Origin of the sequence: Arthrobacter sp. B1805 (assembly GCF_002929745.1) — a bacterium.
Taxonomy (GTDB): domain Bacteria; phylum Actinomycetota; class Actinomycetes; order Actinomycetales; family Micrococcaceae; genus Arthrobacter_D.
Window position 1 is genome coordinate 54,116 of sequence record NZ_PJIQ01000013.1, and the last position, 45,148, is coordinate 99,263.

General features: G+C 67.8%; 41 protein-coding genes and 1 pseudogene. 18 read left to right on the forward strand and 24 right to left on the reverse strand.

Annotation, left to right across the window (positions count from 1 at the left end; translation table 11 throughout):
• Window positions 1–51: 51 nt before the first annotated feature.
• On the forward strand, window positions 52–555 hold the full coding sequence (locus CXQ96_RS13965) for an SRPBCC family protein (RefSeq protein ID WP_104118626.1): 504 nt from the start codon (window positions 52–54) through the stop codon (window positions 553–555).
• On the opposite strand, the gene glsA is transcribed toward CXQ96_RS13965, so the two are convergent.
• From glsA to CXQ96_RS13980, 3 genes are all read right to left on the reverse strand, one after another.
• Complete coding sequence (gene glsA, locus CXQ96_RS13970) at window positions 552–2,366, reverse strand: glutaminase A (RefSeq protein WP_104118627.1); 1,815 nt, start codon at window positions 2,364–2,366, stop codon at window positions 552–554. The genes CXQ96_RS13965 and glsA overlap by 4 nt on opposite strands.
• 112 nt (window positions 2,367–2,478) lie before the next feature.
• Window positions 2,479–2,943, reverse strand: a complete 465-nt coding sequence (locus CXQ96_RS13975) for a hypothetical protein (RefSeq protein ID WP_104118628.1) — start codon at window positions 2,941–2,943, stop codon at window positions 2,479–2,481.
• A 69-nt stretch (window positions 2,944–3,012) separates the two neighbouring features.
• Complete coding sequence (locus tag CXQ96_RS13980; RefSeq protein WP_104118629.1) at window positions 3,013–4,464, reverse strand: APC family permease; 1,452 nt, start codon at window positions 4,462–4,464, stop codon at window positions 3,013–3,015.
• 187 nt (window positions 4,465–4,651) lie between these two features.
• Between CXQ96_RS13980 and CXQ96_RS13985 the strand changes: the two genes are divergently transcribed.
• A complete protein-coding gene (locus CXQ96_RS13985) occupies window positions 4,652–5,323 on the forward strand; it encodes a pentapeptide repeat-containing protein (protein ID WP_104118630.1) in 672 nt (223 codons plus the stop codon).
• Between the two features lie 103 nt (window positions 5,324–5,426).
• Here CXQ96_RS13985 and CXQ96_RS13990 read toward each other — a convergent pair whose 3' ends face one another.
• Both CXQ96_RS13990 and CXQ96_RS13995 read right to left on the reverse strand, forming a co-directional pair.
• Window positions 5,427–6,821 (reverse strand): CPBP family intramembrane glutamic endopeptidase, encoded by a 1,395-nt coding sequence (locus CXQ96_RS13990; RefSeq protein WP_104118631.1) that lies wholly within the window; start codon window positions 6,819–6,821, stop codon window positions 5,427–5,429.
• 4 nt (window positions 6,822–6,825) lie between these two features.
• A complete protein-coding gene (locus CXQ96_RS13995) occupies window positions 6,826–7,548 on the reverse strand; it encodes a YoaK family protein (protein ID WP_104118632.1) in 723 nt (240 codons plus the stop codon).
• Between the two features lie 100 nt (window positions 7,549–7,648).
• Here CXQ96_RS13995 and CXQ96_RS14000 point away from each other — a divergent pair, with 100 nt between their 5' ends.
• A complete protein-coding gene (locus CXQ96_RS14000; RefSeq protein ID WP_104118633.1) occupies window positions 7,649–9,457 on the forward strand; it encodes a gamma-glutamyltransferase family protein in 1,809 nt (602 codons plus the stop codon).
• Window positions 9,458–9,503: 46 nt separating this feature from the next.
• On the opposite strand, the gene CXQ96_RS14005 is transcribed toward CXQ96_RS14000, so the two are convergent.
• Entirely contained in the window at window positions 9,504–10,760 is a 1,257-nt protein-coding gene (locus CXQ96_RS14005; RefSeq protein WP_104118634.1) for a phosphatidylserine/phosphatidylglycerophosphate/cardiolipin synthase family protein, read from the reverse strand.
• 98 nt (window positions 10,761–10,858) lie between these two features.
• Entirely contained in the window at window positions 10,859–11,602 is a 744-nt protein-coding gene (locus CXQ96_RS14010) for an MBL fold metallo-hydrolase (RefSeq protein ID WP_104118635.1), read from the reverse strand.
• Between the two features lie 206 nt (window positions 11,603–11,808).
• On the opposite strand from CXQ96_RS14010, the gene CXQ96_RS14015 reads away from it, so the two are divergent.
• Complete coding sequence (locus CXQ96_RS14015) at window positions 11,809–12,060, forward strand: hypothetical protein (RefSeq protein ID WP_104118636.1); 252 nt, start codon at window positions 11,809–11,811, stop codon at window positions 12,058–12,060.
• 17 nt (window positions 12,061–12,077) lie between these two features.
• Here the strand turns inward: CXQ96_RS14015 and CXQ96_RS14020 are convergent, their stop codons facing one another.
• Window positions 12,078–12,833 carry an SOS response-associated peptidase gene (locus tag CXQ96_RS14020; protein WP_104118637.1) on the reverse strand — a complete coding sequence of 252 codons (756 nt, stop codon included), beginning with the start codon at window positions 12,831–12,833 and terminating at the stop codon, window positions 12,078–12,080.
• A 74-nt stretch (window positions 12,834–12,907) separates the two neighbouring features.
• Window positions 12,908–13,390 carry a hypothetical protein gene (locus CXQ96_RS14025; RefSeq protein WP_308662921.1) on the reverse strand — a complete coding sequence of 161 codons (483 nt, stop codon included), beginning with the start codon at window positions 13,388–13,390 and terminating at the stop codon, window positions 12,908–12,910.
• Window positions 13,391–13,614: 224 nt separating this feature from the next.
• On the opposite strand from CXQ96_RS14025, the gene CXQ96_RS14030 reads away from it, so the two are divergent.
• Window positions 13,615–14,484: a phosphodiesterase gene (locus CXQ96_RS14030; RefSeq protein ID WP_308662923.1), complete on the forward strand. Its 870-nt coding sequence runs from the start codon at window positions 13,615–13,617 to the stop codon at window positions 14,482–14,484.
• 42 nt (window positions 14,485–14,526) lie between these two features.
• On the opposite strand, the gene CXQ96_RS14035 is transcribed toward CXQ96_RS14030, so the two are convergent.
• From CXQ96_RS14035 to CXQ96_RS14050, 4 genes are all read right to left on the reverse strand, one after another.
• Window positions 14,527–15,336, reverse strand: coding sequence for an MSMEG_6728 family protein (locus CXQ96_RS14035; RefSeq protein WP_104118639.1), 810 nt, complete (start codon window positions 15,334–15,336; stop codon window positions 14,527–14,529).
• Between the two features lie 42 nt (window positions 15,337–15,378).
• Window positions 15,379–17,010 carry a stealth family protein gene (locus CXQ96_RS14040; protein ID WP_181036478.1) on the reverse strand — a complete coding sequence of 544 codons (1,632 nt, stop codon included), beginning with the start codon at window positions 17,008–17,010 and terminating at the stop codon, window positions 15,379–15,381.
• Window positions 17,011–17,094: 84 nt separating this feature from the next.
• A complete protein-coding gene (locus CXQ96_RS14045) occupies window positions 17,095–18,267 on the reverse strand; it encodes a glycosyltransferase family 1 protein (RefSeq protein ID WP_104118640.1) in 1,173 nt (390 codons plus the stop codon).
• Between the two features lie 81 nt (window positions 18,268–18,348).
• Entirely contained in the window at window positions 18,349–18,984 is a 636-nt protein-coding gene (locus tag CXQ96_RS14050; protein ID WP_104118641.1) for a DUF1684 domain-containing protein, read from the reverse strand.
• Window positions 18,985–19,064: 80 nt separating this feature from the next.
• On the opposite strand from CXQ96_RS14050, the gene CXQ96_RS14055 reads away from it, so the two are divergent.
• Window positions 19,065–19,817 (forward strand): sulfite exporter TauE/SafE family protein, encoded by a 753-nt coding sequence (locus tag CXQ96_RS14055; protein ID WP_104118642.1) that lies wholly within the window; start codon window positions 19,065–19,067, stop codon window positions 19,815–19,817.
• A 79-nt stretch (window positions 19,818–19,896) separates the two neighbouring features.
• The gene (locus CXQ96_RS14060) at window positions 19,897–21,177 is read left to right on the forward strand and encodes a DUF6350 family protein (protein ID WP_104118643.1); all 1,281 of its coding nucleotides are present in this window, start codon (window positions 19,897–19,899) and stop codon (window positions 21,175–21,177) included.
• A gap of 35 nt (window positions 21,178–21,212) precedes the next feature.
• Here the strand turns inward: CXQ96_RS14060 and CXQ96_RS14065 are convergent, their stop codons facing one another.
• Window positions 21,213–21,659: a hypothetical protein gene (locus tag CXQ96_RS14065; RefSeq protein ID WP_104118644.1), complete on the reverse strand. Its 447-nt coding sequence runs from the start codon at window positions 21,657–21,659 to the stop codon at window positions 21,213–21,215.
• A 56-nt stretch (window positions 21,660–21,715) separates the two neighbouring features.
• On the opposite strand from CXQ96_RS14065, the gene purN reads away from it, so the two are divergent.
• From purN to CXQ96_RS14080, 3 genes are all read left to right on the forward strand, one after another.
• Window positions 21,716–22,297, forward strand: coding sequence for a phosphoribosylglycinamide formyltransferase (gene purN / locus CXQ96_RS14070; protein WP_104118645.1), 582 nt, complete (start codon window positions 21,716–21,718; stop codon window positions 22,295–22,297).
• A 1-nt stretch (window position 22,298) separates the two neighbouring features.
• Window positions 22,299–23,315: a magnesium/cobalt transporter CorA gene (corA, locus tag CXQ96_RS14075; RefSeq protein ID WP_104118646.1), complete on the forward strand. Its 1,017-nt coding sequence runs from the start codon at window positions 22,299–22,301 to the stop codon at window positions 23,313–23,315.
• Between the two features lie 99 nt (window positions 23,316–23,414).
• The gene (locus CXQ96_RS14080) at window positions 23,415–24,017 is read left to right on the forward strand and encodes a DUF6318 family protein (RefSeq protein ID WP_104118647.1); all 603 of its coding nucleotides are present in this window, start codon (window positions 23,415–23,417) and stop codon (window positions 24,015–24,017) included.
• A 94-nt stretch (window positions 24,018–24,111) separates the two neighbouring features.
• On the opposite strand, the gene CXQ96_RS14085 is transcribed toward CXQ96_RS14080, so the two are convergent.
• A complete protein-coding gene (locus CXQ96_RS14085; RefSeq protein ID WP_104118648.1) occupies window positions 24,112–25,464 on the reverse strand; it encodes an MFS transporter in 1,353 nt (450 codons plus the stop codon).
• Window positions 25,465–25,616: 152 nt separating this feature from the next.
• Here CXQ96_RS14085 and purH point away from each other — a divergent pair, with 152 nt between their 5' ends.
• A complete protein-coding gene (gene purH, locus CXQ96_RS14090; protein ID WP_181036479.1) occupies window positions 25,617–27,221 on the forward strand; it encodes a bifunctional phosphoribosylaminoimidazolecarboxamide formyltransferase/IMP cyclohydrolase in 1,605 nt (534 codons plus the stop codon).
• 161 nt (window positions 27,222–27,382) lie between these two features.
• A complete protein-coding gene (locus CXQ96_RS14095; protein ID WP_104118650.1) occupies window positions 27,383–29,605 on the forward strand; it encodes an NADP-dependent isocitrate dehydrogenase in 2,223 nt (740 codons plus the stop codon).
• A 240-nt stretch (window positions 29,606–29,845) separates the two neighbouring features.
• Here the strand turns inward: CXQ96_RS14095 and CXQ96_RS14100 are convergent, their stop codons facing one another.
• From CXQ96_RS14100 to CXQ96_RS14130, 7 genes are all read right to left on the reverse strand, one after another.
• Entirely contained in the window at window positions 29,846–30,922 is a 1,077-nt protein-coding gene (locus CXQ96_RS14100) for a Gfo/Idh/MocA family protein (RefSeq protein ID WP_104118651.1), read from the reverse strand.
• A gap of 214 nt (window positions 30,923–31,136) precedes the next feature.
• Complete coding sequence (locus tag CXQ96_RS14105) at window positions 31,137–32,231, reverse strand: sugar-binding protein (RefSeq protein ID WP_104118652.1); 1,095 nt, start codon at window positions 32,229–32,231, stop codon at window positions 31,137–31,139.
• A 79-nt stretch (window positions 32,232–32,310) separates the two neighbouring features.
• Window positions 32,311–33,612 (reverse strand): multiple monosaccharide ABC transporter permease, encoded by a 1,302-nt coding sequence (gene mmsB, locus CXQ96_RS14110; RefSeq protein ID WP_104118653.1) that lies wholly within the window; start codon window positions 33,610–33,612, stop codon window positions 32,311–32,313.
• A gap of 25 nt (window positions 33,613–33,637) precedes the next feature.
• A complete protein-coding gene (gene mmsA / locus CXQ96_RS14115; RefSeq protein ID WP_104118654.1) occupies window positions 33,638–35,176 on the reverse strand; it encodes a multiple monosaccharide ABC transporter ATP-binding protein in 1,539 nt (512 codons plus the stop codon).
• Between the two features lie 100 nt (window positions 35,177–35,276).
• The gene (locus CXQ96_RS14120; RefSeq protein WP_258059132.1) at window positions 35,277–36,524 is read right to left on the reverse strand and encodes an ROK family transcriptional regulator; all 1,248 of its coding nucleotides are present in this window, start codon (window positions 36,522–36,524) and stop codon (window positions 35,277–35,279) included.
• A 112-nt stretch (window positions 36,525–36,636) separates the two neighbouring features.
• Window positions 36,637–37,497 (reverse strand): formyltetrahydrofolate deformylase, encoded by an 861-nt coding sequence (gene purU / locus CXQ96_RS14125; protein ID WP_104118656.1) that lies wholly within the window; start codon window positions 37,495–37,497, stop codon window positions 36,637–36,639.
• The gene (locus tag CXQ96_RS14130; protein ID WP_104118657.1) at window positions 37,498–38,709 is read right to left on the reverse strand and encodes an FAD-dependent oxidoreductase; all 1,212 of its coding nucleotides are present in this window, start codon (window positions 38,707–38,709) and stop codon (window positions 37,498–37,500) included.
• Between the two features lie 395 nt (window positions 38,710–39,104).
• On the opposite strand from CXQ96_RS14130, the gene glyA reads away from it, so the two are divergent.
• The 6 genes from glyA to CXQ96_RS14155 are packed head-to-tail and all read left to right on the forward strand — an operon-like array spanning window position 39,105 to window position 44,149.
• The gene (gene glyA, locus CXQ96_RS14135) at window positions 39,105–40,412 is read left to right on the forward strand and encodes a serine hydroxymethyltransferase (RefSeq protein ID WP_104118658.1); all 1,308 of its coding nucleotides are present in this window, start codon (window positions 39,105–39,107) and stop codon (window positions 40,410–40,412) included.
• Window positions 40,406–40,579 (forward strand): hypothetical protein, encoded by a 174-nt coding sequence (locus CXQ96_RS18480; RefSeq protein ID WP_181036480.1) that lies wholly within the window; start codon window positions 40,406–40,408, stop codon window positions 40,577–40,579. Before glyA ends, CXQ96_RS18480 begins: the two co-directional genes overlap by 7 nt.
• Complete coding sequence (locus CXQ96_RS14140) at window positions 40,554–41,447, forward strand: bifunctional methylenetetrahydrofolate dehydrogenase/methenyltetrahydrofolate cyclohydrolase (RefSeq protein ID WP_104118659.1); 894 nt, start codon at window positions 40,554–40,556, stop codon at window positions 41,445–41,447. The genes CXQ96_RS18480 and CXQ96_RS14140 overlap by 26 nt, the downstream gene beginning before the upstream one ends.
• 59 nt (window positions 41,448–41,506) lie before the next feature.
• Window positions 41,507–42,448 (forward strand): ABC transporter ATP-binding protein, encoded by a 942-nt coding sequence (locus CXQ96_RS14145; protein WP_181036481.1) that lies wholly within the window; start codon window positions 41,507–41,509, stop codon window positions 42,446–42,448.
• Window positions 42,441–43,319, forward strand: coding sequence for an ABC transporter permease (locus tag CXQ96_RS14150; RefSeq protein WP_258059133.1), 879 nt, complete (start codon window positions 42,441–42,443; stop codon window positions 43,317–43,319). The genes CXQ96_RS14145 and CXQ96_RS14150 overlap by 8 nt, the downstream gene beginning before the upstream one ends.
• On the forward strand, window positions 43,316–44,149 hold the full coding sequence (locus CXQ96_RS14155; protein WP_104118661.1) for an ABC transporter permease: 834 nt from the start codon (window positions 43,316–43,318) through the stop codon (window positions 44,147–44,149). Before CXQ96_RS14150 ends, CXQ96_RS14155 begins: the two co-directional genes overlap by 4 nt.
• Window positions 44,150–44,204: 55 nt before the next feature.
• On the opposite strand, the gene CXQ96_RS14160 is transcribed toward CXQ96_RS14155, so the two are convergent.
• Together CXQ96_RS14160 and CXQ96_RS14165 are read right to left on the reverse strand one after the other, a co-directional pair.
• Window positions 44,205–44,888, reverse strand: coding sequence for a class F sortase (locus tag CXQ96_RS14160; RefSeq protein ID WP_104118662.1), 684 nt, complete (start codon window positions 44,886–44,888; stop codon window positions 44,205–44,207).
• A gap of 14 nt (window positions 44,889–44,902) precedes the next feature.
• Window positions 44,903–45,148 (reverse strand): annotated as a pseudogene (locus tag CXQ96_RS14165) (hypothetical protein); the annotation flags it as partial.

A 45,148-nucleotide genomic window follows, 5' to 3' on the forward strand; every position in this document is an offset into this window, starting at 1 on the left:
GCCCGCGGCGGAACCCGATGCAGGGAAGCGCGGACGACGGTGAGGGGGACCATGGAACGCGTGAGGGCGGTCTCGGACAGCGTGGTGATCGGACGCCCGCCGCAGGTGCTCTACGCCATGGTCAGTGACATCACGAGAATGGGCGAGTGGAGCCCGGAGAACAGGGGAGGGGTGCTCGCCCGGGGCGGGGGCGTGTCCGTCGGAGCGGTCTTCGACGGCGCCAACAGACGCGGTCGCGTCAGGTGGACGACACGCTGCACCGTGACGGCGGCGTATCCCGGCCGCGAGTTCGCCTTCCGCGTGCATGCCATCGGAGGCACGAGGCACCTGCTTCCCGCGCGCATCGCAACCTGGCGATACACCTTCGCGGAGCACGAGGGCGGGACCCTCGTGACGGAGTCGTGGACGGACGATCGCCCCTGGGCGGACGGCGTCGCCCGGGCCTTCGACTACGTCGCCACCGGCGGAACGACCTTCGCTGCGTTCCAGCGCGGCAACATCCGCCGGACGCTGCGGAACCTCAAGGCGGCGGCCGAGGCCGACGCCGCGCGCTAGTCGCGGATCCGCACGGCCGTCTCCCGCAGGTACAGGTCCACCCGCGTGTAGGCGTCCCGCGTCAGCGCCTTCCACAGTTCGACGGCGAGCCGCGGATCCTCCTTCTCGAGCGTCCGGATGGCCTGCGCGGTCAGCACCATCACATGGACGTCCTCCAACGCCTTGACCGTGGTCTCCTGCCGGTCGTCGCTGCCGAGCGCGAGTTCCCCGAAGGTCATGCCTGCACTCAGGGTGGTCAGCTTGAGGCGCTCGCCGGTGGGCCCGGGAACCGATGTGACGATCTTCCCCGAGAGGATGAAGTACACCCCGCCGAACGGTTGCCCGACGCGTCGCACCACGTGTCCCTTCTCGTAGGTGCGATCCTCCATGCGGGCGGTCAGGGCCTCGACGTCGTCGTCCGTGAGGGGTGCCAGCGCAGGGCACTGCGCCACCTCCACTTGCGATGGGAGGAGGAGGTCGGCGCCGTACCGGGTGATGAGTTCGTTCTCGCACCATTCAACGGCGGCGGTGCGGGTGTCGAAGGTGGGAACGGGCCGGTCGACCTCCTTGAACGTCTCCGCAAGGGTGCCCTCGCCGTCGATGAGCACCAGGTCGCGGTCCACCTTCGAGAGGTTCTCCCGCACCTCGCCGAGCAGGCGGAGGGAGACATCCGCGACCTCGTCGACGCGCCGCATGTCGAGGATCACGAAATCGACGTCGTCGTCCAGCCCGCTGAGTTCGCGCACCATCGATTCGGTGCCGGCGAAGAGGAGGTCGCCGTTGAGTTCGATGACCATCGCGCGGTGCCCGTGGTCGCGGAGCACGTCCATGGCCTCGTCGGTCCTGCGGATGCCGGACGGCGCGGCCGTGATGTCGTAGGTCGCCCTGATCGCCGAGCGGCCGGCGCGTGCCGCCCGGACGAAGTGGAGTTCCATGTCGCGCGACAGCCGCTGGCTCGTGGCCATGCCGCGCACGCTGCTGCCGTGCTCGTCGAGTGGCGGCGAATAGACGGCGAGGCCTACCTGGCCGGGCAGGACGGCGATCGTGCCGCCGCCCACTCCGCTCTTGGCGGGCATGCCCACGGTGCTGATCCAGGAGCCTGCGTCGTCGTACATCCCGCACGTGGTCATCACGGACAGGACCCTCTCCACCGCTAGCAAATCCATGGCCTCCACGCCGGTCAGGGGGTTCCGGCCGGAGTTGGCGAGCGTCGCCGCCATGATGGACAGGTCGATGCAGTTGACCATGACGGAGCACTGGCGGAAATAGTCCTCGATGACCGGCGTCGGATCGTCCTCGATGATGTCGAAGGACCGCAGGAGGTAGGCGAGGGCGCGGTTGCGGTGGCCGTGCTCCAGTTCGGAGCGGAAGATCTGCTCGTCCACGCCCAGTTGCCGGCCCGCGAACTGGGAGTACGTGGTCAGGATGCGCTTGAAGCGTGAGTTGCCGCGCCGCGACTGGACGAGCGATGTCGCGGTCAGCGCGCCCGCGTTGATCATCGCGTTCGACGGCCGTCCGCTGCCAGGCGCGAGCGAGATCTCGTTGAACGAATCACCGGAGGGCTCGACGTCCACCTTCGCGTCGACGGCCTCCATGCCCAGGTCCGCCAGTGCCAGCCCGTAGGTGAAGGGCTTCGAGATCGACTGGATCGTGAATTCCTCCCGTGTGTCGCCGACCTCGTACATGTAGCCGTCCACCGTGGTGAGGCAGATGCCGAAGTTGTCGGGATCGACGTTCGCCATGGCGGGGATGGTGCTGTACGGCTTTCCGGCCCTGAGGTCGGAGATCTCCCGGTGGATGGTCCTCAGGTAGCTTTCGATCGGCGATTCCATGCTGTCCACCCTACGGGCAGGCACTCCGCTGTCGGGCTCGTGCCTCTCCCGAGAGTGCCTCTGCCGAACGTGCCTCTCCCAGCGGTGCCGAGGGCGACGCCCTGCGCGCCGACTAGGAGGTCTGCCGGGTGCGGCGCAGCGACAGGAGGGCGAGCTGCCCCACGGCCGCAGCGCCGCCGAGGAAGATCAGCGGCGGGCCTGCTGCCACCGTGTAGCTGAACCACGGCGGCCCCTGGTAACTCGTGCTCGCAGGTCCCACGGAGATGACGTTCTCCATGTAGGCCTGCTCGTGGAGCGCCGGCGCCCACAGGAAGTACACCCCGAGCGCCAGGGAGACTCCGGCGACGATCCACAACCACACGTCATAGGGATTCCTCGCTCCTGCCTGCGGTGGAGGCACGGCGCCGTCGCCGACTTCGCGGATCACCGCCGGAGCGGACGGGGTCGGCGGAGTCTCGGGCGCGTACGGCAGGGGAGGGGGCGGTGGCGCTGGTGACGCCGCCGCTGTGCTCCCGCCACGCTGGTAGATGCCGTCGAAGCGCGGATCGTACGTGTCCTGCACCCGGTCGCCGCTCATCGGTCTTCCTCCCCCTGGACTGACGAATGACCCCAGTAAAGCACGGCTCCGGTCGTGAACGGACGTGCGTCAGCGGCGATCGGACAGCTCGGCGAGGAGCCGCTCCTCGGCGTCGTGCCCCGGCGCGATGCCGCGCGGGATCCGGAGCAGGAAGACGATCCCGAGCACCCACCACAGGCCGAAGAGTATCCACGGTGGAGGCGTGAGCGCTGCCGGCATACCGGGGAGGTACAGGCTCAGCAGGCCCACGCAGAGGACGACGGCGATCCAGCCGATCACGGTTCCGCCGTTCCCCGCTCCGCCGATGCGCAGCGGACGCTCCATCGCCGGTTCCCGCCGGCGCAGGATGACGAAGACGAGGGACACGAGGATGTAGGCGAGGACGATGCTCGGTGCGCCGGAATCGACGAGCCAGCCGAGCATCTGCGTGCCGAAGAACGGCGCCGCGAAGGAGAGCGCGCCGATGAAGATGAGGGCGTTGACCGGAGTCCGGTACCGCGGGTGCAGCACCCCGAACCAGCGCGGGAGCATCCCCGAGCGCGACATCGAGTACATGAGTCGGGACGCACCGAGGAGCAGGGAGTTCCAGGAGGTGAGGATGCCCGCGATCCCGCCCGCGATCAGGACCTTCGCCATGATGTCGGACCCGAACATGGTGCCCATGGCATCTGCGGTAGCGATGTCCGCAGTGGCGAGTTCGCCGGCGGGCATCGCCGACGACGTCGTCAGGATCGTCATCACGTACCAGATGGTCGCGAGGATGACGGCGACGACGACGAGCCTGCCGATCTGCCGGGCCGGGATGTTCACCTCCTCCGCGGACTGCGGAATCACGTCGAAGCCGACGAAAAGGAACGGCACCACGACCAGGACGGCGAAGAAGCCCGCTGAGCCACCCGTGAGGAACGGCTGCATGTTGGACACCGACCCGCCGGTGACGCTGCCGAGGACGAGGACGAGCCCGATGACGAGCAGGAAGACGACGACGAAGGTCTGCGCGGCGCCGGCGATCTTGACGCCGCGGATGTTGACCAGGGTGATGACGACTGCTGCGACTGCGCCCACGAGCGCCCAGGTCAGGTGCACCTGATCGCCTGCGACCGTCCAGAGCGGTATGTGGCTGAGGTTCGGGAAGATGTACTCGGCGGTCCTGGGGAGGGCCACGGCCTCGAAGGCGACGATCGTGACGTAGCCCCCGGTGATCGCCCAGGAACCGACGAAGGACCAGCGGGGTCCCATGCCCCTGAGGAGGAAGTTGTGTTCGCCGCCCGCCTTGGGCATGGCGGCCGTGAGCTCGGCGTAGGTCAGACCGACGACCCCCATGATGACACCGCCCGTGACCATGGCCAGCACGGCGCCTCCGGTACCCGCCGAGGCGATCCACCCGCCCGTGAGCACCACCCACCCGAAACCGATCATCGCGCCGAAACCGAGGGCGAGCGCGTCCCAATTGCCGAGCACCCTCAGGAGCGAGGCGTCCTGTCCGCTCGTCGTGTCTGCTGTCCTGTCCGGTGTCGGCATCGCGAGTCGTCCTCCTTCGGTGGCCCGTGCTGTTCCGGCGCCGGCCGATGGCTGGTGGCGGCGTCCGGAGACGGGGTTGATCCACTGTAGGGGATCGATCGTTCCGGGTGAATGGTTGTGACACCGCTGGATGGTTGGATGGGAGCGGCTGCAGGAGGTGTAGCCGGGACGACGATCGGACGACGGAATGCCACCGAGAACCAGGCGTAGCGCCACGAATGCTCCTCGCCTCTCCCTCAGGGCACCGCAGGGGGTCACGCGCGTCGAGGAGCCGGGCCTGCTGGACGGCGACCATCGCGAGGGTGAGCACTACGGACGGCTCAGACTGGACGGCGAGGACCTGGCAGGCATCACGCTGCAGGAGTGCGTGCTGGAGGGCGTATCGCTCAACGACACGGAACTGCGTGGCGCACGCTTCATCGAGTGCGCCATCCAGGACCTCTTCGCTCCGGTGCTCCGCGCGCCCCGGAGCAGCTGGCGCGAGACGTCCCTGCGCAGCACCCGCTGGGGATCGGCGGAGTTGTACGACAGCCGATTCGACGGCGTCCATCTCGACGGCGGAAAGCTCGACTACGTCAATCTCCGCAGTTCCCACCTGACCGACGTCCTCGTCAGCGGCTGCATCATCGGGGAACTGGACCTCACGGGCGTGCGGGCGACGCGCGTCGCGCTGCAGGACTGCACCATCGGCGCCCTCACGCTCGACGGCGCCCAGCTCAAGGACGCCGACCTGCGGACTAGCAGCTTCCGCAGCATCAGCGGGCTCGACGGGCTGCGCGGCGCCACGATCGACGAGCACCAGCTGCAGCTCCTGGCTCCGTTCCTGGCCGAGAGCATGGGCCTGCGCATCGAGGGGTGAGCCGGCGGGCGCTGCTCACGGCGTCGGTGTTGGAATGAGCGCGGTCGACGGCGCCGGTGCGACGCCCTGCGACGGCTGGTCGACGCCGCACGGTCACTCGTCACTAACCGCGCGGCTGGTCCTCCTGGCCGTCGGCAGGACCATTCGTGGACGGGTCGGAGCCGGGGTGGCCCGGACCGGCGGGATGCGGCGTGCCGGGAGGATAGCCAGGGCCGGCAGGGTGAGCAGGCCCGGAAGGGTGCCGGTCGGCCCTGTAGTCCCTGCCATCCGACGACGAAGGCGCCGGGGGCGCGGCCGTCGAACCGTGCTCCGCCGGCTGTTCCTGGGCGGGCAGGGTCCGGGGGATCACGGGTACCGGTGGAGCTCCGGGGCCCGGTGCGTGGGAGCGGTCGTACTGCGATGGCTCGTAGGGGCCGGCCAGTGGCTGCCCGGCCTGCTGCTGGTCCTGGATCCGGGGGCCCTGTGCGGTCGCCCAGGGGCCGGAGAAAGCGACCGGCCCCGGGGCGCCCGGCCCAGAGGCGACCGCCGGCGGAACAGCACCTCCGGGGAACGGGGCGGCAGGGAAGGGGTAACCGGCCTGCGGGGGTTCAGGGGACACCGTCCGGGTCCGGCCGATGCCCCTGCGGTTCGCGAGGCGGATGATGACGACAGCGGTCACCGCCATGGTCGCTCCGGAGATGATGAGTCCGCTGACCGAGCCTTCGGTCGAATTGACGTCCACCAGCCCGAAGGCGCCGAGGACGAAGATGGTCATGTTGTTGATGGCGTGGACCGCGATCGCCGCTTCGAGCCCGCCCGTGCGCCAGCTGATCCACCCCGCGAAGATCGCGAAGATCGCGACGTCCGTCTGGCCGAGCGGATCGTAACCGTGTCCGAGGACGAAGAGCGGCACGGGCAGCAGGATCGCGAAGGCGGGGTGCCGCAACCAGCTGCCGATGGCCTGCATCAGGAAGCCGCGGAACACGTATTCCTCGGCCGCGGCCTGGAACGGCACGGCGAGGATGGACAGGGCGAGCATGATCAGCAGGGTCGAGGTGTCCGGCTGTGCGGGAAGCGGGACCGCCTCCTCAGGGAAGAAGAAACCGATCACGGTCGAGACGGCGAGGCTCACCAGGAACACAGCTGTCGCAACCAGCGTGCAGACGGAGAGCCAGCCCCAGCGGATGCGCCCGGCAACCGAGGACAGCAGGCCGATGGGTTTCGGTCCCACGATCAGTGTGGCGAGCGCGAGCGCGGGAATCATGAGGATCAGCGAGATCAGGGTGAAGGCGAAGATCACCGGGTTGCTGAGGTCGATCGTCGCCGCGGCCTCCATGTACTGCTCGAGATCGGCAGACGTGGCGAGTGCCGCGATGATTCCGACGAGCAGCAGGACGACGGTGAAGGCCAGGTAGAAGGCCATCCCCAGCAACGCGGTCAGGAGTGGTCTCCACCAGCGGTAGCGCGGCCACGATCGGGCGAGGCGGTGGAATTCGAACTGCCGGTCAACCTGTTCCATGGCTCTACCGTAGTGCGGATTCCTTGGCGTCTTCTGCGACACGTTCCTCGCGGTCCCGCCGGTGACGGAGGTGTCCGAGCAGGGTGACGACGGCGGAAAGCGCCGCGGAGACGGCGACGCCGAGCCAGAGGTCCACCTTCAGCGTCAGTGCGCCCACGACGGCGCCGGCCATGATGAGCGCGATCGCGGAGGAGCGCCGGGCCCAGAACGGGCTCCTTCCACCCGCGAGGCGGGAGTCGGACGCGAGGCCGGTGATGGTGGAGGTGACGACGACGGTGGTGATCTCGGCGACCTTCAGGCGCTTCGCGGTGGCGGCCTGGATGCCCATCATCGCTGCGAGCACCGACGTCGTGATGCTGCCCAGCGCCTCGTCGGCGTGTACGTCCACCACCGCGACGAAGACCGCCAGGGCTGTCAGCCCGATCGTCACCGTGAGCAGGGCGCTGGACGTGCGGCCGGACCAGCCCTCAGGTCCCTTCCGGAGCACCCGGCCCGCAAGAGCTGCACCGACCATGAAGAAGACGAGGGCGAGGGCGGGCCGGAGTATCGGCAGGTCGGCGCCGCCCGCGAAGGCCATGCCGAGCAGTACCACGTTGCCCGTCATGTTGCCCGTGAAGACGCGGTCGAGGCCGAGGTAGCCGACGGCGTCGATCACTCCCGTGGAGAACGTCAGGACGAGCATGAGCCACAGATGAAGGCGATCCGTCGCCACCCGGTTCTTCTTCACGATGATTTCCTTTGGCAACGACCTTGAAACGACTGTATACAGAGCCTATCGTCGTACAGAGCCGTGCAGCCCGCCCGCCAGGACAGCCGAAAGTGATCCGATGACGTACACACCTCCCCCTTCCTTCACCACGCGGCCTACTTTGCAGGGCACCTTCGGGATGAGCGCATCGACGCACTGGCTCGCCACCGCGTCCGCCCAGGCGGTCCTCGAGCGCGGCGGGAACGCCTTCGACGCCGCCGTCGCCGGGGCGTTCGTCCTGCACGTCGTCGAACCTCACCTCAATGGTCCCGGTGGAGACATGACCGGGGTCTTCGCGACGGCCGGGGCGCCGGGCAGGCCGGTCGTCCTCATGGGGCAGGGGCCTGCTCCCGCCGCGGCGACGCGCGAGCACTACCTCGCGGAGGGCCTCGAACTCGTCCCGGGTGCGGGCGCCCTGGCCGCCGCCGTACCTGCTGCAGTCGACGCCTGGCTGGTCCTGCTGCGCGACCATGGCACCTGGGAACTCGGGGACGTGCTGGCGTTCGCGATCGGGTACGCCCGCGACGGACACCCCGTCGTCGGCCGCGTCGGAGCCACCATCGCCGCCGTCGCGGACCTCTTCACCGAGCACTGGCCGACGTCGGCCGCGCTCTGGATGCCCGAGGGCAGGGCGCCGCGCGAGGGTGAGGTCATCCGGAACGAGGCCTACGCCCGTGTCCTCGGGTCCCTCGTCAGCGCGGCGGCGGACGGAGCCACCCGGAGCGAGCGCATCGACGCTGCCCGGCTCGAATGGCGGACCGGACTCGTGGCGCAGGCCTCCGCCGACTTCGTGCGGACACCGCACCGGCACTCCTCCGGGCTCGACCACGCCGGCGTCATCACCGTCGAGGACTTCGCAGGCTTCGAGGCGGGCTACGAGGAGGCGACCACCTTCGAGTTCCGAGGCCACGTCATCGCCAAGACGGGCCCGTGGGGCCAGGGTCCGGCGCTGCTGCAGACCCTCGCCATCCTCGACGGGTTCGACGACGAACGCCTCGACCCGTCCACGGCGATCGGCGCGCACACCATCCTCGAGGCGCAGAAGCTCGCCACCGCGGACCGCGAGGCCTACTACGGCGACGCCGAGGTTCCCATGGACTACCTGCTCTCGCCGGGGTATGCGGCCGAGCGCCGATCACTGATCGGTGATCACGCGTCGCTCGAGTTCAGGCCCGGGACGGTGCCGGGCCTCACGCCCTTCACCCCTCCGCTGCGCACCGACTACACGCCCCCGGCCCTCGCCGGCAGCAGCGGCTTCGCCGGGGTCGGCGAACCGACTGTCTCGCGCAGCGGGGAGACACGCGGCGACACCTGCCACATCGACGTGGTGGACTCGGCGGGCAACATGGTGTCCGCCACCCCGAGCGGTGGCTGGCTGCAGTCCTCGCCGACCATCCCGGAGCTCGGGTTCTGCCTCGGCTCCCGGCTGCAGATGACCTGGCTCGAGGAGGGCGGTCCGTCCACACTCCAGGCGGGCAGGAGGCCACGCACCACGCTCACGCCGACACTGATCCTGAAGGACGGCAAGCCTGTCGTCGCACTGGGTTCGCCGGGCGGCGATCAGCAGGATCAGTGGCAACTGCTCTACATCCTCCGCACGATAGTCGGGGGGTACACGCCGCAACAGGCCATCGACGCCCCCTCCCTGCACACGACGTCCATCCCCGGATCCTTCTGGCCGCGGACGTGGGAACCGGGCGGCGCCGTCGTCGAGGACCGGCTGGGCGAAGACGTCATCGACGACCTCGAACGCCGGGGGCATGTGGTCACGCGGGCAGGGGACTGGTCACTCGGTCGGCTCTCCGCCGTCGCCAAGGACCATGAGACCGGCGTGCTGTCCGCCGCGGCGAACCCGCGGGGAGCGCAGGGCTATGCTGCCGGGCGCTGAGGCCTGGCACTGACCCGGACCGGAGCAGTCCCCGCTCCGTGCCGGGTCACAGGAACGGACGCAGCGGAGCGAGGATGAGTTCGCTGACCCGCGCAACGACCGGGCGGCTCGACCACTCCTCCTGGGTCAGCACCCGGCTGTTCGAGGAATCGACCGCGAAGATCTCTTCCATCGTGGCGGCGAGGTCGCGGTCGAAGATCTCGAGGTTGATCTCGTAGTTTCCGGTGAGGCTGAGCCGGTCGATGTTGGCCGTGCCCACGGTGCTCCACTCGCCATCGATAGTGGCGGTCTTCGCGTGGATCATGGAGTTCTGGTACAGCAGGATCTGCACGCCCGCGCTGATCAGCGACGAGTAGAACCCGCGGGACAGCCAGTCCGACACCACGTGGTTCGACTCCTCCGGGAGGATCACCCGGACGTCGACGCCGCGGCGGCTCGCCCGGAGGAGCGCGTCCAGGATCTGCTGGTCGGGGATGAAGTAGGCCGTCGTGATGTAGATGTGCTTCTGTGCCCGGTTGATGGCATCGAGGTAGATGCCGCGGATGGGAAATACCAGAAGGGCGGGAATGTTGTTGACCGCACGGATCCTGGGTTCCCAGAAGTCCGCGCTGAGATCCGGTAGTTGCGGTCGGCGCGGGATCGCCCGGAGGTTCCAGAAATTGACGAAGGCCTCGCGGAGTTCCCAGACGGACGGACCGCGAAGCTCCAGGTGGGTGTCTCGCCACTTGGTCGCATAGACCGATCCCAGGTTGTAACCGCCCACGAAGCCCACTTTGTCGTCCACCACGAGCACCTTCCGGTGGTCGAAGCCGGTTCCGCGGATGTTGGTGAAGACGATCGACGGACGCAGGACGGGGAAGCGGTAGGCGTTCACGAGCGGATGGAAATTGTAGAAGAACGGATTCACCACGAGGTTCGCGAAGCCGTCGTAGATGACGAAGACCTTCACTCCCCGTTCGGCCGCCCGGTTCACGGCGTCACGGAACCGGGCGCCCACCTCGTCGCCCTTCCAGATATAGGTTTCCAGCAGGACCTGGAACTCGGCCTTGTCGATCGCCTCGATCATGGCGTCGAAGAGGTCCTCGCCGTAGGTGTAGACCGTGGTCTCCGTATGGGCGATCGTCGTGTGGAAGGTGCCCGGCTGGGGAAAGCCCTCCCGCTTGGTGCGCTGGAGCTTCTGGTACGCATCCACGCCCACCAATCCCGCGATGACCACGGCCTGTGCCGAGAACAGTGTGATGGCTGCACGTTTCACCGTGCCGCGTGCGAACCCCATGATCGTGTGACGCTTCAACCAGCCCATGCGCCCAGCGTATCGCCTCACAGGAACGCACGTGCTGTGCCGTGCGAGCGGTACGGACACGGCGACAGGGCGTGTCCTGCGAGGGCTTCAGCGGCGGCCTAGTGGCCGCCGACCTCCAGCGCCTGCGACACGGCAGAGTCCACTCCGGCTCGCCAGGGGAATCCGTGCCCGGGCAGGACCACCCGCGCTCGGGTCGAGCGAAGAGCGTCCAGGGACCTGAGGGCGGTCGCGGTGTCGGCGGTCGCCGCGCGGGCCACCACCTGGGGGCCGGGATGACCCGTGTAAGGGTCAAGGGTGACGAGCGCATCCCCGCTGATGACGGCGTCGCGGTCCGGGAAGTGCAGGCCGCAGTGGCCCTTGGTGTGCCCGGGGGTCGGAACGAGGATCGGCGCCCCCGGCAGGGCTGCAGCGGCCTCCGGCGTGAGTGGCAGGGTGTCGCGGACTCCCTTGACCTCCACGGCACCCGCCGCAGTCATCCTCACCAGACCGGGGATGGCGCGAGGGTACCGCAACGGGTAGAGGAACGGGGAGCGTTCGCGCTGGTAGCTGTAGGGGTGGGCGGCGATGGATGCGTCGTCCGGGTGGCAGTACACCGGGATTCCGTACCGGGTCCGCAGGTGCTCCGCGGTGCCGACATGGTCGAAGTGCCCGTGCGTCAGGATGACTCCCCGGAGGTCCTTCACCGACCTGCCGATGCGGGACAGGGCCTGCAGCATCAGGGCCTTGGACCGCGGAAGGCCCGTGTCCACCAGCAGCACGCCGTCGTCGTCCTCCACCAGGTACACATTGGTCCGAGCGTGCTCGACGTAGTGGATACCGGGGGCGATGTCCGTCCTGATCATGCGTCTCCTTAGCTTGGTGCTGCCTCCGACCCTAGGCAGGGCGCGCCTGGACGACAAGGGAACAAGCCGGTGTGGTCGCGGGGTTCCCTTATGGGGCTGGCATCGCTACGTTGATGATCGGCTCGACAGGCGACGACACGACGCTCCGCCCGTACGCTGGAGCGTCGGCTGGATGATCCGGGAGGGTGTTGATCGTGGCAACGGGGATGAGCGAGCAGGAACAGCAGCGCCGCACGTGCGCGGCCTTCCGCTCGACGAGCCTGTCCACTTCCGATCTCTGGCTCCGGTACTTCAGCCTCGGCGGCAACGCGGGGGAGGAGGAGATCGACGCCTACCTCTACAGTTCGCTGCTGCTCCCACCCTTCGAGCGCGACATGCTTGCGCTGGCGGTCAACGAGTACATCTCCGACCTGCCGCCCTCCCCCCGAGCGCCCTACAGCGGCACCGAGCGCAGCTGACACACCGCGAGCCGCGGCTAGATGAGGGTCTGCTGTTCGCCGTCGGGCGTGATGTCCCCTGGCAGGGGTTCGATGAGATCCGGACCGTTGTTGCGCACCGATCCCACGCGGGCTCCCACGCGCCGCGGCACCAGGTGAGGGTCGGGGATGGCATCCAGCAGTTCCTGCACGGCTGGGCGGGAGTCGTTGCGCGGATCGAGCCAGTCGCCCCGCAACTGCGGAGGCACGATCACCGGTGTGCGGTCGTGGATCTCGCCGAGCGCATCAGTGGCCGGGCGGGTGATGATCGTGCAGCTCACCACCCATGACCCCTGCGGATGGTCCTCGGACGCCGTCGCCGGATCTCGCCAGAATTCGTAGAGCCCGGCGAAGCCGAGGTGGTTGCCGTCCGCTCCGTGCAGGTAGATAGGGGTCGTCGAGGCGTCGTCGTTCTTCCGCCATTCGTAGTACCCGTCAGCGGGTACGATCCCGCGGCGTTTGAGTGCGGCGGCACGGAAGGACGGCTTCTCGAGCACCGTTTCGCTGCGGGCGTTGATCATCCGCGCCCCGACCGCTGCGGATTTCGACCACGAGGGGATGAGGCCCCAGCGGGCAGGCTCCAGGCGACGCGTGAGCTCCCCGGTGTCCGGGTCGAGCCGCTCGACGACGAGTTGCACGGTGTCGGTCGGCGCGACGTTCCAGGAGGGTTCTACCTCGTCCTCGACGGACTCGTCGACCTCGAACGCGTCGATGAGGTTCGCCCTGCTACCGGCGATGACGAAGCGTCCGCACATGTCCGTTGCCCCTTCCTGTCCAGCGTCCCGAGCAGGATGCCCCCGCGGCGGCGGGGGCATCCTGCTGTGCGGACCTACTTCTTCTTGCGGTCCAGGATGAGGGACAGCGCGATGCCGACCAGCCAGATGTCCTTGGCCACGGAGGTGCCGTCCTGGGTCGGACGAATGCCGTCCTCCTGCGTCAGCTCCGGGGTGCGGAGGTACATGGTGATCATGCCCGCGGAGAAAGCCAGCAGACCGAGGCCTGCCAGCCTGCTCGGGATGAACGGAGCCAGCAGTGCCGAGCCGATGGCGATCTCCGAGGCTGCGAGCGCCTTGCCGAACTGCTGCGCGTCGAGCTGGCTGATCTGGGGGAAGGCCTTGGACGCCATGGCCTGCATGTAGCCCGCGGAGCCTTCGTCGAGGCTGGTCTTCCCGAGGCCGGAGTTGAGGATGAACGCACCGGTGGTGAGACGGAGGGGAATGTGGCTGGGGCGGAATCCCATGGTGGTGCCTTTCGCTGCGGGAGTCGGGGGAAGGAGCTGCTCGTTCTCGAAGCCTACGACGCGTCGTCCCACGCCGCCAGTTTCCGTGCACCGCCCCGGGAACTCGTGGTCGGGCTGTCCAACGCGAGCACGTGGGCATAAGTTTCCGCAATGTTCCTCGGCCTGCCGCAGGTGGTTCACGAGAATCACCTGTGCCTCTGGTGTGATGATCGGAGCGCCCGACCACAGCTAGCGGAGTAGGTTTCATGGTCCCCCGGACAGCAGAACACCCCCGGCCCCAGCACTTCATCCTGCATATGAGCGACACGCACCTGCTCGACGGGGACGCTCCCCTGTACGGGGCGGTGGACAGTGAGCGGCGGCTTCGTGAGGTCTTCGACGACCTCGAGCGATCCGGGGCGCGTCCCCAGGCGATCGTCTTCACCGGCGACCTCGCGGACAAGGGGGAACCTGGCGCCTATGCGAAGCTCCGGGCCATCGTGGATCCGGCAGCAGCACGGCTGGGAGCGAGGGTCATCTGGGCCATGGGCAACCACGACGACCGCGCGTCCTTCAGGGCCGGCCTCCTCGACGAGATGTCGCCGGAGCGGCCTGACGCTCCTGTGGACGCGGTGCATTTCATCGACGGACTGCGCATCATCACGATGGATTCCACCGTGCCCGGCCACCACCACGGGGAGTTCACGGACGCGCAACGTCGCTGGCTTGCCCACGAACTCGCGGTTCCCGCTCCCCACGGGACAATTCTCGCCCTGCACCACCCGCCCGTGCCCAGCGTGCAGGATCTCGCGGTCCTCGTGGAACTGCGCGACCAGCGCTCGCTCGCCGACGTCGTGCGGGGTTCTGACGTGAGGACGATCCTCGCCGGCCACCTCCACTACTCCACGACGGCGATGTTCGCGGGCGTTCCCGTCTCCGTGGCCAGCGCCACCTGCTACACACAGGATCTCCTGTTCGACGGCGGTGGTACCCGCGGCCGCGACGGCGCCCAGTCGTACAACCTCGTGCACGTCTACGAGGAGACGATCGTGCACTCGGTGGTGCCGGCCGGCCGCCACGCGTCCGTCGGGGAGGTCGTACCCCGGGAGGAGACGCGGCGGCGGCTCGAGGCGCACGGTGTGACGATCGCCGACGGGAGCCGTACCCGGCAGCTCGCTTCGGCGTAGGCACCGGTACCGCCGCTGACGGGACGTAGCTGGGCCGCGAGGTCAGCTGGGTCCGGAACGCAGCGCGCCGGGAAGACCCACGCTGAAGAGCGTGCGCGGGTCCTGCAGCAGGGCCGGTGGATCGAAGTCGGAGCGCCGCAGCCAGCCGTGCAGGCGCGCCGGGCGCAGCAGTCCGTCCTCGTGCATCAGGACCTGACCCACGTGGCCCGTCCGGAAGTGCTCTCCGTCCGGATCCGCGATGGCGACGGCGTCGCCGTCCTCGATGCCTTCCTCGAACGTGTGGAGCTGCCGCTCCCACTTCGGTGCGGCTCGTCCGCTGGGCGGGTCGGGCGGCATGAGCAGCGTCGCGTCGCCCTCCGGCGGGTGTGCCGCAGCCCGCCAGATCCAGAGGCGCCTGCCGTCCGGCTCCGCGGGTACGCGTACCTGCTCGGGTTCCGGCCAGTAGTACGGAAGGTCTTCCGGCACGCCCGGGAACCTGCTCCTGTAGATCTCGGGTGCCTTCTGGATGAGGTTGGACTGGTGGCTCACATGGAGGGCCGGCTCACCGAGCCATGGCGGCATCGGCACGTCGGGATCCTCGAGGACGTGCGGAGCGAACTCGAGGATCTGCCGGTGCGTGGAGTCGGCGTGGCCGCGGGAGACCCACTCCGAGACCATGGCCAGTCCGTACACGGTGAGCGCCGGGACGTATCCCATCCACATACGGATGGCGGGGTGCTGCCGCCAGCCGTAGTCCGGTATGACGAGGGCGCGCAGCGCCTGAAGTGTCTCGACGCGCTGCTTCCCGAGCCTCGCCTGGTCCAGTACCGCGGCGCTCGCCGCGAAGTCGGGGTACGGCAGGAAGGTCTGCATTGCGCCAGTCTTGCATGCACCCGTAACGCCCTGCCGGGCAGGTCACAACTCCCAGGGAGCCTTGACCGGGAAGTACTTCTCGAGGAACTCCGTCACCAGGTACGCGCGCTCTTCGGCCGGGACCTCGGGGAAACTGCCGTCGTTGAGGCAGAAGAAGTCCTGGTTGCGCTTGTCGAGCATCTTGTTGAGGCTCTTCAGGCCGGACCGCAGGGTCGTGTCCACGTACTTGACCTTCGCCATCTCCTGGGTGACGGCGCGGCCGGTGAGCAGCGCGTAGTAGTGGTACAGCGAGTTGGTGACCGAGATGTTGTCCTTGGCCCGGAACCGTGAGGCGGCGGTCGCCTCGAACTCGGTCTCGAACTCCTTCTCCATCTCGAACAGCACGCTCTTCCGCAGGGGTGCGGCCGTGTGCTCGAGGTGCCTCGTCGTGATCCGGCCGAAACGCTCGTGGAGCAGCCGGCGGTTGACCCGCGCCGCATTCTCGAAGCCGCTTCGCTCGGCGTCGTTCTCCCCGAGCCCGATCCGTGTGTCCGCCTCGATGAACTTCGTGATCCCGCCGGGGGAGAAGAACATGTCCGGCGCCACGGGGCGGCCGAAGAACATGTCGTCGTTCGAGTAGAGGAAGTACTCGGAGAGCCCCGGGATGTGCTGGAGCTGCGCCTCGACGGCCTGCGAGTTGTGGGTCGGCAGGACGGACGGGTCCCTGAAGTGCTCCTCGGACCGTACGAGGGTCACCGACGGGTGGTCCGCGAGCCACTCCGGGCGCTCCGAGTCGGTGGCGATGAAGATGCGGCGGACCCATGGAGCGAACATGTAGACGGACCGCAGGGCGTACTTGAGTTCGTTGATCTGGCGGAAGCGCGCCTCGTGGTCGTCACCCTCGCCCACCACCACACCCTGCATGCGTGCGGCCCGGGCAGCCTGGTATTCGGGGCTGCTGCCGTCCACCCAGGAGAAGACGATGTCGATGTCGAAATCGATGTCCGTGGCGTGGTCCGCGAACATGTTGTCGATGGTGGGCCAGGTGAGGCCGTGGCGCACCACCTCGCCACGAACCACTTCCGCCGCGGGCAGCGTGCGGCGGGTCAGTGAGTTCTCGACTGGGAGTTCGATCGCGGTGTCGCCCAGGGCCCAGAGCTCGATCTGCACACCTGCAGACGGGCCGTAGGACAGGCCTCCGAGTGGTTCGATGCGCGGGCGGAAAAGGCGGAAGATGCGGGCCTTGCCGGTCCTCGAGAGCTCGCCGTCGCTCACCAGGAGGGTGGTGCGGCGCTTGGTGTCCACCGTCCGCGAGTAGAAGGGCTCATCGCGGCACGCCTCGACGAGTGCCGCGCGGAGCTTCTCCCGGTCGTTGAGGTCCACGGCGATCACGGGCCGCTGGTCGTTCCCGCGGACGAGGAGGAACTCGATGCCGGCGGCGTCCAGAGCGGCGCGGATGAACAGCAGGTCCTCCACCATGGCCTGGTGCGGCGTGCGGTCCTGGTTGATCAGCGTGAAGCGCCGTTTCACGGTCGTGATGTCGGAACGGCCTTCGAAACGGGCTACCGCCGCGCGAGACGCCGACTCGAGGATCTCGGCTTCATTCTCCGGTTCGGGTGCACCGAAATAAATGTCGTGTTGGGCAGCCGTGTCTGTAATCGGAACCTCCGGAAGTGGGTGTGTGACCTCCCCCATGATAGGGCCTGTCGGCAGGTCGCAGTTGCAAGTGGGCACCATACCCCTTCGGGCTGACGCCGTCCAGCTTCCTGCGTGAGGAAATCAGGGTTGCTGGGGGGCCCGCCGCACCCGGTCCGCGACCTCCGCGCGGCGCGCCTGCACGGCCACGGCCTTGGCGTAGTAGCCGACCAGCTGCTCGCAGAGCACGGGCCACGTGCGGCCCTGGACGGAGGCGTGCGCCGCACGGCCGAAAGCCCGCCGCTTGGCGTCGTCGCCGGTGAGGTCGACGACGGCGGCGCGGAGCCCCTGCAGGTCGCCCGGCCCGTAGATCCAGCCCGTGCGGGACGAATCGACGAGGTCGAGGGGCCCGCCCCTGCCTACCGCGACGACGGGGACCCCGGAGGCCATGGCCTCCTGGATCGTCTGGCAGAACGTCTCGGACTCACCGGGATGGACGAAGAGGTCGAACGTCGCCACCATGCGCGCGAGGTCGAGGCCGCCCTGGAAGCCCGCGAAGTGAGCGCGGGGTAGCTGCGCGCGCAGGCTCTCCTTCTGGGGCCCCGAACCGATGATCACGAGCCGTGTCCCCGGCAGCGAGTCGAGCACCGCGAGGTCCTCGACCTGCTTCTCAGGGGCCAGCCGCCCCACGTAACCGATGATACGTTCATGGGGCTCGGCGACGCTGGCCCGCCACCCGGCGTCGTACCGGGTGGGGGAGAACCTGTCGGTGTCGACCCCGCGCCGCCACAGGTTGAGCCTCTGGACGCCGTGGGACCGCAACTGGTCGAGGGCGAAGGAGGACGGGACGAGGGTGAGCGTCGAGGCATCGTGGATGTTCTCGACACGCTGCCAGAGCAGGGACTCGAGCCAGGGGAACCCATAGCGGGCGGCGTACGCCGGGACCTCGGTCTGGTAGACGGAGACGGTCGGGATGCCGAGCTGCTCACATGCCTGCACCGCCCGCCACCCGAGAACGAAGGGTGAGGCGACATGGACGACGTCGGGCCCGAACTCCGCGAGGATCCGGCGCACGCGGGCCACCGTCCCCGCCGCGAGGCGCACGTTCGCGTACCCCGACAAGGGCATCGAGGGAAGGGAATGGACGGGATAGCCCTCCACCGTCGCCGGCGCCTCGTCATCGAGCCAGGACGACGACGGCGCGATCACCAGCACGTCGTCGCCCCGACTGCGCAGGTGCGCGAGCACCTTGAGCAGCGAGTGGGTGACCCCGTTCATGTGGGGCAGGAATGATTCTGCGACAACGGCGATCCTCACGTGGCAAGGGTCGCACCGGAAGGCGGAGGGGCGGACACCGACGGATGGAGGTCCGGTGAACGGCAGGAGAACTCCGTTCCGTCAGTACTCCCTGTAGAGCTCCCCGACCGGGACGTCGTCCTGCAGCCGGTTATCAGGACCCGGCAGCGGGCACGCCCACTCCTCGTCGTAGGCGCAGGACGGGCTGTAGGCGAAGTTGAGGTCGACGACGAGGCTGCCCGGAGCGCGGCCCTCGCCGAGGTGGGCGCCCTTGATCGTGTCCAGCACGTAGCGGCCCCCGCCATAGCTGCCACCCGGTCGGCCGGAGGTGCCGTCGCGCAGGGGCAGGAAAAGCCCTCCGCCGTAGGACGCGAGCTTCCACAGCGCCAGGTGCCCGAGCCCCGGCAGGGCCAGGGTGCCGAGGCGGCGGAACGGTACGACGCCGTCGGTTCCGGTCGCCACGTCCATCACCTCACCCGCGCCGTCGTCGGACAGGATGGCCTCGAAGCGGAACGAGGGATCGTAGGGCGCGATGGCGAGGCCGGGGAAGGTAGGCCTCGCGTCCGCTGGGATGGCGGACGCCGGGTGGCCACGGAACAATTCGTCGCGGCCGGCCTGCCACAGTGCGTGCGCGGCCTCGGGGGACTCGGACACGGCACGCTCACGGACGTCCTCGTAGAGGCCGAAGACGCGACGGCGCCAGTCTGCCGTGGCAAGTGCGGTGGTGAGGGCCGTCATCGCATCAGGTTACCGCCGGTAGCCCGGCACGCGGCAGGGCCGGAAGGGAAGAAGCGGTTGCCTGGGCGTACTGTAGCGGGGTGACCCTCGGCATCTTCTGCATCGTGCTGGCCTCGATCCTGGTGGGGGCCATCGCCCAGCGCATCGCGGGCCTCGGGTTCGCCCTGCTGATAGCGCCGTTCCTCGTGGTCATCCTCGGGCCGCACGCCGGCGTCCTCCTCGTGAACATCTGCGGCGTGGTGTCCTCGGCGATCATCGTGGGCAGGGTGTGGAAGGACATCGACTGGAGTATGTTCCGGTGGATGGTGGTTCCGTCCTTGTTCGGGTCGATCCCCGGTTCGGTGCTCGCGGTGGCGGTTCCGTCCGCCCCCCTGTCGGTCACCGTCGGCGCCGTCGTCCTCATCGCGCTGACCGTCTCCCTGGTGCTCCAGCGCTCCGACGTCGTCGTCCGGGGCAATGCGCCGAAAGTCGTCGCGGGCTTCACCGCGGGCCTGACCAACTCCATGGCCGGCGTCGGTGGCCCGGCCGTCAGTGCCTACGCCGTCCTCTCCCGATGGCCGCAGCGCCCCTTCGCCGCGACCCTGCAGCCGTTCTTCGTCTGCATAGGCATCGTGACGCTGGTGGCCAAGATGCTCCTCGACCCGTCCCAGGCTCCGGTGCTCGCTCCGTGGATGTGGATCACCATCGGGCTGGTGATCGTGGCCGGTATCTTCGCGGGAGAGAAACTCGGGCGCTTCGTGCGGGACGACCAGGCGCGGGTGTTCGTCGTCGTCATCGCGTTCATCGGCGCCGGCGTGGCCGTCATCAAGGGCCTCGTCGACATCCTCGGGTAGGGCCGGCGGCCCTTCACGGGCCGGCCACCCTCCGCGTCGGTCTGCTGGAGGAGCGCCCGCCGGTGGCACCATGGAGGGGATGAAACTCCCCACCACACTCCGCGCCCTTCCGATGCCCCTGTGGCTGCAGGGGGTGTTCGAGCTCGGCCAGGCCGCCGTGATCTCGGCGCTGCTCGTCGTCATCCCGGTCGCCGCCGTATGGTTCACCGGTGGATTCGCGGACCGCACTCCCGAGTCCGCCGCCCGATTGGCAGGACAGGGCTGGCTCGTGATGCACGGGGTGCCGCTCGTCCTGCAGTTCCCCGCCGGGCTGGCCGGGGCCGACGCCGTCGCGGGGCTTCTGCACGTGATTCCCCTCGGCCTGGTCCTGGTGCCGCTGCTGCTGGCCTGGCGCGCCGGGCGTCGGCTCGCCCGCGCCTCCTACACGGACCAGCTGTGGCAGGCATTCCTCGGGGCACTGGCGACCTACGCCATCATCGGTGCGGTGATCGCGTACGTCTCGACGACACCCGAAGCCTCGGCGCCCCTTGTGGCGGCAGCTCTCATCCCGCCGGTGTCGGCGGGTATCGGCCTGGTCACGGGCGCCTACCGCGAAGCAGGCGCGTGGAGTCGCCTCGTCGGTGTCGACTTCGCGGCCTGGGTGGGACGCACGAGCCAGCACTCGCGGTGGGCAGGGTCCTACGCCTGGTCGATACTCCGGTCGGGCTTCCTCGCGGTGATGGTTGCCGCGTCCCTGGCGGCAGCGCTGCTCGCGGTCGCGATCGGGCTGAACTGGACCGGCATCGCCGCCATCTACGAGCGGATCGACGGCGGGATCGCGGGAGCCTCGGTGGTGACCCTGCTGCAGCTCGGGCTCCTCCCCAACCTCGCGGTGTGGACGATGTCCTGGTGCACCGGCGCAGGCTTCGCGCTGGGGTCCGGCAGCTCACTCACGCCGCTCGCCAGTACTGTCGGGCCGCTGCCGGCCCTGCCCATCCTGGGCGCGCTACCGGCCGGCACCCTCGACCACGGGTACGCGGCCCTGGCCATTCCCGTGCTCGCGGGGCTCCTTGCCGGGTGGTGGTTCTTCCGGGAAGGCGAGAACCACTTCGACGAGTGGCTGGCGCTGCACAGCGGCCAGCGCTGGCTGACCTCGACGGTCTCGACCCTCGCGCTCGCAGGTCTGATAGGTATCACCGCGGGACTCCTCGGCGCCGTCGCCGCCCTCGTCTCGCGCGCCTCGCTCGGCCTCGGCCGTTTCACCGATCTCGGGCCGGATCCGCTGTCGGTCGGTCTGTGGCTCGCGCTGGAGGTGGCGGTCGGCGCCATTCTCGGCCACGCCGCCGGGCCCCTGCTCGAGCGCGAACCGCGGCGCAGTTGACCGGAGTGGGGGAGGGATCGCCCTGCTCGGACGCCTCAGTTCCCCGTCCGGAATCCCTCGAGCTTCCGTAGCCCTTCCTCACACTCACTCTGGGCCTGGAGGGTCAGGGCGCGAGACATGCAGTCCTCGTAGGTCTGCGTGACGGGCCACAGGAGCACGGATGCGCCGGTGCCTGCCGTCAGGAACAGTGCCGCGGCGAGACCGAGGGATGTCGCGAGCACCACGAACCGCGGAAGCTTCGCGCTGATCGCCTTCACGAGCGCGACGACGCCCGTGCCGAGTGCAACCAGCGAGAGAACGAGTCCGAGGACCTTCCACGGGAGCATGAGGGTACTGGCCAGCACTCCTGCGAGCAGGGCCAGCAGGAAGAGTCGCAGCCACAGGCCGGCCGAAGCGGCCGGCGCCTTCGCGGCGTCGTCCGGACCTTTCCGTCCTGTTCCTGACCTGCGCTGATCGTGTCCCCTGGTGTCCTGCTTCGTCATCGTCTCTCCCTCGGCATGGTTCAACCCTAGGCGAGGCGAGACCCTAAGGTTGAGCCATGCGCATCGTAGTCCTCGTCTCCGGAAGCGGATCGAATCTCCAGGCCGTCATCGACGCCGTAGCCGCCGGCACGCTGCCGGTCACCATCGCCGCCGTGGGTGCCGACAGGCCCGGGACCGGCGGGGTCCGGCGGGCGGCCGAAGCAGGCATCGCGACGTTCGAGGTCGACTTCCGGAAGTACGACGAGCGCGCGGACTGGAACCGCGCCCTGACCGAGGCGGTCGCCGCGCACACCCCGGACTATGTCGTGTCCTCCGGGTTCATGAGGATCGTCGATCAGCATTTCCTCGACCGGTTCCCGAACCGGTATCTGAACACGCATCCTGCCCTGCTGCCGAGCTTTCCCGGGGCGCACGGCGTGCGCGACGCCCTGGCCTATGGCGTGAAGGTGACCGGGTGTACCGTCATGATCGCCGACGCCGGTGTCGACACCGGGCCCATCCTGGCCCAGGCCCCTGTCGCCGTCCTGCCCGGGGACACCGAGGAGACGCTCCACGAGAGGATCAAGGTCGAGGAGCGGAGGCTCCTGATCGAGACGCTGACTGATCTCGCGGCTGCCCGGTCGACGGTCGGGGCCTGACGTGTCCCTCGTCGCCAATGCGGTCTACGTCGGGGGGACGAAGCGCATCAATCCCGAGACACTCGACCAGACGTTCGAGATCATGCGGCAGAGCGGTGGAATGGGCTGGATCGGCCTCTACCGTCCTGAGCGGGCCGAGATTCACGCGGTCGAGGCCGAGTTCGGGCTGCATCCCCTCGCCGTGGAGGACGCAACGAACGGGCACCAGCGCGCAAAGCTCGAGCGTTACGGCGACACTCTTTTCGTGGTGCTGCGGCCCGCCCGCTACCTCGACGCCGAGGAGAAGGTGGAGTTCGGTGAACTCCACATCTTCATCGGAAAGGACTTCGTCGTGACCATCCGGCACGCGGAGTCTCCCGACCTCGGCATCGTGCGGCGCCGGCTCGAGGCGGACCCGGCGTTGCTCTGCACCGGACCCCAGGCCGTCCTGTACGCCTTGCTCGACCAGGTCGTCGACGAGTACGAGCCGGTGGTGCAGGGGCTTGAGAACGACATCGACGAGATCGAGGACGAGCTGTTCAGCGGTGCCCCGGACGTGTCGCGCAGGATCTATGAGTTGCACCGCGAGGTCATCGAGTTCCAGCGTGCTACCCAGCCCCTCCAGATCATGATGGACGCGTTGCTGCGCGGATCCGAGAAATACGAGATGGATGCGGAACTCAGTCGCAACCTGCGCGACGTCCAGGACCACGTGATCCGCGTCGTCGAACGCGTCAACACGTTCCGCGCGCTGCTGCAGAACGCGCTGACCGTCCACTCGACGCTCGTGGCCCAACGGCAGAACGAGGAGATGACCCGACTGACGGAGACCTCCCTGACGCAGGGGGAGGAAGTGAAGCGCATCTCCTCCTGGGCCGCCATCCTCTTCGCGCCGACATTGATCGCCTCGATCTACGGGATGAACTTCGATGTCATGCCGGAGCTGCACTGGAGCTTCGGCTACCCCTTCGCGCTCGTCCTCATGGTCGCCATGGGCACAGGCCTCTACTGGGCCTTCAAGCGCAACGACTGGCTGTAGCGCAGGGCGACGCCTCCCGGCTCGGAAGTTGCCTGGGGCACCGGTAAGGTAGGGGAGGCCCTTGGGCCTTCCCGTTTCTCGAACTTCGTTGGGACCACCATGAACATCTCGCGCACCGCGGCCACCGCCGCCCTCACGCTCCTTGCACTCACAGCCTGTGCAGGCACCCCGGAAGCAACGCCGGCAACCTCCGCCGACACGAAGCCCTCGCCGGCCAGCTCGTCGGCGCCGGCCGTGAACATCCAGGAACCGGCCACCAACGACCTCGTGGGCGAGGCGACGCCGGAGGGAGCGCGTGCGTTCCTCTACTACTACTTCGAGCTGAAGGCCTACGTGCTGCAGACCGGTGACAGCGCGGCCCTGCTCCAGCACACGGACGGCGCCGCTGCGGAGCAGGCCGAGGCCGAACGCCTCCAGGCGTTGTACGACGACGGCGGCTGGGTGCTGGGCGGTCAGCCGAAGGTGGAGAACGTCTACCTCGTCACGCCGGAGGGAGAAGTCTCCGAAGGCGCCGATGTCACGGCCGTGGTTCCCGTCAACCCCGACGCCTACACGGAATTCGCCGAGGACGGCTCCATCAGCGAACAGCGTCCGTTCTCCCCGGCGGGCACCATCTACACGGCGACCATCCGATACTCCGACGGCGCCTGGAAGATCGCTTCCCTCGAGGAGACCCCGGACGCCGAACTGCCCGAGGCATAGTCCGCGTCACACCCGAATCACACTGAACCTGAATCACACTGAAGGGGGTGCTGCGGCCGTTGCCGCGGCACCCCCTTCGTCGTCGTCCGTCGGGTCAGTGGAGTTCGGTGCTCCGTGTCTCGGGAGCGTTGAACGCCATGAACAGGACGGCGAGGAGTACGAGTCCCCCCGTCAGCGCGAAGGTGAGCGGCAGGCCGAGGTAGGGCCACAGCAGGGTCCCGAAGATCAGTGGCACCAGGCCCGCCCCGATGCGCGAGATCGTCGAGGCCCAGCCGAACCCACTTCCCCGCAGCTCGGTCGGGTACAGCTCCGAGACGTAGGTGTAGAGGACGGGGATCGCCACCTGCACCACGAAACCGAAAGCCAGCAACCAGGCGGTCGCGACCGCCGGCAGGTCCAGTGTGAGCGCGAAGGCGACGAGGAGCGCGGCCGAACCGGGCCCGGTGATGGCCAGCAGCCACTTCCGGCCGACGCGTTCGACGAGCAGGGCCGCCGCGATGACGCCGAGGAAACCGACGCCCGTCATGAAGGTCGTCGTGATGAAGGCGACCGACTGGGCGTACCCGGAGGCGATCAGGATGCGCGGCATCCAGGTCAGCGCGCCGTAGTAGACCAGGAGGATCGTGAGGAACAGGCTCCACGCCGTGAGCGTGATGCGCCAGTTGTAGCGCCAGAGCCCCGTGAGCTGTCCCGAGATGCTCCCGAGGGACAGCCGGGGGGTTTCCTCGGGATCCGGGAGGCGCCACTCCCGCTGCTCACCACCGGTCCGCCTGACGAGGTCGTCGATGACTGCTCGCGCTTCCTCGCGCCGCCCGCGCTGGACGAGGTAGAGCGGCGACTCCGGGACTCCGCGGCGCACCCAGAACACGAGGAGCGCGGGCAGCACCATGACGATCATCGCGTAGCGCCAGTCGCCGAACTGGGCGACGACCGCCGTCGTCACGACACCGCAGAGGAACGCGCCGACGGGCCACCACGCGTCCATTGCGGTGAGGACCCGGCCCCGCTGACGCCGGGGGGTGAACTCGCCGACCAGCGCGTAGTCCACGGGGATGCACCCGCCGAGCCCGAAGCCGGCGAGGAAACGGAAGACGCAGAACCAGACGATGTCGGGGGAGAACGCTCCGAGCACGGTGAAGACCGAGAAGACGAGCAGGGTGAGGGTGAACGCCTTCTTGCGACCGATGATGTCCGCGACGGATCCCCAGGCGAAGGCGCCGACAGCCATGCCGATCAGGTTCGACGTCGCGATCCAGGCCGCCTGGCCGGGGGAGAGGCCCCAGTCGCCGATCAGCAGCGGAATAAGGTAGGCGTTGAGGGTGACGTCCCAGGCGTCGAACATGAAGCCGAGACCGCCGATGAGGAAGATCTTCCCCTGGACTCTCCAGCGCCAGGGGAGGTCCTGAACCACCTGGTCGCCGGTGGGAAGCTGCGTATTGATGCTCATGGTGCCTTCGTCGAGGGGCCGAGTACTGCGAGAACTGTACCGCCAGAGGGCCTCGTGGGCTGCCCCGGCTGATGCGTCGTCCCGCGGGCAGGCACCCGCCGCCCTATAGACTTGTGCGCGACCCCAGCGACGTTCTACTGACGGAGATCTGCGTGAGCCTGACCCACCTCGACCGTGTCCCTATCCGCCGAGCACTCATCTCGGTGTTCGACAAGACCGGTCTGGAGGAGTTGGCGCAGGGCCTGCACCGCGCGGGTGTCTCGATCGTCTCCACCGGCTCCACCGCGCAGCGCATCGCTGCAGCCGGCGTCCCGGTCACCGAGGTCTCCGAGGTGACCGGTTTCCAGGAAACCCTCGACGGTCGCGTGAAGACCCTGCACCCGAAGGTGCATGCCGGCATCCTGGCCGATCGCCGACGCCAGGAGCACGTCGACCAGCTCGCCGAGCTCGACATCGAAGCGTTCGACCTCGTCGTCGTGAACCTGTACCCCTTCGTCGAGACGGTGCGCTCGGGCGCGGAGCCCGACGCCGTCGTCGAGCAGATCGACATCGGGGGGCCGGCAATGGTGCGGTCCGCGGCGAAGAACCACCCCTCCGTGGCCATCGTCGTCGACCCCGCCCGCTACGCTGACGTCGTCACGGCTGCCGCCGAGGGCGGGTTCGACCTCAGGGCACGACGTCGCCTGGCCGCGCTCGCCTTCGCGCACACCGCCGCGTATGACACCGCCGTCGCCTCCTGGACGGCGGAGCAGTTCGACACGGACGACGACGCGTTCAGCTGGCCGGGCTATGCCGGCCTCGCGCTGGAACGCTCCGAGGTATTGCGCTACGGCGAGAACCCGCACCAGCAGGCCGCGCTCTACGTCGAGAAGGGCGCCACGCCCGGCATCGCCCAAGCGGACCAGCTGCACGGCAAGGCCATGAGCTACAACAACTTCGTCGACGCCGATGCGGCCCTTCGCGCAGCCTTCGACTTCGACGAGCCCGCCGTCGCGATCATCAAGCATGCGAACCCGTGCGGTGTGGCTATCGGCTCGGCGGACGCGGAGGACCCGATCGCCGAAGCGCACGCCAAGGCCCACGCCTGCGATCCCGTGTCCGCGTTCGGCGGCGTGATCGCCGCGAACCGCGAGGTCACCGAAGGAATGGCCCGGACCGTGAAGGAGATCTTCACGGAAGTCGTCATCGCTCCATCGTTCTCCGCCGAAGCCGTGGAGATCCTGTCCCAGAAGAAGAACATCCGGCTGCTGACCCTGCCCGAGGGTTACGGACGCAATCCGGTGGAGTTCCGCCAGGTGTCCGGGGGCGTGCTGCTGCAGGTCGCGGACACGCTGGACGCCGACGGCGACGATCCCGCCACCTGGACCCTCGCAGCGGGCGAAGCCGCTGACGCCGCGACGCTTGCCGACCTCAGCTTCGCCTGGACGGCGTGCCGGGCGGCCAAATCCAACGCCATCCTGCTGGCTCGCGACGGCGCGTCCGTCGGTGTCGGTATGGGCCAGGTCAACCGGGTCGACTCCTGCCGGCTTGCCGTGGAGCGCGCCAACAGCCTTGGCGACTCGGAGCGGGCGCGCGGATCCGTTGCTGCCTCCGATGCCTTCTTCCCCTTCGCGGACGGACTGCAGATCCTGATCGACGCCGGCGTCCGCGCCGTCGTCCAGCCTGGAGGTTCCGTGCGTGACCAGGAAGTCATCGACGCAGCGAACGCCGCAGGGGTGGCGCTGTACTTCACCGGCGCGCGCCACTTCTTCCACTGATTCTCCGCGGGAGCGCCGACCGGCGCTCCCGCCCCGCCCGTCAACGCCGTCGTTCCGCAGGTGCCGCTGTTAGGCAGAGGACTGAGGACCTCGGTAAGTTAGAGCCGATGGGCAACCCCCACCCGACCGCACAACGCAGAGCACCAGGGAGACGCCAACCCATGGCCAAGATCATTTACACCCACACCGACGAAGCGCCGATGCTGGCTACCTACTCGTTCCTGCCGATCATCGAGGCTTTCGCATCGACGGCGGGTGTCGAGGTGGAGACCAGGGACATCTCGCTCTCCGGGCGCATCATCTCGCTGTTCGACGACTACCTGACCGAGGACCAGCGGATGGCTGACGCGCTGGCCGAGCTCGGTGCTCTGGCGAAGACGCCGGAGGCCAACATCATCAAGCTGCCGAACATCAGCGCCTCGATCCCGCAGCTCAAGGCAGCCATCGCCGAGCTCCAGGAGCAGGGCTATGCGCTCCCGGACTACCCCGACCACCCGTCCACGGACGAGGAGAAGGACGTCCGCGCGCGGTACGACAAGGTCAAGGGCAGTGCAGTGAACCCCGTCCTCCGCGAGGGCAACTCCGATCGGCGCGCGCCTGCGTCCGTCAAGAACTACGCACGCCAGAACCCGCACAGCATGGGAGCCTGGACGCCTGAGTCGAAGACGAACGTCGCGCACATGACCGCCGACGACTTCCGCTCGAACGAGCAGTCCGTCGTCATTCCGGCCGATGGCACGATCAGCATCCAGCACGTCGGACCGGACGGATCCGTCACCGTCCTCAAGGACCCGTTCCCCGTGCTCGAGGGCGAGGTCGTCGACGGGACCGTCATGCGGGCGGCTGCGCTCAACGAGTTCCTCAAGGCGCAGGTAGCCCGGGCGAAGGACGAGGGAGTGCTCTTCTCCGCGCACCTGAAGGCCACGATGATGAAGGTCTCGGATCCCATTATTTTCGGTCACGTCGTCCGCTCCTTCCTGCCCGAGCTGTTCGAGACCTACGGCGAGCAGTTGTCCGCTGCGGGCCTCAGCCCCAACAACGGCCTGGCCTCGATCCTCGGCGGCCTCGACAAGCTGCCCGAGGATGTCCGCGAAGGAGTCCGGCAGGTCATCACAAAGGTCATGGAGGACGGCCCTGAGATCGCGATGGTGGATTCGGACAAGGGCATCACCAACCTGCACGTGCCCAGCGATGTCATCGTCGACGCCTCGATGCCCGCGATGATCCGCTCGTCCGGCCACATGTGGGGCCCGGACGGCAAGGAAGCCGACACCCTCGCCGTCATTCCCGACAGCAGCTACGCCGGCATCTACCAGGTCGTGATCGACGATTGCCGTGCCAACGGCGCCTTCGATCCGACCACCATGGGTACGGTGCCCAACGTAGGCCTGATGGCGCAGGCGGCCGAGGAATACGGCAGCCACGACAAGACCTTCGAGATCCAGTCGGAGGGCAAGGTCCAGATCCTCGACGCCGACGGCGCCGTGCTCACCGAGCACGACGTCGCTCCCGGCGACATCTGGCGCGCCTGCCAGACCAAGGACGCCGCGATCCGGGATTGGGTGAAGCTCGCCGTCACGCGTGCCCGTGCCTCGGCGACGCCGGCCGTCTTCTGGCTGGATGAGGGACGCGCACACGACGCCAACCTGATCTCCAAGGTCAGGGAGTACCTGGGCGAGCACGACACCGACGATGTCACGCTCGAGATCATGACGCCGGTCGACGCGACGGCCTTCACCCTCAAGCGCATCCGGGAAGGAGCCGACACCATCTCGGTGACCGGTAACGTCCTGCGTGACTACCTGACCGACCTCTTCCCGATCCTCGAACTCGGTACGAGTGCCAAGATGCTCTCGGTGGTGCCGCTGATGAACGGCGGTGGCCTCTTCGAGACCGGGGCCGGCGGGTCGGCGCCCAAGCACGTGCAGCAGCTTGTGAAGGAGAACCACCTGCGCTGGGACAGCCTGGGCGAGTTCCTCGCCCTCGCCGTGAGTTTCGAACACCTCGCGACGTCGACCGGCAACGCCCGGGCGCAGGTCCTCGCGGACACACTGGATCGCGCAACCGGCACGTTCCTGCTGGAGAACAAGTCGCCCAGCCGTCGGGTCGGCGAGATCGACAACCGCGGCAGCCACTACTTCCTCGCCCGCTACTGGGCTGAAGAGCTTGCCAAGCAGGAGCAGGACGCCGAACTGGCGGAGAGCTTCTCGCGGGTGGCGGAAGCCCTCACCGGAAACGAGGACACGATCGTGGCGGAACTGCTCGCCGTTCAGGGTTCACCTGTCGACATCGGCGGGTACTACCACCCCGACGTCACCAAGGTCAGCCAAGTGATGCGCCCGTCGTCGAAGCTGTCCGAGGTGCTCGCGATCCTCGCGAAGTAGCAACCACCCACCACGTCAGCCGGTGTCCGCAGTGAGCGGTACATCGGCTGACGTGTTTAAGGTTTCCGTGTACAACGGCGGGATCGCCGGTTCGTGCTTGGCGCGGCCGGACTGCTGATCGCGCGTCGGTCGAAGGTCACTGCCTGAGGACGACTGGGCCGCATAAAAAGGACGGGTGCCCTCCAATAGACCACCCGTCCTTCGACTGCCTGAATCGGGCCGAAGCACGTGGAGGAACGCTCAGGCGTCGTTCGTGTACCGCAGTCCGATCTGGGCCCTCACGCCGTCGAGCAGCCGCATCGTCCTCACGGTGTCGCCGACAGGCATGGTCGGGCTCTCGGTCAAGCCCTCCCGGATACAGCGCGTGACCTCGCGGAGTTCGTACGTGTACCCGCCGCCAACCTGCTCGAACTGCTCCACCCGGGCATCGTCCTGGCCGGTCTTGATGGTCAGCTCCCTCGGATTGTGCAGTGGGCCACCTCCGGTCTTCATCCACCCGTTCGATCCACAGACAGTGGCCTGACCGGGGCAGGATGCCACGAACGACGACGACAGCTGCGCATACGCGCCGCTCGCATAACTGAGAGTCACGGCGTTCTGCAGGTCGACGCCATCGCTGTTGAGTGTTCCGACGGCCGACACCGAGTCGGGGAATCCGAGGGAGCCGAGGGCCCATGTCAGCGGGTACACCGTGAGGTCCATCAGAGCCCCTCCACCGGCCTTCGGGTCCCAGAGCCGGCTCGTGGGGTCGTCAGGCGCGGTGAAGCCCAGGTCGCCCTGGACCCATCGGATGTCACCGAGCTCACCGGAGTAGACGATGTCCCAGGCCCTGTTGATGCTGGGCAGGAACCTCGTCCAGACCGCCTCCATGAGGAACAACCCGCGATCGGCTGCGATGGCAGCGAGTTCCTCGGCCTCTGCAGCGTTGATCGTGAAGGGTTTCTCGCACAGGACGTGCTTGCCGCTCGTGAGCGCGGCCTTCGCCACCTCGTGGTGCTGTCCGTGCGGCGTCGTGATGTACACGACGTCGACCTCGGGATCATCGACCAGCCGCTGGTAGCCCGCCACGTCGCCGTCGTTCCCGTAGCTGGTGGCGAAACCGAAGCGCTGGGCGAATTCAGCAGCACTGTCTGCACTGCGCGAGCTCACCGCGTGCAGCACGGCGTCTTCGAGCAGGGCGATGTCCTGGGTGACCTTTGCGGCGATGCCGCCGGTTGCGACGACGCCCCATTTCAGGGGGCGGCCCGTGGCGACGACGGGGCTGGGAGCTCCTGCTTCAGCGCAGGGGGGAACGGCTATGCGGTTCTGAGGGTTCATCGTCCTATCCTTGCCGCTGGTCGGGTCCACGTCCATCCTGCCGGTCCGCAGGACACATGAGCGACGTGAGTACCCGGGGCACGGTGACCAGCACGCCGGCTCGGTGCGGACCGTCACGGAGGTTTCGGGGGATGACCGTCGCCCTTAACACACAGAAGCGCCCCGGCTGGAGCCGGGGCGCTTCGTGTACTGCTGCCGATGAATCCGGGTGGAACTACTTGGTGAGTGCCGACAGCGTGGGATCGTTCGCGTACGCTTCGGCCGCGTTGTCCTTGGTCACGATCTGTGGCTCGAGGAGGTAGGCGGGAACGGTCTTAACGCCGTTGTCGTAGGAATCGGGATCGTTGATCTCGGGCTCCTCGCCGGCCTGCAGGTTGCCGACCATCTCGATGACGTGCTCAACGAGTGCGCGCGTGTCCTTGTTGATGGTGGAGTACTGCTTGCCTTCCATGATGAGCTTCACGGATTCGACCTCGGAATCCTGACCGGTGACGACGGGCAGGGGCTTGCCCGCACCCTCCACCGACGTCAGGATCGCACGGGCGAGCGTGTCGTTGGGGGAGAGGACGCCGTGCAGCTCGGTGGATCCGTAGCTGCCGGACAGCAGGGTGTCCATGCGGCGCTGGGCGTTCTCGGCCTTCCAGCCCTGGGTGACAGCCTGCTCGAAGGTCTCCTGGCCGGAGGTGACAATCAGGTTGCCGTTGTCGATCTCGGGCTGCAGGACACTCATGGCTCCGTCGAAGAACACCTTCGCGTTGGCGTCGTCCGGCGAGCCGGCGAACAGCTCGATGTTGTACGGGCCCTCGGGCTTGGCAGCCTTCATGCCATCCAGCAGCGCCTGACCCTGCAGCTCGCCGACCTGGAAGTTGTCGTAGGCCACGTAGTAGTCGACGTTCTCGGTGTTGGTCAGGAGGCGGTCGTAGGCGATGACCGGGATGCCGGCCTCCTTGGCCTGGGCCAGCTGGGTGCCGAGCTGCGCGCTGTCGATCGCGCCGATGACGAGGACCTTCACGCCGTTCGTGATCATGGAGCTGACCTGGTTCTGCTGCTCCGAGACGCCGCCGTTGGCGAACTGGACGTTCGGCTCGTAGCCGGCCTCGGTCAGGCCGTCGTTGAAGAGTGTCTCAGCGAGGACCCAGTTCTCCGATGTCTTCTGCGGGAGAGCGACACCGATGGCAGATCCTGCTTCGAAACCGGAGGCTGCGGCGTCGCCGCCCTCTGCGGGGGCCGCTTCTTCGCGACCGCATCCTGTCAGCGCCAGTGCTGAAATCGCAGCGATCGCCGCGACGGACTTTGCGAATTTACGCATTGTGCATTCTCTTTCTTTCGCTCTTGCTTTGGTGGACGGGGTGGAGCGGTGGTGACTGACGGTCGAAGGGTTCCGACTGTCAGACGTCGTGGGAGATGACTTCCTTCGTTCCGACGGCTTGCTCGGTGGGAGCGGGTTGCGGCGCGGAGGATTCGGCTTTCCTGCTGCCGCCCCCTCCACCGAAGTTCCTGGTGAGCAGGCCGATGATCGACGGCTTGCCCTGGCTCTTGTTGTAGACGTCGAAGGCAACGGCGACGAGAAGCACGAGGCCCTTGATGATCTGCGTGTCGTCGGCACCCGCACCGAGCAGCTGGAGTCCATTGTTGAGGACCGCCATGACGAGTCCGCCGATGATCGAGCCGACCACCGTGCCGACGCCGCCGGTGACAGCTGCTCCGCCGATGAAGACCGCAGCGATGGCATCGAGCTCCCATCCGGTTCCGTCGAACGGACCGGATGCCGTGGAACGGCCGACGAAGATCATGCCGGCGAGGGCCGCGAGGATGGACATGTTCATCATGACCAGGAAGTTCACGCGCTTGCTCTGCACGCCGGACAGTTCGGCTGCGTGGCGATTGCCGCCCACCGCGTAGACGTGGCGGCCGAGGATCGTCTTGTTCGAGATGAACGCGTAGATGATTACGAGGAGCCCGAGGATGATGCCGGGGACCGGGAAGGACGTGCCGGGGCGGCCTGTCGCGAACATGTACGTCGCATAGAGGATGACAGCGGAGAGGAGCGCCACCTTGGCCACGGGTACCCACGTGGGAGGCAGCTCGGTGCCGATCTTCTGGGCCTTCCGGCGACCGCGCACCTCGTTGTAGATCACGAAGGCGACCAGCGCGAAACCGATCAGGAGGGTCAGGTTGTTGTAACCGGTGTTCGGTCCGATCTCCGGCAGGTATCCGGCTCCGAGGTACTGGAACCCCTCGGGGACCGGCACCGTGTTCGAATCGCCGACGGCCTGGTTGGCGCCACGGAAGAGCAACATGCCGGCGAGCGTGACGATGAAGGCGGGTATGCCGACATAGGCGACCCAGAAGCCCTGCCAGATTCCGATGATCGCCCCCAGGGCCAGGCCGAGCAGCACGCCGAGGTACCAGGGGATCCCCCAGTCCCGCATGGCGATGGCGACGACGATGCCGACGAATGCTGCGATCGAGCCGACCGAGAGGTCGATGTGACCGGCGATGATCACGAGGACCATGCCGATGGCCAGGATCAGGATGTACGAGTTGCCGTTGAAGAGGTTCATCAGGTTCCCGGACGTCAGCGTCTTGCCGCCCGTGCGCCACTGGAAGAACACGACAAGCGCGACCAGGGCGAAGATCATCCCGAACTGGCGGGTGTTCCCGCCGAAGATTTGTTTGAGGGAATTCATGGTGTCTTTCCTAGGGGAGCTACGGTCAGGCAGATTTCCTGCTGGCGGTCATGAGTTTCATCAGGGATTCCTGGTTCGCTTCCTCGCGTGTCAGTTCTCCCGTAATCGCGCCTTCGAAGATCGTGTAGATCCGGTCCGAGAGGCCGAGCAGTTCGGGCAGCTCCGAGGAGATGACGATGACGCCCTTCCCCTGGTCCGCCAGCTTTTGGATGATGCCGTAGATCTCGTACTTCGCTCCGACGTCGATGCCGCGCGTGGGCTCGTCGAGGATGAGCAGGTCGGGGTCGGTGAACATCCACTTCGCGAGGACGACCTTCTGCTGGTTGCCTCCCGAGAGTTTCGCCACCCCTTCGTTGACGCTCGGCGTCTTGGTGCGCAGGGACTTCCTGTACTCCTCCGCGACGCGGAACTCCTCGTCCTTGTCGACGACGAGCCCGTGCGTGATCCTCCTGAGGTCGGCCGACACCGTGGTGGTCTTGATGTCGTCGAGCAGGTTCAGCCCGAGGGACTTACGGTCCTCGGTGACGTACGCGAGCCCTGCGTTGATCGCCTGCGGCACGGAGCGGAGCGTGACCTCCTTGCCGTTGATGAAGATCTGGCCGGACTTGAAGTTGCCGTAGGACCGGCCGAACACGGAGCGCGCGAGCTCGGTGCGTCCGGCACCCATCAGCCCTGCAAATCCGACGATCTCGCCGCGCCGGACATGGAAGCTCTCGTTCTTGCACACCAGTCGGTCGGACACGGTGGGGTGACCGACCGTCCAGTTGCGCACCTCGAAGAACGTCTCACCGATCGTCGGCGTGTGGTCCGGGAACCTGGACTCGAGCGAGCGGCCCACCATTCCGCGGATGATGCGATCCTCGTCGACCCCGTCCTCCTTGACGTGCAGTGTCTCGATCGACTTGCCGTCGCGGATGATGGTGATCGAGTCGGCGATCTGCTCGATCTCGTTGAGCTTGTGCGAGATCATGATGCAGGAGATGCCCTTGGAGCGCAGGCCAGACATCAGGTCCAGCAGGTGCTGCGAATCCGATTCGTTGAGGGCGGCGGTGGGCTCGTCGAGGATGAGCAGCTTCACCGACTTGTTCAGGGCCTTCGCGATCTCGACGAGCTGCTGCTTGCCGACACCGATGTCCTTGACCCTCGTGGTCGGGTCCTCGCTCAGGCCGACCCTGGCCATCAGCTCGAGGGTCGTACGGTTGACGAAGTCCCAGTCGATGACACCGAAACGGGTGGGCTCGTTGCCGAGGAAGATGTTCTCGGCGATCGAGAGCTCGGGGATGAGTGCGAGCTCCTGATGGATGATGACGATTCCTGCGGCTTCGCTGGAGCGGATGTCCTTGAACTGGACTTCCTCGCCCTGGAAGAAGATTTGACCGGAGTAGTCGCCGTACGGGTAGAGCCCGGAGAGCACCTTCATGAGGGTGGACTTGCCGGCTCCGTTCTCACCGCAAATCGCGTGGATCTCGCCGGCCCGGACCTCGATCGACACGTCGGAGAGGGCCTTGACTCCCGGAAACTCCTTGGTGATGGAGCGCATCTCAAGGATGGTGTGGTTGTTCATGGAGCCTCCCGCGTGACGGCGTTGTCTTGGTGCAGGCTCAACCTCGGCCCGAAAGAATTGAACACGTTAGAGTGCCTTGTCGTCAACTGTTGAACGCAAACTACGTCGAAAACAGAGAAAACGTTGAGGTGGCACCCGGTAGGGCCGGGGACAGGCCGGGCTGGGCGAGGACGACGGCAGCGCCCCCCAGTGCCTCGGCCCGGTCACCGAGCGAGGACATGCAGACGCTTGTCGTCTCACCGATGATCGGCACCGCGTGACGGGCCAGACCACGCCGGATGGGCCCGAGCAGGATCTCGCCCAGGCTCGTCAGGGGTCCGCCGATCACGATCGTCTCCGGATTGATGAGGTTGGCCATGTGGGCCAGTGCCCGGCCGATGGCCACGCCGGCGTCGTCGAGCACGCGCAGTGCGGCTGTGTCTCCCGTCAGGGCCCAGTCGATGATGCGTCGGGTGTCCACCGTCTCGTTACTGCCCCGGCTCAGAAGCTCGATCATCGTGGACGTCGACGCGACGGTCTCCAGGCACCCACGGTTGCCGCACCGGCAGACCAGGCCCTGTTCATTGATGGTCGTATGGCCCAGTTCTCCCGTGACGCCCACGTTCCCGTAGTAGAGCGACCCATTGAGGACGAGGCCGGCACCGATCCCGGAGCCGACCTTCATGAACATGAGGTTGTCGACGCCGCTGTGCGGGCCCCACGTCACCTGCGCAAGGGCGCCGAGGTTGGCGTCGTTGTCGATGAACACGGGCACCTGCAACTGCTCGCCGAAGGTGTCGTGGATGTTGATCCCGACCCATTCCGGCAGGATGGCGCCCTGCACCACCGTCCCCGTGCGGCGATCGATGGGCCCCGGAATCCCGATACCCGCCCCGAGCAGGGCGCTGCGGTTGATCCCGCCGTTCTCCAGTAGCGCATCCAGGAGATCGGACGCGGCCCTGAGTCCCTCGACCGCACTGTGCCCGAGGGGCAGGGCGACGGCTGCTTCCTGGAGGACGCGGTAATTGGGGCTCGCAAGCACGACCCGGAGATGCCGGCGCCCGATGTCGATACCCGCTGCGACCTGGCCGTTGTCGTTGAGGATCACGGACAGGGCCCGGCGTCCGGAACTGGTAGTCGGTGCGGTACTGACGATGCCCGAGCCCGCCATCACCTTGACGATGTTGGACACGGTGGCAGTCGAGAGCCCTGTCTGCCGGGAGAGTTCCGCCTGCGTCTGCGGTCCGCCGCTCATCAGGGCAGCGATCACGCGCTGCTGGTTCTGCTCTCGCAGTGCGGATTGGGAGCCCGGCTTCGGAAGCACGGCGCTCGAGTTCGTCCTCGCCATCGAGGGGGAGTCTGCGGGCATGATCACTAGGGTGCCCCAGGCACCCGTTGTAGTCAAGAAGTTAACGCTTGACGTAGTGCTTCGTCATGCGGGAACAGGCACGTCCGCACGGCGGTCAGATAGACCGCGGGGGTCAGTTGAAGACGATGGTCCTGCGGCCGTCCAGCAGGACGCGGCGCTCCGCGTGCCACTGGACAGCCTGAACGAGGGCGCGCCCCTCGAGTTCGCGCCCGATCGAGGTCAATTGTTCCGCCGTCCGGGCGTGGTCGACGCGGATGACTTCCTGCTCGATGATGGGCCCCTCGTCGAGCGCCCCCGTGACGTAGTGCGCGGTGGCGCCGATGAGCTTGACCCCGCGCGCGTGGGCCTGGTGGTACGGCCGGGCGCCCTTGAAGGATGGCAGGAATGAGTGATGGATGTTGATGGCGCGGCCCAGCAGGTCCTCGCAGAGCTTGTCGCTGAGGATCTGCATGTACCGGGCCAGTACCACCAATTCGATGTCGTGCTGATCCATCAGGGCGCGCAGTGCGTCCTCGGCGTCCTCCTTGGTCTCGGGAGTCACCGGGATGTGGTGGAACTCGACGCCGTAGAAGGCCGCCAGGTCCTCGAGGTCGCGGTGGTTGGAGACGATGACGGGGATGTCGATGGGCAGCGTACCCGAGCGGTGCTGGAAGAGGAGGTCGTTGAGGCAGTGAGCCGCCTTGGACACCATGATCAGGGTTCGCGTGCGTCGAGTGGCCTCCGCGAGCGACCAGTCCATGCCGAACTCCGCCGCGACGGGCTCGAGCGCCGCGCGGAGGTCCTGTTCAGTGGCGTCGGTGGCGATCGCAACCCGCATGAAGAAGGTGCCGGTCTCCGGACTGCCGTACTGCTGGGACTCGGTGATGTTGGCGCCGACGTCCACCAGTGCTCCGGAGACACCGTGGACGATTCCGGGCCTGTCGGGGCAGGACAGCGTCAGCGAGTAGGAGCGGAATGCGTCGGGGTAGGTCACCTAAGCCAGATTACCGGCCGCTCCGGTGTGTGACGCGATATCTCGCAGCCGGCCGACGGCGGCGATCGCCGCGGCCCGGCCCGCCCTCGACGCACCGAGCGTGGACGCGGAAGCTCCGTAGCCGACGAGCAGCAGGCGGGGCTCCCTTACGACGTGGACGCCGTCCATCAGGACGCCGCCGCCCGGCTCGCGGAGGCGCAGGGGCGCGAGATGATCCAGTGCAGCTCTGAATCCCGTGGCCCACAGCACGGCGTCGATCTGCTCCTCAGCGCCGTCGGCGAAGACGGCAGACCTCTCCCGGAGCTCCGCCAGTGGGCCCCGCGAGACCAGGATGCCGGCATCGATCCCTGCCTGGTACTGCGGAGTGAGGGACAGCCCGGTGACCGAGACGACACTGGCCGGCGGGAGCCCGGCGCTCGTCCGGGCATTCACCTCGGCCTCGACCTCCCGCCCCCACTCGGGGTCGAATGGTTTCCGCGTGAAGCTCGGAGGGCGGCGCGTGGACCAGACAGGGTGCGCGCCGGCGTCATGGAGCTGGAGCACGAACTGCACCGCGGACGTCCCGCCGCCCACGACGAGCACGCGCTGGCCCTCGAACTCGGCTCCGGACCGGTAATCGTGGGTGTGCAGCTGGCGTCCCTCGAAGATGTCGCGACCGCGGTAGTAGGGCCAGTAGGGGCGGTCCCACGTGCCGGTAGCACTGATGACGACGTCCGCGGTCCAGCTGCCCCCCGTGGTCGTGACGCTCAGCGGACCGAGGGCTCCGCTCGGACTGCCCGGACTGCCCGGATGATCGTCGTCGCGGCTGCCCGCCGGAGCGCCGTCATCGGGTCCTACGGCGGACTCCTCCGGCTCGACCCGGATCACCGACACGGGCCGGACCACCGGCAGATCGAACTGCCGCTCGTACGAGCCGTAGTACCGGCTGACGACGTCGGACGCGGGTTCCTTGGGATCCGGCGTCCCGAGGGGCAGGCCGGGGAGGTCGTGCAGTGCGTGGGCCGCGTCGAAGGTCAGGGCAGGCCAGCGGTGCAACCACGCACCGCCGGGAGCGGGGTTGGCGTCCAGGACAACGAAGTCGCGCTGGGGCTCGAGACCGCGGCGCTTCAGGTGGTAGGCGCTGCTCAGGCCCGCCTGGCCGCCGCCGATCACGACGACGCCCACCCGGTGTACCTGTTCGCCCCCGGACTGCTCCGTTCCCGACCTGCGCATTTGTCCGACCTTCCCGGACCGGCCCCGCCACTCGGGCTACCGCTCCACGCGTACAGAACGGCCGGGTCCCTCCCCGTATTCCGTGGGTGCTGGTGCCCTCTGGCGCACAGGTGCGCCGGACGTGCGCGGCGGGCCCCTGGTGAGGGTGGACCCCGGTGGCGGCCCGGGCGGCGGTACGGCTAGCATGGGACCGTCGCGACTGGCGTAGGGTGGGCAACCACCAGGAAGCGGCATGGAGTCGGGATCGTCCTCCGGGTGAGCCTTGCTTCCAGTGCAGACCACGGATCGCACGCCTGGGCCGCGGGTCACGTTTCACGAGCGGCCGCGCACGGACACTGATCCGGGCGCCCGCGACTCACGCTGACCTCTTGCGAGACCCAGAGAAGGATCGACCGATGACCACTTCCCCCACGGCTCCGTTCCACGCTGCCGCTGATTCCGTCACCAACGCACCCCTGTCCGAGGTGGACCCGGAGATCGCGGCCGTCCTGCGGAACGAGCTCGCCCGACAGCGCGACACCCTCGAGATGATCGCCTCCGAGAACTTCGCGCCGCGTGCCGTCCTCGAGGCCCAGGGCAGTGTGCTCACGAACAAGTACGCGGAGGGCTACCCCGGTCGCCGCTACTACGGCGGATGCGAGCATGTGGACGTCGCCGAGAACCTCGCGATCGACCGCGTCAAGGCCCTGTTCGGCGCCGAGTTCGCGAACGTCCAGCCCCACTCCGGCGCCCAGGCCAACGCGGCGGCGCTCTCCGCCATGATCAAGCCCGGGGACAAGATCATGGGTCTGTCACTCGCACACGGCGGGCACCTGACCCACGGCATGAAGCTCAACTTCTCCGGCAAGCTTTACGAGGTCGCGGCCTACGGTGTCGAGGAGGACACCCACCGGCTCGACATGGAGCGTGTCCGGGCGCAGGCCCTCGCGGAGAAGCCGCAGGTGATCATCGCCGGCTGGTCCGCCTACCCCCGCCAGCTGGACTTCGCGGCATTCCGCTCCATCGCCGACGAGGTCGGGGCGCTGTTGTGGACCGACATGGCACACTTCGCCGGCCTCGTCGCCGCAGGTGTGCATCCCAGCCCGGTCCCTCACTCCGACGTCGTCACCTCCACGGTGCACAAGACACTCGCAGGACCCCGCTCCGGCGTGATCCTCGCGAAGCAGGAGTGGGCGAAGAAGATCAACTCGAACGTCTTCCCGGGCCAGCAGGGTGGCCCGCTCATGCACGTCATCGCGGGCAAGGCGACAGCGTTCAAGATCGCGGGTTCCGCCGAGTTCAAGGAACGCCAGGAGCGCGTCCTCGAGGGCGCCCGTATCATCGCCGAGCGCCTCACCGCGTCCGACGTCGCCGAGCACGGCGTCTCCGTCCTCACCGGCGGCACCGACGTACACCTGGTCCTGGTGGACCTGCGGAACTCGTCGCTCGACGGCCAGCAGGCCGAGGACGTGCTGCATTCGGTGGGCATCACGGTCAACCGCAACGCGGTTCCCTTCGACCCCCGCCCGCCGATGGTCACCTCCGGTCTCCGGATCGGCACGCCCGCACTCGCGACGCGAGGCTTCGGTGCCGCCGAGTTCACCGAGGTCGGGGAGATCATCGCCGCTGCACTCAAGCCGTCGCCCGACGTCGAGGCCCTTCGCGCCCGCGTCTCCGCGCTCGCCGCGAACTTCCCGCTCTACCCGGGCCAGGAGGAGTGGTAGGTCGGTTCCCGCCCGGCGCCCTCGACTCGGAGGCAGCAGCGTCACCGGACTACGACATCCCCACCGAGGAGTGCTGCTTCACCGGCTGCTGCGATCGCGGCAAGGCATTCCTGCTCGAGCAACTGGAGAAGGACGATTCGCATGAGTACAACAGCCCGCATCCTTGACGGGAAGGCAACCGCTGCCCGGATCAAGACCGAACTCGCCGAACGTGTCACGGCGCTGCGTGGACTCGGTGTGACACCGGGCCTCGGAACGGTCCTCGTCGGGGACGATCCCGGAAGCCGCTCCTATGTCGCGGGCAAGCACCGTGACTGCGCGGAGGTCGGCATCACCTCGGTGCGGCGGGACCTTCCGGACACCATCACGCAGGAAGAGCTCGAGGCCGTCCTCGACGAGCTCAACAACGACGACGCCACGACCGGCTACATCGTGCAGCTTCCCCTGCCGGCGCACATCGACACGAACGCGATCCTCGAGCGGATCGATCCGGCGAAGGACGCCGATGGCTTGCATCCGACCAACCTGGGCAAGCTCGTCCTCAACGTCAACGCGCCGATGGAATCACCGCTGCCCTGCACGCCGCACGGCATCGTGGAGCTCCTGCTCCGGCACGACCTGACACTCATAGGCCTCGACGTGCTCGTGGTCGGGCGCGGGGTCACGGTGGGGCGCCCGCTGGGCCTGCTGCTGACCCGGAAGCAGATCAACGCGACGGTCACGCTGGCACACACCGGAACCGTCGACCTCGCCGAGCACCTCAAGCGCGCCGATGTCGTCGTCGCGGCCGCCGGGATCCCGCACATGATCACCGCGGACCAGCTCAAGCCGGGCGCGATCGTCCTCGACGTCGGCGTGAGCCGCGTCGAGGACCCGGAAACGGGGAAGGCGAGGCTCACGGGCGACGTCGATCCGGCTGCGGCATCCGTGGCCAGCTGGCTCTCACCCAACCCGGGGGGAGTCGGGCCGATGACGCGCGCCATGCTCCTGACCAACGTCGTCGAGGCTGCGGAGCGCACAGCAGCGCGCGCCTGATCCCCCTCGGGAGCTCCCATTGGCTTCTCCCGATGGGAGTTCCCGCCTAGGCTGGGCTGGTGCCTCCACTTCCCGCCGGTCCGCCGGTCATCTCCGCCCAGCAGCTCAGCAAGCACTACGGCGACTTCAAGGCCGTCGACGGAATCTCCTTCGAGGTACCGGCGGGGGAGTCCTTCGGCCTGCTCGGCCCCAACGGAGCCGGCAAGTCCACGACGATGCGCATGATCGGGGGCGTCTCCCAGCGCACGTCGGGCGGACTTACGATCATGGGCCTCGATCCGGAGGACCACGGTCCCGAGGTGCGGGCGCACCTCGGCGTCGTGCCGCAGCAGGACAACCTCGACGAGGAGCTCCGCGTGCGCGACAACCTCCTCGTGTACGGGCGGTACTTCGGCTTACCGATGAGCTACCTGAAGCCGAAGGCGGACGAGCTGCTCGAGTTCGCCCAGCTCACGGACAAGGCTTCGGCGAAGGTCGATTCCCTGTCCGGGGGCATGAAGCGGCGCCTGACCATCGCGCGCTCGCTCATCAACGAGCCGAAGATCCTCCTGCTGGACGAACCGACGACCGGCCTCGATCCCCAGGCACGCCACATCCTGTGGGACCGCTTGTTCCGCCTGAAGGAGTCCGGCGTCACGCTGATCCTCACGACGCACTACATGGACGAGGCCGAGCAGCTCTGCGACCGGCTCGTCGTGGTCGACAAGGGCCGGATCATGGCCGAGGGCTCGCCGGCGCAGCTCATTCGGGAGCACTCCACGCGCGAGGTCCTCGAACTGCGCTTCGGATCCGAACGCAACACGACGGTCGCGGCGGACCTGCAGGGGATCGGGGAGCGGCTCGAGCCGTTGCCGGACCGCGTCCTCATCTATGCACACGACGGCGAGGCGGCGCTGGAACAGGTCACGTCCCGCGGCCTGAAACCGCTCACCTCCCTCGTTCGGCGGTCCTCCCTCGAGGACGTCTTCCTCCGCCTGACCGGGAGGAGTCTCGTTGACTGAGCACGGAGCCGCCCCGTCCGCAGAGGAGTTGGCCGTAGACCGGCCCTACCGCCTGCACGCGCACAAGCCGGAGGTGTCGGCGAGCCGAGCCCGGAAGTTCGGCTCCTGGTACTACGCCGAGCACGTCCTGCGATCCATGAACAGCTACCGCTGGACCTTGCTTGCCTCCAGTGTCGGAACACCGGTGATGTATCTCTTCGCGATGGGGGTCGGGCTGGCCACGCTCGTCGACCGGAACTCCGCCGGTGCGTTCGGCGGAGTCAGCTACCTCGCCTTCATCGCCCCTGCCCTGCTCGCCTCGGCGACGATCATGATCGCAGCGAACGAGTTCACCTACCCGGTGATGGACGGCTTCAAGTGGAGGAGGGTGTACTACGGCCCGCATGCCTCACCGCTGGGCACCGATCAGATCGTCAACGGCCACGTCATCGCGGTCACGGCCCGGCTGACGGCCACCACGATCATCTACTTCGCCATCGTCGCCGCGTTCGGTGCGTCGCCGTCGCCCGCCGGCGTCGCCGCCATCCCCGTGGCCGTGCTCAGCGGCCTCGCCTTCGGCCTGCCGCTGATGGCCTATTCGGCGAGCGTCGAGGAGGACAAGGGACAGTTCGCGCTCGTCATGCGTTTCATCGTGACGCCGCTGTTCCTCTTCTCCGGCACCTTCTTCCCGCTCGACACCCTTCCGGTGTTCCTGCGCTGGATCGGCTGGATCTCCCCGCTGTGGCACGGCACCGAGCTGGGCCGGGCATTGACCTACGGGTACGATCTGCCGGCCTGGCTCGTCGTCGTCCACGTCGTGTACCTCGCGGTCCTCGCCGTCGTCGGCCTGCGCCTCGCACGCTCCGTCTATGCCCGGAGGCTCGGCAAATGACCACCCCGTTGACCACTCAGGACTATGCGCTCGAAGCATCCAGGCGGCCGCTGGCGGCGCTGTACTCGCGTAACGCGCGGGCCGTCATCGCCCGCGGGCTACTCGCGACGCGCAGCAGCAACTGGCTGATCATGGTGTCCGGCTTCTTCGAGCCCGTGCTGTACCTCGTGTCCATGGGGGTCGGACTCGGGGCCCTCGTCGGCGCGGTGGAGGGGCCCAACGGGCAGGAGATCAGCTACGCCGCTTACATAGCCCCCGCGCTGCTCGCGGTCTCCGCCATGAACGGAGCCGTGTACGACAGCACCTGGAACGTGTTCTTCAAGATGAACTTCGCCAAGCTGTACCAGGGCATGCTCTACACCTCGCTCGGACCCCTCGATGTCGCCATCGGCGAGATCTTCCTCGCGCTCCTGCGTGGCGCCATGTATGCCACCGGTTTCACGGCGGTCATGGCCGTCATGGGCCTCATCACGACGCCGGTCGCACTGCTCATGATCCCGGCCTCGGTCGTGATCGCGTTCGGGTTCGCGTCCTTCGGCATGGGGATCACCAGTTTCATGAAGACCTTCCAGCAGATGGAATGGGTCAACTTCGTGATGCTGCCGATGTTCCTCTTCTCGGCGACCTTCTATCCCCTCAGCGTCTACCCGCAGGGGATCCAGTGGTTCATCCAGGCCCTGCCGCTATGGCACGGCGTAGAGCTGCTGCGACAGATCAGCGTCGCAGCGTTCACGCCGGCGACGGTGGTGCACCTGAGCTATTTCCTCGTGATGATCGCCGTCGGCATGCTGCTCACCACCCTGCGACTGCGGAAGCTTTTCCTCCGGTAGCCACCGAATCGCCAGGGCACCGACCACGCGGATGTGGTCACTCGTCGGACGGACGCTAGATCACCAGCGTTGCGTACACGACGTAGTTGTCGTCGAAATCGCCCGTGTCCGGGTTGTATCCGTCGCAGGTGATGAGACGGAGTTCCGATCCGGGAGTGTTCCCGTACACCGTGAGGGTGGGGAACTCGTCCTTCTGGTAGGCCTCGCCACGCTGGAACTCGAAGACCGCGGTCGTGCCGTCCTCGCGCGTGACGTTCATCCGGTCCCCGGCCTTGAGGGCGCGGAGATCGGCGAAGACACCCTTGCCGCCGTCCGTCGCGTTGACATGGCCGAGCATGACGGCGGGACCGCGCTCACCGGGCGTCGGTGACTGGTCGTACCAGCTGGCGGGTGCTCCGGGTCCGTCCGGCGGAACCTCGAGGCTACGATTCTCCCGCAGTCCGAGGGTCAGCAGGTCGGTGCGCACGCCGATGGTGGGGATCTCGAGTGAGACCGGCGCGGAGGCTGGCAGCACGGCCGGCTGTTCTGGCGAGGCAGGCGCAGGAGCCGCAGCGGCCGGCGACGAGGGTGCCGCTGACGGCGCAACCGGTGCGGGTGCCTCGGTGGTCGCGGAGATGCTGGGCGCGGGTTCGGTCGGTGTCGTGGCAGTGTCCGACGATCCGCAGCCGGCAAGCAGGAAAAGGGCGGCCACCGCCGGGGCCGTGAAGCCCCAGCGGTGGCCGTTTTCTTTACTGATCATGGTGGGGATCAGTATTACGCGTTGTGCTCTGCGCGGCGGCGAACGGCGTAGGTTCCGCCGGCTGCTGCGGCGAGGACCAGTCCGCCACCGAGGGCGATCATGCCGGCGGTGTTGGAGGACGACTCGGAGGGAACACCGGTGTCAGCGCCACCGTTGGGCATTGCGCCCATCTGCTGCTCGGTTAGGACACCGCACAGGGCGGGCGAGGTTGCGCCGAGGGGCAGGGAGGGCTCGAGGTCGCTCGGCGCGCTGAAGGCTTC

What these genes read in the sequence shown, in the direction of transcription:
- CXQ96_RS14140 (WP_104118659.1), top strand. Translation starts at nt 40,554, where the DNA reads ATGAGTACAACAGCCCGCATCCTTGACGGGAAGGCAACCGCTGCCCGG.
- CXQ96_RS14065 (WP_104118644.1), bottom strand. Translation starts at nt 21,659, where the DNA reads ATGACGAAGCAGGACACCAGGGGACACGATCAGCGCAGGTCAGGAACA.
- CXQ96_RS14120 (WP_258059132.1), bottom strand. Translation starts at nt 36,524, where the DNA reads ATGCCCGCAGACTCCCCCTCGATGGCGAGGACGAACTCGAGCGCCGTG.
- CXQ96_RS13985 (WP_104118630.1), top strand. Translation starts at nt 4,652, where the DNA reads ATGCCACCGAGAACCAGGCGTAGCGCCACGAATGCTCCTCGCCTCTCC.
- CXQ96_RS14010 (WP_104118635.1), bottom strand. Translation starts at nt 11,602, where the DNA reads ATGATCAGGACGGACATCGCCCCCGGTATCCACTACGTCGAGCACGCT.
- CXQ96_RS14155 (WP_104118661.1), top strand. Translation starts at nt 43,316, where the DNA reads ATGACCACCCCGTTGACCACTCAGGACTATGCGCTCGAAGCATCCAGG.
- CXQ96_RS14160 (WP_104118662.1), bottom strand. Translation starts at nt 44,888, where the DNA reads ATGATCAGTAAAGAAAACGGCCACCGCTGGGGCTTCACGGCCCCGGCG.
- CXQ96_RS13990 (WP_104118631.1), bottom strand. Translation starts at nt 6,821, where the DNA reads ATGGAACAGGTTGACCGGCAGTTCGAATTCCACCGCCTCGCCCGATCG.
- purN (WP_104118645.1), top strand. Translation starts at nt 21,716, where the DNA reads ATGCGCATCGTAGTCCTCGTCTCCGGAAGCGGATCGAATCTCCAGGCC.
- CXQ96_RS14050 (WP_104118641.1), bottom strand. Translation starts at nt 18,984, where the DNA reads ATGACGGCCCTCACCACCGCACTTGCCACGGCAGACTGGCGCCGTCGC.
- CXQ96_RS13965 (WP_104118626.1), top strand. Translation starts at nt 52, where the DNA reads ATGGAACGCGTGAGGGCGGTCTCGGACAGCGTGGTGATCGGACGCCCG.
- CXQ96_RS13980 (WP_104118629.1), bottom strand. Translation starts at nt 4,464, where the DNA reads ATGCCGACACCGGACAGGACAGCAGACACGACGAGCGGACAGGACGCC.
- mmsB (WP_104118653.1), bottom strand. Translation starts at nt 33,612, where the DNA reads ATGAATTCCCTCAAACAAATCTTCGGCGGGAACACCCGCCAGTTCGGG.
- CXQ96_RS14095 (WP_104118650.1), top strand. Translation starts at nt 27,383, where the DNA reads ATGGCCAAGATCATTTACACCCACACCGACGAAGCGCCGATGCTGGCT.
- mmsA (WP_104118654.1), bottom strand. Translation starts at nt 35,176, where the DNA reads ATGAACAACCACACCATCCTTGAGATGCGCTCCATCACCAAGGAGTTT.
- CXQ96_RS14035 (WP_104118639.1), bottom strand. Translation starts at nt 15,336, where the DNA reads ATGCAGACCTTCCTGCCGTACCCCGACTTCGCGGCGAGCGCCGCGGTA.
- CXQ96_RS14100 (WP_104118651.1), bottom strand. Translation starts at nt 30,922, where the DNA reads ATGAACCCTCAGAACCGCATAGCCGTTCCCCCCTGCGCTGAAGCAGGA.
- CXQ96_RS13975 (WP_104118628.1), bottom strand. Translation starts at nt 2,943, where the DNA reads ATGAGCGGCGACCGGGTGCAGGACACGTACGATCCGCGCTTCGACGGC.
- glyA (WP_104118658.1), top strand. Translation starts at nt 39,105, where the DNA reads ATGACCACTTCCCCCACGGCTCCGTTCCACGCTGCCGCTGATTCCGTC.
- CXQ96_RS14015 (WP_104118636.1), top strand. Translation starts at nt 11,809, where the DNA reads ATGAGCGAGCAGGAACAGCAGCGCCGCACGTGCGCGGCCTTCCGCTCG.
- glsA (WP_104118627.1), bottom strand. Translation starts at nt 2,366, where the DNA reads ATGGAATCGCCGATCGAAAGCTACCTGAGGACCATCCACCGGGAGATC.
- CXQ96_RS14030 (WP_308662923.1), top strand. Translation starts at nt 13,615, where the DNA reads ATGAGCGACACGCACCTGCTCGACGGGGACGCTCCCCTGTACGGGGCG.
- CXQ96_RS14000 (WP_104118633.1), top strand. Translation starts at nt 7,649, where the DNA reads ATGACGTACACACCTCCCCCTTCCTTCACCACGCGGCCTACTTTGCAG.
- CXQ96_RS14060 (WP_104118643.1), top strand. Translation starts at nt 19,897, where the DNA reads ATGAAACTCCCCACCACACTCCGCGCCCTTCCGATGCCCCTGTGGCTG.
- CXQ96_RS14040 (WP_181036478.1), bottom strand. Translation starts at nt 17,010, where the DNA reads ATGGGGGAGGTCACACACCCACTTCCGGAGGTTCCGATTACAGACACG.
- CXQ96_RS14130 (WP_104118657.1), bottom strand. Translation starts at nt 38,709, where the DNA reads ATGCGCAGGTCGGGAACGGAGCAGTCCGGGGGCGAACAGGTACACCGG.
- CXQ96_RS14105 (WP_104118652.1), bottom strand. Translation starts at nt 32,231, where the DNA reads ATGCGTAAATTCGCAAAGTCCGTCGCGGCGATCGCTGCGATTTCAGCA.
- CXQ96_RS14020 (WP_104118637.1), bottom strand. Translation starts at nt 12,833, where the DNA reads ATGTGCGGACGCTTCGTCATCGCCGGTAGCAGGGCGAACCTCATCGAC.
- CXQ96_RS14085 (WP_104118648.1), bottom strand. Translation starts at nt 25,464, where the DNA reads ATGAGCATCAATACGCAGCTTCCCACCGGCGACCAGGTGGTTCAGGAC.
- CXQ96_RS14005 (WP_104118634.1), bottom strand. Translation starts at nt 10,760, where the DNA reads ATGGGCTGGTTGAAGCGTCACACGATCATGGGGTTCGCACGCGGCACG.
- CXQ96_RS14080 (WP_104118647.1), top strand. Translation starts at nt 23,415, where the DNA reads ATGAACATCTCGCGCACCGCGGCCACCGCCGCCCTCACGCTCCTTGCA.